This window comes from Paenibacillus sp. P4_E11 (genome assembly GCF_056401635.1).
In genome coordinates this window covers 1-53,350 of record NZ_JBFUIX010000047.1, presented here as the reverse complement: position 1 = coordinate 53,350, position 53,350 = coordinate 1, and the positions used below count along the sequence as shown (strand labels likewise).

The 53,350-nt window shown below is 50.2% G+C and carries 63 protein-coding genes, 1 pseudogene and 2 riboswitches; of the genes and pseudogenes, 56 read left to right on the top strand and 8 right to left on the bottom strand.

Annotated features, from left to right (window positions below; all coding sequences use genetic code 11):
- From AC1DWB_RS18425 to AC1DWB_RS18415, 3 genes are all read right to left on the bottom strand, one after another.
- On the bottom strand, positions 1–452 hold a 452-nt coding region (locus tag AC1DWB_RS18425; protein WP_477542546.1), incomplete at its 3' end, for a C40 family peptidase.
- Between the two features lie 5 nt (positions 453–457).
- Positions 458–595: riboswitch (cyclic di-AMP (ydaO/yuaA leader) on the bottom strand.
- 118 nt (positions 596–713) lie between these two features.
- Positions 714–1,760, bottom strand: a complete 1,047-nt coding sequence (locus AC1DWB_RS18420) for an NlpC/P60 family protein (protein WP_477542545.1) — start codon at positions 1,758–1,760, stop codon at positions 714–716.
- A gap of 154 nt (positions 1,761–1,914) precedes the next feature.
- A complete protein-coding gene (locus AC1DWB_RS18415) occupies positions 1,915–2,967 on the bottom strand; it encodes a YheC/YheD family endospore coat-associated protein (protein WP_477542544.1) in 1,053 nt (350 codons plus the stop codon).
- A 194-nt stretch (positions 2,968–3,161) separates the two neighbouring features.
- Between AC1DWB_RS18415 and ppk1 the strand changes: the two genes are divergently transcribed.
- On the top strand, positions 3,162–5,267 hold the full coding sequence (gene ppk1, locus AC1DWB_RS18410) for a polyphosphate kinase 1 (protein WP_477542543.1): 2,106 nt from the start codon (positions 3,162–3,164) through the stop codon (positions 5,265–5,267).
- Here ppk1 and AC1DWB_RS18405 read toward each other — a convergent pair.
- The 4 genes from AC1DWB_RS18405 to AC1DWB_RS18390 all read right to left on the bottom strand — a co-directional run bounded on the left by AC1DWB_RS18405 (position 5,242) and on the right by AC1DWB_RS18390 (position 9,036).
- Positions 5,242–6,783 carry a Ppx/GppA phosphatase family protein gene (locus AC1DWB_RS18405; RefSeq protein WP_477542542.1) on the bottom strand — a complete coding sequence of 514 codons (1,542 nt, stop codon included), beginning with the start codon at positions 6,781–6,783 and terminating at the stop codon, positions 5,242–5,244. The genes ppk1 and AC1DWB_RS18405 overlap by 26 nt on opposite strands.
- Positions 6,784–6,929: 146 nt before the next feature.
- The gene (locus AC1DWB_RS18400) at positions 6,930–8,129 is read right to left on the bottom strand and encodes a tyrosine-type recombinase/integrase (protein WP_477542541.1); all 1,200 of its coding nucleotides are present in this window, start codon (positions 8,127–8,129) and stop codon (positions 6,930–6,932) included.
- A gap of 108 nt (positions 8,130–8,237) precedes the next feature.
- On the bottom strand, positions 8,238–8,705 hold the full coding sequence (locus AC1DWB_RS18395; protein WP_477542540.1) for an ImmA/IrrE family metallo-endopeptidase: 468 nt from the start codon (positions 8,703–8,705) through the stop codon (positions 8,238–8,240).
- A gap of 10 nt (positions 8,706–8,715) precedes the next feature.
- Positions 8,716–9,036: a helix-turn-helix transcriptional regulator gene (locus tag AC1DWB_RS18390; RefSeq protein ID WP_477542539.1), complete on the bottom strand. Its 321-nt coding sequence runs from the start codon at positions 9,034–9,036 to the stop codon at positions 8,716–8,718.
- A 149-nt stretch (positions 9,037–9,185) separates the two neighbouring features.
- Between AC1DWB_RS18390 and AC1DWB_RS18385 the strand changes: the two genes are divergently transcribed.
- From AC1DWB_RS18385 to AC1DWB_RS18335, 11 genes are all read left to right on the top strand, one after another.
- On the top strand, positions 9,186–9,395 hold the full coding sequence (locus tag AC1DWB_RS18385) for a helix-turn-helix transcriptional regulator (protein ID WP_477542538.1): 210 nt from the start codon (positions 9,186–9,188) through the stop codon (positions 9,393–9,395).
- Between the two features lie 44 nt (positions 9,396–9,439).
- Entirely contained in the window at positions 9,440–9,661 is a 222-nt protein-coding gene (locus AC1DWB_RS18380) for an excisionase family DNA-binding protein (RefSeq protein WP_477542537.1), read from the top strand.
- A gap of 5 nt (positions 9,662–9,666) precedes the next feature.
- Positions 9,667–9,948 (top strand): hypothetical protein, encoded by a 282-nt coding sequence (locus tag AC1DWB_RS18375; RefSeq protein ID WP_477542536.1) that lies wholly within the window; start codon positions 9,667–9,669, stop codon positions 9,946–9,948.
- A gap of 211 nt (positions 9,949–10,159) precedes the next feature.
- Positions 10,160–10,603, top strand: a complete 444-nt coding sequence (locus AC1DWB_RS18370; RefSeq protein ID WP_477542535.1) for a hypothetical protein — start codon at positions 10,160–10,162, stop codon at positions 10,601–10,603.
- Positions 10,600–11,811 (top strand): DUF2800 domain-containing protein, encoded by a 1,212-nt coding sequence (locus AC1DWB_RS18365; RefSeq protein WP_477542534.1) that lies wholly within the window; start codon positions 10,600–10,602, stop codon positions 11,809–11,811. Before AC1DWB_RS18370 ends, AC1DWB_RS18365 begins: the two co-directional genes overlap by 4 nt.
- Positions 11,801–11,971: a hypothetical protein gene (locus AC1DWB_RS18360; protein ID WP_477542533.1), complete on the top strand. Its 171-nt coding sequence runs from the start codon at positions 11,801–11,803 to the stop codon at positions 11,969–11,971. The genes AC1DWB_RS18365 and AC1DWB_RS18360 overlap by 11 nt, the downstream gene beginning before the upstream one ends.
- A 29-nt stretch (positions 11,972–12,000) precedes the next feature.
- Positions 12,001–12,555 (top strand): DUF2815 family protein, encoded by a 555-nt coding sequence (locus tag AC1DWB_RS18355; RefSeq protein WP_477542532.1) that lies wholly within the window; start codon positions 12,001–12,003, stop codon positions 12,553–12,555.
- A gap of 226 nt (positions 12,556–12,781) precedes the next feature.
- Entirely contained in the window at positions 12,782–13,102 is a 321-nt protein-coding gene (locus AC1DWB_RS18350) for a nucleoside triphosphate pyrophosphohydrolase family protein (RefSeq protein ID WP_477542548.1), read from the top strand.
- Positions 13,099–13,557, top strand: coding sequence for a hypothetical protein (locus tag AC1DWB_RS18345; RefSeq protein ID WP_477542531.1), 459 nt, complete (start codon positions 13,099–13,101; stop codon positions 13,555–13,557). Before AC1DWB_RS18350 ends, AC1DWB_RS18345 begins: the two co-directional genes overlap by 4 nt.
- Before the next feature lie 4 nt (positions 13,558–13,561).
- Positions 13,562–15,517, top strand: coding sequence for a DNA polymerase (locus AC1DWB_RS18340; RefSeq protein WP_477542530.1), 1,956 nt, complete (start codon positions 13,562–13,564; stop codon positions 15,515–15,517).
- A 321-nt stretch (positions 15,518–15,838) separates the two neighbouring features.
- Entirely contained in the window at positions 15,839–17,092 is a 1,254-nt protein-coding gene (locus AC1DWB_RS18335; protein WP_477542529.1) for a phosphoadenosine phosphosulfate reductase domain-containing protein, read from the top strand.
- Between the two features lie 21 nt (positions 17,093–17,113).
- Here the strand turns inward: AC1DWB_RS18335 and AC1DWB_RS18330 are convergent, their stop codons facing one another.
- Positions 17,114–17,773, bottom strand: coding sequence for a hypothetical protein (locus AC1DWB_RS18330; protein WP_477542528.1), 660 nt, complete (start codon positions 17,771–17,773; stop codon positions 17,114–17,116).
- A gap of 247 nt (positions 17,774–18,020) precedes the next feature.
- On the opposite strand from AC1DWB_RS18330, the gene AC1DWB_RS18325 reads away from it, so the two are divergent.
- The 44 genes and pseudogenes from AC1DWB_RS18325 to AC1DWB_RS18110 all read left to right on the top strand — a co-directional run bounded on the left by AC1DWB_RS18325 (position 18,021) and on the right by AC1DWB_RS18110 (position 53,158).
- The gene (locus AC1DWB_RS18325) at positions 18,021–18,470 is read left to right on the top strand and encodes a YopX family protein (RefSeq protein ID WP_477542527.1); all 450 of its coding nucleotides are present in this window, start codon (positions 18,021–18,023) and stop codon (positions 18,468–18,470) included.
- A gap of 29 nt (positions 18,471–18,499) precedes the next feature.
- Positions 18,500–20,857: a virulence-associated E family protein gene (locus AC1DWB_RS18320; RefSeq protein ID WP_477542526.1), complete on the top strand. Its 2,358-nt coding sequence runs from the start codon at positions 18,500–18,502 to the stop codon at positions 20,855–20,857.
- A 242-nt stretch (positions 20,858–21,099) separates the two neighbouring features.
- Positions 21,100–21,387: a VRR-NUC domain-containing protein gene (locus tag AC1DWB_RS18315; protein WP_477542525.1), complete on the top strand. Its 288-nt coding sequence runs from the start codon at positions 21,100–21,102 to the stop codon at positions 21,385–21,387.
- Positions 21,388–21,415: 28 nt separating this feature from the next.
- A complete protein-coding gene (locus AC1DWB_RS18310; protein WP_477542547.1) occupies positions 21,416–21,883 on the top strand; it encodes an HNH endonuclease in 468 nt (155 codons plus the stop codon).
- A pseudogene (locus AC1DWB_RS18305) lies at positions 21,880–23,257 on the top strand (SNF2-related protein). The gene AC1DWB_RS18310 and the pseudogene AC1DWB_RS18305 overlap by 4 nt, the downstream one beginning before the upstream one ends.
- A 220-nt stretch (positions 23,258–23,477) precedes the next feature.
- Positions 23,478–23,975: a sigma-70 family RNA polymerase sigma factor gene (locus tag AC1DWB_RS18300; protein ID WP_477542524.1), complete on the top strand. Its 498-nt coding sequence runs from the start codon at positions 23,478–23,480 to the stop codon at positions 23,973–23,975.
- A gap of 326 nt (positions 23,976–24,301) precedes the next feature.
- The gene (locus AC1DWB_RS18295; protein WP_477542523.1) at positions 24,302–24,688 is read left to right on the top strand and encodes an HNH endonuclease; all 387 of its coding nucleotides are present in this window, start codon (positions 24,302–24,304) and stop codon (positions 24,686–24,688) included.
- A complete protein-coding gene (locus AC1DWB_RS18290; RefSeq protein ID WP_477542522.1) occupies positions 24,685–25,032 on the top strand; it encodes a hypothetical protein in 348 nt (115 codons plus the stop codon). The genes AC1DWB_RS18295 and AC1DWB_RS18290 overlap by 4 nt, the downstream gene beginning before the upstream one ends.
- Positions 25,033–25,296: 264 nt before the next feature.
- On the top strand, positions 25,297–25,908 hold the full coding sequence (locus AC1DWB_RS18285; RefSeq protein ID WP_477542521.1) for a P27 family phage terminase small subunit: 612 nt from the start codon (positions 25,297–25,299) through the stop codon (positions 25,906–25,908).
- Positions 25,898–27,454, top strand: a complete 1,557-nt coding sequence (locus AC1DWB_RS18280) for a terminase large subunit (RefSeq protein ID WP_477542520.1) — start codon at positions 25,898–25,900, stop codon at positions 27,452–27,454. The genes AC1DWB_RS18285 and AC1DWB_RS18280 overlap by 11 nt, the downstream gene beginning before the upstream one ends.
- Before the next feature lie 14 nt (positions 27,455–27,468).
- Positions 27,469–28,737: a phage portal protein gene (locus tag AC1DWB_RS18275; protein ID WP_477542519.1), complete on the top strand. Its 1,269-nt coding sequence runs from the start codon at positions 27,469–27,471 to the stop codon at positions 28,735–28,737.
- Complete coding sequence (locus AC1DWB_RS18270; RefSeq protein WP_477542518.1) at positions 28,734–29,534, top strand: head maturation protease, ClpP-related; 801 nt, start codon at positions 28,734–28,736, stop codon at positions 29,532–29,534. Before AC1DWB_RS18275 ends, AC1DWB_RS18270 begins: the two co-directional genes overlap by 4 nt.
- Positions 29,531–30,787, top strand: a complete 1,257-nt coding sequence (locus AC1DWB_RS18265) for a phage major capsid protein (protein WP_477542517.1) — start codon at positions 29,531–29,533, stop codon at positions 30,785–30,787. Before AC1DWB_RS18270 ends, AC1DWB_RS18265 begins: the two co-directional genes overlap by 4 nt.
- 37 nt (positions 30,788–30,824) lie before the next feature.
- Positions 30,825–31,250, top strand: a complete 426-nt coding sequence (locus AC1DWB_RS18260) for a hypothetical protein (protein WP_477542516.1) — start codon at positions 30,825–30,827, stop codon at positions 31,248–31,250.
- Between the two features lie 17 nt (positions 31,251–31,267).
- On the top strand, positions 31,268–31,825 hold the full coding sequence (locus AC1DWB_RS18255) for a head-tail connector protein (protein WP_477542515.1): 558 nt from the start codon (positions 31,268–31,270) through the stop codon (positions 31,823–31,825).
- Positions 31,822–32,196, top strand: a complete 375-nt coding sequence (locus AC1DWB_RS18250) for a phage head closure protein (RefSeq protein WP_477542514.1) — start codon at positions 31,822–31,824, stop codon at positions 32,194–32,196. Before AC1DWB_RS18255 ends, AC1DWB_RS18250 begins: the two co-directional genes overlap by 4 nt.
- Before the next feature lies 1 nt (position 32,197).
- Complete coding sequence (locus AC1DWB_RS18245) at positions 32,198–32,704, top strand: HK97-gp10 family putative phage morphogenesis protein (RefSeq protein WP_477542513.1); 507 nt, start codon at positions 32,198–32,200, stop codon at positions 32,702–32,704.
- The gene (locus tag AC1DWB_RS18240) at positions 32,701–33,090 is read left to right on the top strand and encodes a DUF3168 domain-containing protein (protein ID WP_477542512.1); all 390 of its coding nucleotides are present in this window, start codon (positions 32,701–32,703) and stop codon (positions 33,088–33,090) included. Before AC1DWB_RS18245 ends, AC1DWB_RS18240 begins: the two co-directional genes overlap by 4 nt.
- Positions 33,091–33,102: 12 nt before the next feature.
- On the top strand, positions 33,103–33,813 hold the full coding sequence (locus AC1DWB_RS18235) for a phage tail tube protein (protein WP_477542511.1): 711 nt from the start codon (positions 33,103–33,105) through the stop codon (positions 33,811–33,813).
- Between the two features lie 60 nt (positions 33,814–33,873).
- Positions 33,874–34,260 carry a hypothetical protein gene (locus tag AC1DWB_RS18230; protein ID WP_477542510.1) on the top strand — a complete coding sequence of 129 codons (387 nt, stop codon included), beginning with the start codon at positions 33,874–33,876 and terminating at the stop codon, positions 34,258–34,260.
- Positions 34,261–34,385: 125 nt separating this feature from the next.
- Positions 34,386–34,538, top strand: a complete 153-nt coding sequence (locus tag AC1DWB_RS18225) for a hypothetical protein (protein WP_477542509.1) — start codon at positions 34,386–34,388, stop codon at positions 34,536–34,538.
- A gap of 3 nt (positions 34,539–34,541) precedes the next feature.
- Entirely contained in the window at positions 34,542–37,151 is a 2,610-nt protein-coding gene (locus AC1DWB_RS18220) for a hypothetical protein (RefSeq protein ID WP_477542508.1), read from the top strand.
- 33 nt (positions 37,152–37,184) lie between these two features.
- Complete coding sequence (locus tag AC1DWB_RS18215; protein ID WP_477542507.1) at positions 37,185–37,523, top strand: DUF6711 family protein; 339 nt, start codon at positions 37,185–37,187, stop codon at positions 37,521–37,523.
- A gap of 11 nt (positions 37,524–37,534) precedes the next feature.
- Complete coding sequence (locus tag AC1DWB_RS18210) at positions 37,535–38,302, top strand: hypothetical protein (protein WP_477542506.1); 768 nt, start codon at positions 37,535–37,537, stop codon at positions 38,300–38,302.
- 14 nt (positions 38,303–38,316) lie between these two features.
- Entirely contained in the window at positions 38,317–38,502 is a 186-nt protein-coding gene (locus tag AC1DWB_RS18205) for a hypothetical protein (protein WP_477542505.1), read from the top strand.
- 40 nt (positions 38,503–38,542) lie between these two features.
- Complete coding sequence (locus AC1DWB_RS18200; RefSeq protein WP_477542504.1) at positions 38,543–40,942, top strand: hypothetical protein; 2,400 nt, start codon at positions 38,543–38,545, stop codon at positions 40,940–40,942.
- A gap of 19 nt (positions 40,943–40,961) precedes the next feature.
- Entirely contained in the window at positions 40,962–41,189 is a 228-nt protein-coding gene (locus tag AC1DWB_RS18195) for a hypothetical protein (RefSeq protein ID WP_477542503.1), read from the top strand.
- On the top strand, positions 41,140–42,237 hold the full coding sequence (locus AC1DWB_RS18190; protein ID WP_477542502.1) for a hypothetical protein: 1,098 nt from the start codon (positions 41,140–41,142) through the stop codon (positions 42,235–42,237). Before AC1DWB_RS18195 ends, AC1DWB_RS18190 begins: the two co-directional genes overlap by 50 nt.
- 11 nt (positions 42,238–42,248) lie before the next feature.
- Positions 42,249–42,638, top strand: a complete 390-nt coding sequence (locus AC1DWB_RS18185; protein ID WP_477542501.1) for a hypothetical protein — start codon at positions 42,249–42,251, stop codon at positions 42,636–42,638.
- A 1-nt stretch (position 42,639) separates the two neighbouring features.
- The gene (locus AC1DWB_RS18180) at positions 42,640–42,927 is read left to right on the top strand and encodes a hypothetical protein (protein ID WP_477542500.1); all 288 of its coding nucleotides are present in this window, start codon (positions 42,640–42,642) and stop codon (positions 42,925–42,927) included.
- A gap of 70 nt (positions 42,928–42,997) precedes the next feature.
- A complete protein-coding gene (locus AC1DWB_RS18175) occupies positions 42,998–43,294 on the top strand; it encodes a hypothetical protein (protein ID WP_477542499.1) in 297 nt (98 codons plus the stop codon).
- Positions 43,295–43,333: 39 nt separating this feature from the next.
- The gene (locus AC1DWB_RS18170) at positions 43,334–43,615 is read left to right on the top strand and encodes a phage holin family protein (protein WP_477542498.1); all 282 of its coding nucleotides are present in this window, start codon (positions 43,334–43,336) and stop codon (positions 43,613–43,615) included.
- A complete protein-coding gene (locus AC1DWB_RS18165) occupies positions 43,612–44,397 on the top strand; it encodes a glycoside hydrolase domain-containing protein (protein WP_477542497.1) in 786 nt (261 codons plus the stop codon). Before AC1DWB_RS18170 ends, AC1DWB_RS18165 begins: the two co-directional genes overlap by 4 nt.
- A gap of 120 nt (positions 44,398–44,517) precedes the next feature.
- Entirely contained in the window at positions 44,518–45,201 is a 684-nt protein-coding gene (locus AC1DWB_RS18160; protein ID WP_477542496.1) for a hypothetical protein, read from the top strand.
- A 116-nt stretch (positions 45,202–45,317) separates the two neighbouring features.
- Entirely contained in the window at positions 45,318–45,518 is a 201-nt protein-coding gene (locus AC1DWB_RS18155) for a hypothetical protein (protein ID WP_477542495.1), read from the top strand.
- Positions 45,515–45,973 (top strand): YhjD family protein, encoded by a 459-nt coding sequence (locus AC1DWB_RS18150; RefSeq protein WP_477542494.1) that lies wholly within the window; start codon positions 45,515–45,517, stop codon positions 45,971–45,973. The genes AC1DWB_RS18155 and AC1DWB_RS18150 overlap by 4 nt, the downstream gene beginning before the upstream one ends.
- A 398-nt stretch (positions 45,974–46,371) precedes the next feature.
- Positions 46,372–46,539, top strand: a complete 168-nt coding sequence (locus tag AC1DWB_RS18145; protein WP_477542493.1) for a hypothetical protein — start codon at positions 46,372–46,374, stop codon at positions 46,537–46,539.
- Positions 46,533–46,793: a DUF7667 family protein gene (locus tag AC1DWB_RS18140; RefSeq protein ID WP_477542492.1), complete on the top strand. Its 261-nt coding sequence runs from the start codon at positions 46,533–46,535 to the stop codon at positions 46,791–46,793. Before AC1DWB_RS18145 ends, AC1DWB_RS18140 begins: the two co-directional genes overlap by 7 nt.
- 116 nt (positions 46,794–46,909) lie before the next feature.
- Positions 46,910–47,001, top strand: a riboswitch (cyclic di-GMP riboswitch).
- 440 nt (positions 47,002–47,441) lie between these two features.
- Positions 47,442–47,675, top strand: a complete 234-nt coding sequence (locus AC1DWB_RS18135; RefSeq protein WP_477542491.1) for a helix-turn-helix domain-containing protein — start codon at positions 47,442–47,444, stop codon at positions 47,673–47,675.
- A gap of 404 nt (positions 47,676–48,079) precedes the next feature.
- The gene (gene citZ / locus AC1DWB_RS18130) at positions 48,080–49,192 is read left to right on the top strand and encodes a citrate synthase (protein WP_477542490.1); all 1,113 of its coding nucleotides are present in this window, start codon (positions 48,080–48,082) and stop codon (positions 49,190–49,192) included.
- A gap of 112 nt (positions 49,193–49,304) precedes the next feature.
- Entirely contained in the window at positions 49,305–50,603 is a 1,299-nt protein-coding gene (gene icd / locus AC1DWB_RS18125; RefSeq protein WP_477542489.1) for an NADP-dependent isocitrate dehydrogenase, read from the top strand.
- Between the two features lie 135 nt (positions 50,604–50,738).
- The gene (mdh, locus tag AC1DWB_RS18120) at positions 50,739–51,680 is read left to right on the top strand and encodes a malate dehydrogenase (RefSeq protein ID WP_477542488.1); all 942 of its coding nucleotides are present in this window, start codon (positions 50,739–50,741) and stop codon (positions 51,678–51,680) included.
- Positions 51,681–51,994: 314 nt separating this feature from the next.
- Positions 51,995–52,279 carry a methyltransferase type 11 gene (locus AC1DWB_RS18115; protein WP_477542487.1) on the top strand — a complete coding sequence of 95 codons (285 nt, stop codon included), beginning with the start codon at positions 51,995–51,997 and terminating at the stop codon, positions 52,277–52,279.
- A 183-nt stretch (positions 52,280–52,462) separates the two neighbouring features.
- On the top strand, positions 52,463–53,158 hold the full coding sequence (locus tag AC1DWB_RS18110; protein ID WP_477542486.1) for a GntR family transcriptional regulator: 696 nt from the start codon (positions 52,463–52,465) through the stop codon (positions 53,156–53,158).
- Positions 53,159–53,350: the final 192 nt, after the last annotated feature.

Below are 53,350 nucleotides of genomic sequence, written 5' to 3'. Positions count from 1 at the left end.
ATGTAGATCCCGACATGACCTACATCACTTTTACTTTTGGAACTGCCCATATTCCCGAAGAAAATCAAGTCGCCTTTTTGGAAGTTTCCCCATGCAACCTTCTGGCCTACTTTGGCTTGAGCATCGTCGTCTCTATTAACTAGAGATACTCCGACATTAGCAAGCTTGTACACGAGATACGTGTAGCCGGAACAGTCCGTTTTGTATGGCGCATGAGCTTCTTGTCTTTGTCTCCAGTTCACATACTGAACTTTATTTTGCAGAGACAGCGCGGTTTGGACAACCTTGTTTCTTTTGGCGTCCAGGGAAAGTGCTTGTACAGAAACTGCTGCTGCGGACACTGTATCATTGCCGGATACAGGATTCGCTGGAGCTGCAAAAGCGCTGCTAGCGCTAATAAGTGGACTGAGTGCCAATGCACCTGTCAAAACAACCTTCGTGAAACGATTCAAAAAAAACCTCTCCTTTTCGCGGCCTGCGAGGTTAGCTGACGGATTAGGGTCAAAGAGTAATCACCCTGTCGCTTACGCGGCTTCACCCCATGATGGAACGGGTCCCCCGTGCTTTTCAAAAAAAGCTTCGGCCTTTATTATGATTTGGTGGTTCACCCATGTGAGGAAACGAATCCCGGTATGAGTTTTTTTGAGCTCCTTCATTCTAGCATCGGATCTAGCACATTTCATGGCGTAAATAATTCCAATGGGTCGATTACCTTACTCTGATATGACTTTGGTGTACTTGCTGTTTGTCGTTATGTATGCGATTTGGCCATTCCATTTTACTTGATACCAATACGAGTTAGCCTCTTTGACCAATTCGGCTTTCTGCCCAACTTGCAACCGACCGATGGTATCCGAGCTTAGACTAGCAGAAGCTTTCAGAGACACCCATCCATCTTGTGTAACAACGTACTTCTTCTTTACTTGCGGTTCACCAGGTTTGACAACGGGAGGCTTCGGATTTGGTGTCGGTGTCGGTGTTGGTGTCGGTGTCGGTGTCGGTTGTTGTCCACCAGTTGGTGTCCATTTTGGAACGGCCTTCTGAGGCGGCAGCACGTACGACTTCGGAATTACAGGTGCTTGTGCCGTGTGCCCTGCCATTCCTGTTAAAGCGGCGTCAGGCAATACGCGTCTTGCGGAATGGAATTTCTCTCCCCACCAATAGGACCAGCTGTCCACCGTGCCGAGTGCTGTGGGATTTCCGTCGCCCCGGGTTCCAATCACAACGGGTTGTCCGTCCCGATTCGTTCCCATGTATATGGCGACATGGGATACGGTGTCGTTCGCCTGCCATGTCAATATATCGCCGATTCGCAAGTTTTCAATGCCCGTCAACTGCCATTTCCCGTTTACTTTGCTCTTGCCCACGCCTTCTACCTTGGTGCCAACGGAATCATAGCTACGGGAAGCTCCCGTAATATTGAAGCCGAAGTCGCCAAACACCAATCGGGTGAAGCCGGAGCAATCTTCATATCCGTATTTGCCGTAAGCATCCGAGCCTTGTCCATATATAAAATAGCCGTTTTCCATGTACCATATGGCGCGATCTACGATTTGATAGGCCAACGAACTGCTAACATTTGCATATTTCTTGCGGAAATCGGCCACATTGTACAGCTCATCCTTCACATAACTGTCCGCATTGTTGTATTTGTTGTACTTGGCAGTGGCTTCTGCAGTGGAATAGCTTGTACTTGCGGAAGCAACTCCAGTAGCTCCTAGTGACAAAGCTAATGTGAGGCTAGCAATCTTTTTCTTCATATGTAGTCATCTCCTCAAATGGTTGATAGTACCATGATAGCAAGTTTGGATCGTGCATTTCACTGGTACTTATAACCAAGGAACATATAGGAAAGCCTTCCGGCAGGCTGTAACTGGAAACGTTACGTTTTGCTGGAAGGCAGGTTGAAGTTGTTTATTTCGTATTTTTATTCATCAAATCCCGTGCGTACTGGAAAGGAATTCGGAAGCTTTGTTCCCAGGCCTTTTGGCCATACACTTGCCTGATGACCGCTCTTCCTGGCTTGATGTTGATCTCGAGGAGCCACAGACGTCCTGTCTTGTCAACGGCGAGGTCGATCCCTAATTCGGACAAGCGGGAATTGTATGTTTTTTCGGTAAATTCCGGGATATAGGCTGCCACCTCAGTGATCGATTTGGTGAGCGCCTCTCCCTTCTCACTGTCGAATTCGTTCTTCAGGTAGCTGGCCACTTCATAAGCCCTGCCGCCGCTTTTTATATTAGAAGTAATAGAATTTTTCTKTCCTTCGCGTACGGCCATTCCCGTCATTTGCCAGTTTCCTTCGCCGTTCTTCTGCATGAGCGCGCGTATGTCGAACACGTGTCCATTCCGGTTTCGGATGTCGATCCATTGCTGCATGAGATGCCGGCCGTTCTTCAATACACTGCGGAGGTAGGAACCGAGCCGTTCAACTGGCAATCTCAACGTGACTTGACCATTTTGACGCACGGTGAAGCGATCTTGTTCAAGCGTTACTCGGATGATGCCTCTTCCGCCCCAGCCGTTGATCGGCTTCAGCATAATGCTTCCGTGTTTTTTTAGAAACTTGACGAACTCCTGAGAAGTCTTGACCTGTTCGGTTGGCAGCAAATAAGGCTGGAGGAAGGAGGAAACGAGCAAATGCTTCTGAATTTTGCACTTATTGCCTAACCCGTAGCCAGTAAAGCAGAGTTTCTTGCTATTCTTCACTAGGCTGGCTTTACGGATGGAGGCAGGGGTTTGATAGAAACCAATATCCATGTTGATTTTGGGATAAGGGGCCGTTTGTTTAAGCCAAGTACCGTTCCGATACAAATAGCCGCTGATCTGCTTGCGATCCAGGTTCACATCTTCCGGCGTATACACAATCACTCCATTGAATTGCTCCGCCAACGCGGCTCGAGCATGGCGTCGTAAGCTGTCCGGGTGTTTGATCCGGTGTGTCATGATGCCCAAAATTTTGTTCATACGCGCGCTCCCGCTTTCCCATCTATATAGTTCATCCTATTCTGCCCGTTCAAAAAGAGTGCCTGGGTATGTTCTCAATCTTGTCACCATGTGGAAAGATTACAAGAATCGCTAATTTTTTAACAAATCTTTAACATAGCGATAACACTCCCCCTCCATAATAAGATGTATCACAATCGGACGGAGGGGTGGGTATGGGTAATACAACCCTTGAAGCAAAGCCAACGAAAGAAAAGCAGCAGGTAGGCACCAAGTACATCAATCGCGATTTGAGTTGGATCGAATTCAACCGCAGGGTGCTGGAGGAAGCGCAGGACGTATCCACGCCGCTCTTGGAGCGAATCAAGTTCCTCTCCATCGTGTCCACCAATCTGGACGAGTTCATGAGCGTGCGTGTTGCCGGACTTACCGATCAATTGAAAGCGGGGTATAACAAGATCGATTTCACAGGCTATATGCCTGAAGGCTTACTGCGGCGTATTATGAAACGTACAGGTAAGATGGTGCAGGAACAGTACAAGACGCTGAGAGAATTATCGAGGTCACTTGCTCGTGAAGGACTTATATTTACCAGCTACGAGGACCTGAACTTAACACAGAAGAAGCAGATGGATCAATACTTCCACGACATTGTATTCCCGGTGCTGACGCCGATGGCGGTGGATCAGAGTCGGCCGTTCCCACTCGTTCACAGTCTTCATCTGTACTTAGCGGTCGTGCTCCAGCGTGAAGGTGAAAGCCCCGATGATGAACCGTATTTTGCAATCGTGCAGGTACCTTCTAATCTGTCGCGTACGATCAGGGTGCAAGGGCGCTCGAACAGCGTGAAGCAGGCGTTCATCATGCTGGAGGATTTGATCGAAACTCACATTCATACGATGTTCGCAGGGTATATCCCGATTGCTGTCCACCCGTTCCGTTTGACGCGTAATGCGGATTTGACGTTGAACGAAGAAGGGGCAGAGGATTTGTTGGAGGAAATCGAGAAGGAGCTGCGTCGTAGACGTTGGGGGTCTCCGGTTCGGTTGGAAGTAATCAAGGGATTTCACCCCTACGCATTGGACGTATTGAAGGAAGAATTTGAGATCGGGGACAACATATTCGTTATTGAGGGTCCGATAGATCTGAGCTGTCTGATGAAAYTCGTTAGCACACTGCCTGGGTTCGACTCGCTTCGCTATCCGAAGCTTGAGCCGGTGTATCCTAGAGAATTCGAACATACGGATGATGTGTTTCAGGTACTGCGCGAGCAGGACATGCTGTTGTACCACCCGTATGAATCGTTCATCGCGGTCGATGATTTCATCGAACAGGCGGCGTTGGATCCGGCTGTTATGGCGATCAAGATGACGCTCTACCGGGTTAGTGGCAATTCTGCGCTCGTCCAATCGCTTGCGAGAGCAGCGGAATCGGGCAAGCAGGTGACGGTCGTGGTGGAGTTGAAAGCTCGTTTCGACGAAGAGCGGAATATCGCTTGGGCGCGCAAGCTGGAGAAATCCGGCTGCCATGTGGTGTACGGTCTTGTCGGATTGAAGACACATGCGAAGATTACGCTGGTTGTCCGTCAGGAAGAGGAAGGGCTGCGTCGCTACGTACATGTGGGTACTGGCAACTATAATGGGAGCACGGCACGCCTTTACACGGACATCGGGTTGTTCACGACTCATCCAGACATTGGCGACGATGCTTCGGTGCTGTTCAACGAGATGACCGGGTATTCGACCCCGCATAATTGGAAGGCGTTCGGCGTTGCCCCGGCAGATATGAAGTCCAAGCTGTTCAGTCTGATCCAGCGGGAGGCTGCCCATGCCGCCGCCGGCAAGCCTGCTCGAATCATTGCGAAGATGAACAGCTTATCCAACCAGGAGATGGTCGATCAGCTGTATGCCGCTTCCCAGGCCGGGGTGAAGATCGATCTGATTGTGCGAGGCGTATGCTGTCTGAAGCCGGGCGTACCAGGCTTAAGCGAGAACATTACGGTTCGCAGCATCGTCGACCGGTATCTGGAGCACTCCCGTCTGTTCTTCTTTGACAACGGAGGGGAGCAAGAGGTGTGGTTGTCCAGCGCGGATTGGATGACCCGCAACTTGACGCGCCGCATCGAGCTGATGTGCCCCGTATTCGACCCTAATCTGAAGGGAATCGTCATCCAAATTCTGAGGCTCAGCCTGATGGACAATGTGAAGGCCAGGATGCTCCAACCGAACGGTCCATACGTACGGGTACACAATACCCTCACCCCGTTCCGCAGCCAATTTGAAGCGCAGGATATCGTTACTTGGAAGCAATGGCGTCCGTAATTTTGAGGCGGAGCCCCCACATCTTGTGAAAAGGTTTGGCGATCCGTTCCAGCTCCCGCAGCTCGACGAGCGGCATATGCGTATATTCCCAGCTAATGTGCAGGGTCTGCTTATTGTCCAGCAAGACGCGAATATCCTTGACAGGTTGTGTCTCGCTTCGATCCAAGGCGATAGCCAAATGCAGGAGAGTGCCCAACTTGTCAATCAGCTCCAGATCAGCTTCTACTAACAGTTCCTTATAAGGCAGCATCAACTGGCGGCTTCGGTTCCTGGATTTATAAGTGGCAACTAATGCGCACAATACGATTTCCCGATGAGACAAGCCGTCGATCCGGGCATGAGCCATCAAGTAGAATGTATGCTTATAGTAGCTGTAATAATTCACCGTAATGCCGATCCGGTACAACAAGGCTGCGGTTTGCAGGAATCGTCTTGCTCTCTGTCCGTATACGGCTTCCAAGCCGAGATCGTCGAACAACCGTGTTGCTAACCGGTGCACCTGGTACGCATGCGGCTGCGGCACAGAAGGATGAAGTGCGAGCAGATTGCTAACGCTGTAATCCAGTACGTCCTTGCAGATCGGAGAACCCGGGTATTCCGTCTCGAAGAACAGGCCATCTCGTAAGCCGGCACCGCTCACCACATAGTGGGAGGCGCCAATGTGTGCGAATACCGTGTGCAGGATGAGCAGTCCCGGGATGATAATGTCTGCGCGATCTCCTGATAATCCGTCCACCTTCTTGCGCTTATCCGCCGGGAGTGAAGGGAGCCAGTCCAACAGTTGCTCCATTGCTTCTGCGCTCATTTCGTAGTTATGGGCGGTATCCAATGCATATTTGCGACGTTTTTGGTCGATTTTACACAGAGAGCGAATTGTGCCTCCGAGACCAACGAGAGGCAATCCCGAGTGTCTGGCACTCTTGAGCCAAGGCTCAGCTTCTAGCGCGCGTTCAACCATAACCCGCAGCAGGGTAGCTTCGTCATTGCCGATATTGCCGTCTTTCCCGCAATACCGCTTGGCCATATTGACCGCGCCGAATGGCAGAGACATGCTATGTAACAACTTACGGTCTGCGAATAGGGACACTTCCGTACTGCCACCGCCGATGTCGATGACGAATCCGTTCTGGATGTCGATCGTATTGATCATCCCGACGAATCCGATTCGCGCTTCCTCCTCACCGGACAGTACTTGGATGGTTAGACCTGATCTCTGCTCCAGGAAGCTTATAACCTCGTTGGAGTTCGTGGCATTGCGAATAGCAGCCGTGGCGATGGCCCTTATGGACTCTACGCCGTGCATGCGGCACAGAAGTTGGAAATCGTTCAATGTACGAATAACGGACTCCAGGTTGTCCGGAGATATCGAACCGTCGCCATTGACCCTTTCGCTCAACCGGGCAGATTGCTTGCTTTCGTCGAYAACCCGGTGYGAAGTGGGGCCGATCTGTTCATAGATGACCAGTCTGATGGAGTTGGAACCGATGTCGACGATACCGCTGCGCTTGCTTTTCATCAAAAATAGCCTCCAAGGTGCAAATTATATGTATATTCTACCAAAAAAAACTTTATAGTGCTGATAATGAAAACCAGCTTATAAACAGCGCCGCTATGCGGTTCGCGGATTTTCCATCCCACAACTTTCCCACAATTGATCAAATTTCAATCCATTGCATCCAGTAAAGCGTCCAAACGCCCCACATCTCTTTTTTCACGAGCCTTTGTGACGTGGAGGTAAATAGCCTTTGTTACCTCGCTACCCTTTTTATGACCAAGCTGAGCTTGTATAGTGTCCAGGTCGGCTTCAGCTTCAGCCATTAAGCTTGTATACGTGTGCCTTAAGCTGTGAGGGGATAAGGTTTCCGGTAATTTAGCTTCCTTAAGTGCTTTTTTCATATAGGTAAGGATTCGAGTATAGTGAAGTGGGTAGCCTGCTCGTGCTTTCTCACAAAAAAACATAAACTGACGCTCTTTGTAAAAGTTAGGACCTTTTGAAAATGCAAACTCTTTCCGCCAAGCTAACTGGTCCTTAATAACAGTAACAGCCCTATTGCTTAGATGGATCGTCCTGTCAGATGACTTATTCTTCGGACTGGTTAATTGGTAGTTCTTAACGCTCTTCGGGACATATCTGGTTTTTGAAATCCTAAGTAGATCTTCACCGTCATAGTCTAACACAAAAAGGGCTGATAACTCCCCGATCCGCATTCCTGTGTAAGCGAGGAGCTCAAATATCCGTTTCATTTGCGGGTCTTTTTCGGCAGCGAGAAATAATTTGAGCTCTCCTTTCTCCAGAAAACGAGGAAGTTGCTTAGCGGATTCCCTTTCATCGAATGTTAATGCCTTTTTTGGTATGTATGCATATTGAGTAGGGTCAGTCTTAATCTTTCCTTTTTGAACGGCTCGAGCAAATATCATTTTGCAGCAACTGTGAAATGATATTAGGGTGTTTTGGGAATGTGTCTTATTTAGATCATGAAGCACACCCTGGTAAATGTCTTCAGTTGTTTCTTGTAACGTTAACCCTCCGATTTTTGATGTTAACAGGTCAACCATTTCTGACCGCTGGTCTGCTGTAATATCTTTTACTTCCCCCGTTGAAGAGTACCATTTATGCCATTCTTCGCTCCACGCGTCAACTGTGAGGTCGGCTTTCTCTAAATAAGTACCATTTAATAGCGATGCCTTAATTCTAACGCCTTCAGTTTCGGCTTGTGTAGCTGTCGGAAATGGATCAGATTCCTTCTGCTTCCTCTTACCTGTTACCGGATTTTTTATACTGTATCGGTAGGTAAACTTCCCATCGCGCTCTCTGACATTTTTTGGTAGCTTCTTTTTCTTTTTTTTCTTCTCTTTTTCCACCGCTTTCACCTCCGATTTCGAACGTATGTTCTGTATCTATTTATGGTAAACAGCCTCACAGCTGGTAAGCGCAGAGTGAAGATAATAAAGAAGTATGGACGATATAAGTCACTCGAACATTTCGACTACTCCAAGAGGGTCAAAGTATATAATGTATCGGTCTCCGTAGCTTACGCATATTCCATACTTGTCGTGGTAGCGTTGAATTGAACGTTCGAGGAAATCCTCAGTCACACCCAGATATTCAGCTATTTCATACCTGCCCTTTATCCGGGCATTGTATGCTCGTACAATTGCAGAAAATGGGACAAGTCGAGAATACGCCCATGCTCTGGCCCTGAGCTCTTGTTTGCGAGCCCGAATATCCGATTGATCGAGAATATTACCGGACGTGGTGAAATGGTGCCCTATCTCCTCAGCCAAAACACAAGTTTTCTCTACCCTGCTCGATATACTGCTTGAATTTAAGGCGATAACATTGTCAAAGTAAAGCCCTTTTAATCGCATATTCTTGAATGGGTGTTCTCGAATTTCGATGCTGTTCTCTTCGGCTTCGATCAATAATTTATCAAGCAACGGCCCCTCCTCATTTCCTTTTAGACTTCACATATTTTGCAAACTCTAAAATCTCATGCAATTCCTCGTTTGTAAAACCTTCTCCTTCGAAGTGAGCTGCAATGGTTTGAGGGGGTGAATCTATAAGCTCCATGCCGCCTTCTTCAATGATGTTGCTTTTCTTAATACCAAAACGGTTTGCCATTTTCTCAATTGCCCCCATGCGAGGTTCTTTTAAACCTGTTTCCCATGCTGATACAGCTTTGTTTGTCACTCCTGCTATATCCGCTAAATCCTGTTGAGTTAAATCGTATCGATCACGTAACTTCTTGATATTTTCACCGATCGTCATAATTTATCACTCCACTCTAATTTAAGTTGAGTATAAGCCATGTGTCGATAAAAATCAACTTAAAGATAGAATTATTTAACTTTTTGCGTTGACAATCTACTTTAGGTGGATTATGATAGCCCTATCACCTAAGAAAGGAGACGACGCTAATGGTCATTTCTCCGAAACAAGCTCGAGTGCTTTGCGATTTATCACAAAAGCAAGTTGCTGAAAAGCTTGGCGTACACAGGCAAACTTACATGAGATGGGAACGCAATGCAGATGAAATGCCTGTCGGTAAAGCGAAGGAATTTTCGAAAATTGTAAAGCGGAAAATGGATGAAATTTTTTTTGCCCCGGAGTCTACTTTAAGTGGATAGAATACCTCTTAAGGTAGACAATCATTAAGAGAGGTGGGATTCAGATGTTAGCAAGCGAACTGCCGCAAACATTTACAGTTCGTGAGGCCGCAGATTTCTTAGGTATTAGTAAACCCACTGTAGATCGCCGGATCAGCTCGGGGATGCTTATGAGTTACAAGGACGGCAAATTAAGGCGAATTAGACGAGAGGCACTCATTGAGTATCAAAATTCGTTGGAGAGAGTAAACCGTGATTTACTCGCCGGAGATGTTGGAAGGAGGTAAGTCCGATGCAAGTGGATCCTAGACTAGTCAAAGCGATCCTTGCAAACAAACTGGCTAAGTTCAGGAGCCTGAACCTTCCAGCTGGCAAGCTAGTGAAAATGCATGAAGATTTACTCGTTATGGCAATTGACTCTTTGTTTATACAGGAGGAGCAGATCCACGATCTTAACGAGCGGGTGAGGGCATTGGAGAAGGAGAACACGTTGCTGAGCTTGTTTGGAAGGGAGGTGAAACAATTTGACCAAGAAGGAGCCGTGGACGCAAGAACTGTTGTGGGTAAAACGTGATTCAAATGATGTGATTGTCAAGGTGAGCGAAACTGCACCGGAGAACGAGGATTTTGTCCCTACTGTTCCGCGTGGACAAAAGTAAATCCGCTGCCCTGGCCGGCAACGGATCCGCTAAAAAAGAAATAACATTATTAGCCCGATCGTACCACAAAGCAATCATTACGACAAGATTCCATTTTCAAAATACTTACATTCCAGGAGGACTCATATGGCAGTAAACATTCATATCAGCGGTGAAACCGCTGCAGAAGCTCTTAAGGATTTGTCTCAACTTGCTTCAGGACTGTTGTCCGGTGCTGCTGCACCAACCGCTGCTCCCTCAGATGCATCAAAGCAAGAGAAGCCAGCACGAGGAGGCCGTCAGACAAAGCCTGTAGATGACCCTAAACCTGAGCCTGAGAAGCCAGCTGGGGAACCGGAGGCCGAGCCGATCCAAGAGGACGATCCGGCTCCGGAAGAGTCCGATCCGGATGTTACCGACGAACCGATCCCTAGCGTGGTCGATCTACGCGCAAAGGCTGCTGAGGTGGGAGCGGACGCCGCCAAGAAACCGAAGATCAAAGCGCTTTTGGATGAATTCCAAGTGCCGAATATTACGGCTGTCCCTGAAAATCGCCGTGCAGAGTTTCTACGCCGTTTGAGCGCCCTATGACCCAGGCACATGCAGAACGTGCACACGCCTTACTCGGTGCGTCCAAGGCGGAGCAGTGGATCAATTGCACACCGAGCGCACGGATTCAGGAGAGCATCGAAGAGAAGCGCAGCGAGTTCGCCGACGAGGGGACACTAGCGCATGAACTAGGGGAAGCCAAGCTCCGTCGACGTTTACTTCCCTGCAATTCGGCGGAACGTAAACGGCTGGATGGGTTGATTGCAACAATTTGCGACAACCCTTTCTATGGCCCAGAGATGGAGAACGCGGTCCAGGAGTATGTCGAGATTGTTGAGGAACGGTTCATGGCTGCTAAGGCCCGGACACCCGACGCAGTTATTCTCCTTGAAGAGAAGCTGGACTTCTCGGAGTGGGTGCCAGAAGGATATGGCACCGGGGACGTCGTCCTGATCGCCGATGGTGTGATGGAGATCATCGATCTGAAGTATGGCAAGGGAGTACCGGTTAGTGCGATCGGCAATCCGCAGATGCGGCTATACGGCCTTGGTGCTTGGAACGGATATAACTACCTGTACGACATCCAAGAGGTCCACATGACGATTGTCCAGCCCCGCCTCGACAGTGTGAGCACTGACATCATGCCGATCGACGATCTGTTGTCATGGGCTGAGGAGATCGTCAAGCCTGCTGCCGCGCTGGCCTTTGCTGGGGAAGGTGAATACAAGCCGGGTGATCATTGCCGCTGGTGCAAGGTCAAGGGCAATTGCCGTGCCCGTGCCGACGCTAATATGGCCGCGTTGGCTTACGAGTTCAAGGATCCGGCACTGCTGGATCTGGAAGAGATCGGATCGATCCTCTTCGTCGCCGAGCAGTTGAGCGTTTGGGCAAAGGATGTCGCGGAGTATGCATTCGAACAGGCTAAGGCGGGCAAGCGGATTCCATCGTGGAAGCTTGTAGCTGGCAAGAGTAACCGATTTATCACCGATAAGGAAGCTGCTATTGCGAAACTCATTGCCGGCGGATTCGAGGCAGATAAGATTTTGAAGCCTAAGGAGCTAATCGCAATGGGCGATCTCGAGAAGAAGATTGTCGGTAAGAAAAAGTTCGCAGAGTTGTTGGATGGTCTGATCATCAAGCCGAACGGTAAGCCGACGTTGGTCGCAGAGACGGACCCACGGCCTGAGCTGAACAGTGCGGCGTCCGCAGCAGCCGACTTCGCAGAGGAGGACTTAGGCGATGGAAGCTAAGCTGGCTCGATTGCAAGAACGTGTATCGCTCCGGTTCGGTTGTAAAGTCGATGTGTATCGCCAAGAAGGGAAAGGCGTCCTGGTTGTGCAGCACGGAAACCCTTTAGAACCTGTCAACATTATTTTTGTACTTTCGGAATTTGAACTGAGCTTATTCTAAATCATCCATGCAAAGGAGCTAACCCAAATATGGCTAGAAAAATCACAGATACGAACATCGTTACTAACGAGGTACGCCTCAGCTACGTAAACCTACTCCAGCCTCGTAAGAATGATAAGGGCGGAGAGAAATACGACGTATGTGTACTGCTGCCGAAATCGGATAAGGAAACGCTGCAACTAATCAATGCCGCAATTGAAGCCGCAAAAGCGGAGTGGAAAGGCAAGTTCGGGAAGGTGCCGCCTGCCCTGAAAACACCTCTTCGCGACGGGGACAAAGAGAAGGACATTGATGAGCAGCCGGAGTTCGCAGGCCATTACTTCTTCAATGCGACCTCTCAGAATAAGCCGGGGATCGTGGATCGCCAGACAAATCTCATCACCGACTCGACAGAGGTCTACTCCGGTATGTACGCCCGAGTAAGCATCAACTTCTATCCTTATTCGAATGAAAGCAAGGGGATCGCCGTCGGTCTGAAAAACGTGCAGAAGCTTCGCGATGGTGAGCCGCTCGGCGGCAGCTTCCAGAAAGCAGAAGACGTGTTCAGCGACAATCTGCCGGAAGACGACAGCTTCATGAACTAACTAATTTGCTTAACAGCTATGGAGGGGATTCGGGTAACGGGTCCCCTTTCCTATACGAATATTTGGGAGAGTGCTATAAATGGCGACGGTTATCGACAAAGCTAAACTATTGATCTGGTTGCATGCGAGATTTATCTGTTCGTTCTACGGGAAAGAGAAGCAAGCTTTCGATGATATTAAGCGCATTGTTGAATCTGGGAAACTCGATTCAGCTGAAACGACAGGAATTAACGATTTAGTCAAATCGGCTCACCAGAACGCTATCAATAAGGGCTGGTACGAGGAACCCCGAGCCTTTGGAGAGGATATAGCACTCATGCATTCTGAGTTGTCGGAGGCGCTGGAGGATCACCGGAACGGCCGGGGCATTCGGGAGATTTACTACGATGGCGAGAAGCCGTGCGGCATTCCAACGGAGCTGGCAGATGTCGTAATTCGGATATTTGACACGTGTGGCCACTACGGCATCGACCTCGAAGCCGCGATCCGGGAGAAGATGGCTTATAACTCGACTCGGCCTGTAAGGCACGGAGGGAAGAAGCTATGAAGATTATCGATATGAAATTTCAATATTTCAATCAGTGTCAGAACCTGTATATCACTGCTGAAGGTGACAACCTCATCCCTAAGTTCGAGCACGTCATTTCTATAGAAACGGGTTCACACTTACATTATGGTGAAAATCAGTATGGTATCGTAAATTTTGGCCTTTGGTATGACGATCCAAAAAAGCGTCCGGGACATGGAAGCTATTGGTCATCGAGGGAGTCGGTCGTTGGTCCTTTAATAGGGAAGAACCTGATTTCGGTTTCTATTAATCGAGTGGGTGTATCAATGAGTGAAGATGCACTAACGCCTCTTCTGCCTTCCGATTACCACATTGTAACTAAAACTGTTGGAGCAGAAATATATCACGAGATTCAGCGAAGAGATAGGAATAACGAGGAAACTCCTTACCAGGATATCATTGGTAGACTTACCCCGTCCTACTGGTTCGGGTAGTCATATGACCATCCTCCGAATCGACGTCGAAACTTATTCCAGCATCGACCTGAAAACGTGCGGCATGCACCGCTACATCGAAGCTCCAGACTTCGAGATTCTGCTATTCGCCTACGCTTACGATGACGAGCCGGTGCAGTTGGTCGATCTAACCGCTTTCGAAGACCTACCGGAGCGAGTGCAGCACGATCTAGTCGATCCATTCGTCACCAAGATGGCTTTCAACGCGGCGTTTGAGCGCGGGACTATAGCCAAGCACTTCGGAATTAAATGCAACCCTCTTCAATGGCGATGCACCGCTGTACATGCGCTGGCGCTCGGGCTGCCTGGATACCTGGAGGGCGTGGCCGAAGTCCTGAAGCTGGAGGTTCAGAAGGACACCAAGGGTAAGTCACTGATCAAATACTTCTCTGTACCCTGCAAGCCGACGAAGACAAACGGTCAGCGGACCCGGAACTACCCGCACCATGACCCGGAGAAGTGGGAGCAGTACAAGGCGTACAACGTGCAGGACGTTGTGGTCGAGCGGGAGGTCGCCCGAAAGCTGGAGCGCTTCCCGGTTCCGGAGAAGGAGTGGAAGCTATGGGCTCTGGATCAGAAGATCAACGATCGCGGTGTCCGGCTCGATCCAGTTCTGGTACAACAAGCCATTACTTGCGCTTCATTATATACCGAGCGGCTTACTTTTGAAGCTAAGGAGTTATCTGGACTCGATAACCCGAACAGCCTGACACAGCTCAAGACGTGGCTTGCAGAGAGAGGGTTAGAGACTCCCGACGGACTCGGTAAAGACTTTATGCCTGTCCTACTGGATGCCGCGCCGAGTGATGAGACGAAGCGCATGCTAGAACTGCGGCAGGAGATGGGCAAGACCAGCAACAGCAAATACGACGCAATGGCTCGAGCGATATGCTCTGATGATCGTGTGCGGGGTATTCTCCAGTTCTGCGGGGCTAATCGGACGTGGCGATGGGCTGGTAGAAACGTGCAAATGCACAACCTTCCTCAGAACCATCTCGATGACCTAGCGCTGGCGCGAGAGACTCTACGAAGCGGTGACCATGAGTTGCTGGAGATCCTGTATGGGGCTCCTCCGTTCGTCCTGTCTCAGCTGGTCCGTACAGCACTCATTCCGTCCGAAGGCTGTCGCTTCATCGTAAGCGACTTCGCCGCCATCGAGGCTAGGGTCATCGCATGGCTTGCCGACGAACAATGGGTACTAGACGTATTCTGCGGGCACGGCAAAATCTACGAAGCAACAGCTGCACGTATGTTCAACGTTCCGTTCGAGACGATCGTGAAGGGTCATGCCAATTATGTGTTACGGGCTAACGGTAAGGTGGCTACGCTCGCCTGTGGATTTGGCGGCGGGGTGGCTGCACTCGAGAAGATGGACAAGAAAAAGGAGATCCCTGAGGACCAGTACGACCGGCTAGTGAAACAATGGCGCGAGGCGAATCCGAAGATTAAGCGATTGTGGTATCGAGCCGAGGAAGCCGCCATGGAAGCGGTGAGCCGCAAAACAACGGTGAAGCTCGCTCACGGTGTGCAATATCGGTTTGAAGCTGGCATATTGTTCGCCGATCTGCCGAGCGGCCACAGCTTAGCCTATCCGCAAGCTGCCATCAAGCACGACACAAAATTCAACAAAGACGGGCTAGTCTTCTATGCACAGGATGAGCGGAACCAGTGGTCCCAACAACGGACATGGGGCGGAACCCTTGTCGAGAACCTGGTACAGGCGATCGCTCGAGACTGCTTGGCTGAGAACCTTCTGCGGCTGGATACTGAAGGGTATGTTATACCTCTCCATGTACACGATGAGGTGGTGCTGGACGTACCGATCGGGACCGGCTCCGTGGAGCACGTGACGGAGATCATGAGCCAGCCGATCAGTTGGGCGCCCGGGTTGCCGCTGAGCGCAGCGGGATTTGAATGTGGCTTCTATCAAAAGGATTAGCGATGGGCGGGGAAAAGAAAAAATCCCCCTTATCGGAGGATAATTCCCGCAACAATCGCTGCTACTGTTAGTAGTTTGATTGCCACTTGGGCGTCGAGTTCAAAAGAGAACCTCATACAACCCCTCCTTTGGCAGGGCAGTATAGCCACATTTAAGTGAGCCCTTGCTATTAGGACGGCATCTAACAAGTTATCTTACTAGATCCCATCCTACTAGCAATAAGGAGATATTAATAGAATACCAAATTTTCGTTGGATTTGTAAGCTGAAACATACGTTCTTAAAAAGACTTCAGGCATTTATTGAAAGGAGGACATTTGGCATGAATCTTCAAACTAGAATAATGGCGACCATTGCTGAAATAGTTGAGCAGTATATGGACGAATCAACAGCGGGGCATCCTTGGGGAATCAGCTGGAGCGGTGGCAAGGATAGCACAACCGTACTTGTCTTGGTGTGTAGGGCACTTCAGATGCTCAAGCCCGATAAGCGTACGCGACCTGTATACGTAATTACGAGCGACACTAGAATCGAAAACCCTATCATTGTTGATTACGTGCATCGTCAGGTGAGGGCTATTAACCGTTGGGCGCGGCAAAATGGGATGCCGATCCAGACAGAAGTCGTATCCCGCGAGACTAAGCGGAGTTTTTGGGTCGGTGTAATCGGTTGGGGTTGGACCTTGCCGACGAATGGTGACGATCGATATTGCACACACGCCCTTAAGATTGAGCCTCAGAACAAGCGGTACCTCAACCTAAACCCTTCTTTACAACTTATCGGTAGCCGGACAGAGGAGTCCACTCGACGGGCCACGACCATCGACAAATACCGGGAAGAACGTGGCAGTCGTTTCAGTGTAAGTCCATACAGTGATGGCCGTAGGCTCTATATGCCGATCGTTGATTACACAGTGGATGAGGTATGGCAAATTCTACTCAATCCGTTACCATGGGGCCCGAGTGATGAGATCAGGCGGCTTTATAAGGATGCAACAGGGGAGTGCGCCTTGGTTAATCCCGGCGGCTCTGTCAAGGCGACACAAGCCTGCGGCGCTCGTTTCGGCTGCTGGGTGTGCCCGCCAATTACGAAGGACAGGTCGACGGAGAACATGTCCTCCATATACGAGTGGATGAAGCCGCTAACGGAGTGGCGGCAGCTCCTCAAGGACGTTCACAACCCAAAGAAAAACCCTCATCTCCGAAGCGGTTATCGAAGAAATAAGACACCGATGGGGCCAGGAAAAGGATGCTTGGCGGTCCATGCGAGGAAGCAACTCCTTGAGCGACTGCTCCAGACACAAGAGGATGTAAACCGTCTTCGGGAGCTGGACGGGAATCCCTTGCACCGCGTTCCGATCGAGCTGATCAGCCAGGAAGAGCTCGATATGATCCATGCAGCTTGGGAGGAAGACACCGTAAAGCGTCCATGGTTGATCGATAACAGTGAGATGGAGCCTGGAGATTTTGAACGGGCTGTGACGGATCTGGCTGAGAAGCAAATCGTTCGTAAGCAGAAACGCGCAGAGAAGAAAAAGCTGCTTTCTGAGAAGCCTTATCCGGCGGTGACTATATGAATGCGGTTTTTATTAAAAGGATTAGTTTTTATGGTGAGCGGGCATCTCAGCGGTGTATCTCTTTGTAATTAACTCCATGGAGAGCCAGTAAACAGTAAGGTCAATCAATTCCTTAAGGTTGGAGATATCTTTTTGTTCCCACTTTCTCACATAGTGAGTTTCATCGTTTCCTAGCCATGTTGCTCTCTCGGAACAAAGCCTAATTCGGTCATCTTTGATCAGTTCAATGCACTTGCCTAAAAATTTACCTTTGATTTCATCTTCAGGATAGACGGCTAAACTAATCAAATAATCTTTGATAAGAAATTCAAGGGACTTCCGATAACCAGGCCCGCAAACCTGGTCCAAATCATTAGTTTCGGCAAATTTAGATTGGTTATATATTTCAACAAAATTAGGCGAAAGACTAGTAATCTCAAGCGGGAAGTCCCTTAACTCAACTGTTCTGGGTTTTGTATCGAACAACTTAATCACGGCATGTGTCCCAGTTAGATTAAATGTGTAGTAGGCGATGAATAACTCGAAGCATTTTTCACTAGAGCACTTAAAGACCACTTGAACTATGCTTTTCAACGTTACTGATTCGGCAACTTTCTTTGGAACAATATGCCTATGACAGATTGGACAACTATCCGGTAACTGAATTTGCTGATTTACATTCCCTACTCTTATAGTTTCCAAAAGTTTACACCTCGCAAATGAATTATTTGAACACTATTCGACATTATTTTCCATAATCCTTTTTTGAAGGTGGCGAGGACAGTGGAAGGAAAATCGCAAGGCCAATTGTCATATGAAGCAGATGTAAAGCGGAAACCAAACTACCACGACGGAACGCCGCGAAAGCAGTGGTGGAGGCTTAGTGACGTAGCACGTGGGAGCGTCAAGTAACATTTTGAATACGGAAGGACATAAGGAGGGCTCGACGATGCCTAGAAAGATACTTTTCAGAGGGAAGACGCTGCGCGAACAGGGCATGCTGCCCGCTGGCAGCTGGATCGAGGGAGGCTACTACCGAGACGACTGCTATGGGGGATGCCCGGAGGGTAAGCACTATATTGTCATATGGAACAGCTTCGGGCTGGGCTTCAATGAGCTGATCGAGGTGGACGGCTCCACCGTCGGACAATGGATCGGCCAGGGGCGGATATTCGAACACGACGTTCTGTGCAGTCCGCGCGGCGGGACGGGGGTCGTCAAGTTCCACCCTTCGTGGTGCGCATTCTACTATAGTGTGCTCCAAATCAAAAATGAGGATGGGGAGATCGTACCTGCAATGGGGTCTATGCCGTTCTGGAACGAACTTCCCAAATACGAACGAATCGGAAACATTCATGATAACCCTGAATTACTGGACGTTACGAGAATTACAGGGTGATTTTAGTAGTCTCAAAGGATGTGACAACCATGGAACTAGATATTTCCTTCGGCAAGCACCGGGCCGATACGAACTGGAAACCTGAATACTTGTCGTGGGAAGAGTTCGTCGAGCGGCTGCGGAAAGTGCGCCGGACGGACGAAACCATGGCGAAATATGACGTGATGAGTGTGCCTGATAAGGGTAAAGCGAAGGATGGGCCTGCCTTCGTTGGCGGGCTCGTCCGGGGCGGTCGCAGGAAGAAGGAGAGCGTCGACACACGCAGCCTGATCACGCTGGACGTCGACCGGGCGGATGACGGCTTCCTGTTCGCCGTGGAGCTCGTCTTGGGCGGCACGGCCTACGTGATCTACTCGACGCACAGCCATAGGCCAACCAAGCCTAAGTACCGCCTGATCATACCTACTGATCGTACCATGAGCCCGGACGAGTACGCGGCTGTTAGTCGGAAGCTAGCTGAGCAGATTGGGATCACCTACTTCGACAAGACGACGTTTCAGGTCCATCGGCTCATGTATCTGCCCAGCTGCAGCAAGGACGCACCGGAGCCTGTGCTTGAGGTCTACGAAGGTGACCCGCTCAGCGTTGATAGCGTGCTAGCCGAGTACGACGACTGGCAGGACGTCATGGCGTGGCCGCGTCATCCAGAGGATAAGTCCCCCGCGCAGCTAGCTGCAAAGCGTGCGCAGGACCCGCGAGAGAAACACGGCACGATCGGACTATTCTGCCGAGCGTACGACATCGAGACGGGCATCGATACCTTCCTAAGTGAGGTATACGTCACCGGGACGATGCCAAACCGCTACACGTACACGGGGGGCTCCAGTGGTAACGGGTTGGAGGTTTATCCTGATCAAGATCTCGCGTACTCGCACCAGGACAGCGACCCCGTGGCTGATGGCCGGACGTATAACCTATTCGACCTTATCCGTGTTCATAAGTTCGGTCATCTGGACGAGCGCGTGAAGGAGTTTACGCCGGATGCGAAGAAGCCCAGTCACGTCGCCATGGAGCATTTTGTTGTGGGGCTGCCGGAGGTCAAGCGATTGAAGATGTCGGAGATTCAAGAGTCGTTCGTCGACATGGACATGGATGAACCGGCAGCCGAGGACCCGGAGCCCGATGACAAATGGAAGGAGAAGCTGGCCTTTCATCATAAGACTAATGATCTTCTCCCGACGGCGGGCAACGTGGAGCTCATTCTGTCCTATGACGTATGGCGCGGTGTGCTCGCATATGATGCCTTCGGTAATGCCGAGGTCATCCGCAAGCCACTACCTTGGCGGGATAGGGAACGGCCGCACAAGGAATATGAGCCGTGGCTTGGGGCGGACGATAAGCGCCTCCAGCATTGGTTCTCTAAGGTCCATGGGCTAAGGGCGGCAGCGACGATCCAGAATGCATTTACTGAGGTTGTCCATATGAATAAATTCCATCCGATCAAGGCGTATATTGAGGATTTTAAATGGGATGGCATGTCGCGGATCGAGCGCGTGTTCATCGATTACTTAGGCGCGGAGGACAGCCATTATGTCCGTCAGGTGACGCGGAAGATGTTGCTGGCGGCTGTTGCACGACTCTATCGTCCAGGGTGCAAGTTTGACGAGATGCTGGTTCTTGTGGGGCCGCAGGGGGCTGGTAAGAGCTCGCTGCTGGCAAAGCTAGGCCGGGACTGGTTCTCAGATAGTCTGCGGACGTTTGAGAATAAAGAGGCCGGGGAGCACCTACAGGCAGGGTGGATCTTCGAGATCGGCGAGCTGAGCGCTATGAAGAAGTCCGAGGTGGATGAGGTCAAGGCGTTCTTGTCCAAGACTGAGGACCGTTATCGGGTGGCCTATGATCGACAGGTGTCGGAGTTTCCGCGTAAATGCGTCTTCTTCGGTACGACGAACACCCGGGACTTCTTGCGGGATGAGACGGGGAATCGTCGTTTCTGGCCCGTAGACGTGGACCCGGGGAAGGCGATGCTAAGTCACTGGGACCATCTCACGGAGGACGTAGTGGGGCAAATCTGGGCGGAGGCGCTTTACCTATTCAAGGCGGGGGAAACCTTGGCACTGGATCGGGATGCCGCCGAGACAGCGAAGCTACATCAAGCGTCACATCTTGAGATCGATCCGCGTGAGGGACTCATCCAGGAGTGGCTGGAGAAGACGGTTACGGATGAATTTGGAGGCGATCCGTATTATCACAAACGCGTTTGCGCCGCTAAGATTTGGGCCGAGTGCCTTGGCGGTAAAATAGGCATGATGCAGAAATGGGACGCACGGGATATTTGCAACATGATGCGCCGCATGCCAGGGTGGAAAGAGCTACCGGGACGTGTCCGCGTGTCGGATTATGGGCAACATACCGCGTTTGACAGGATAAGCATTAAAAATGTTTGATGCATCTAATGTATCACCCTGTGAATCATCATGATGCTACAAGAACGCAGTATAAGATTTCATGTAGCATCATGAAAAACCCAATAGTGACAAGGGTTCACCGGATGCTGATACCAATGATACATTAACTTTCTTTTATATTAGATAATTTATATTAACCACGTATAGGGGATAGGGAATATAGGTTAAACGCATATACGTCTATACGCGTGCGTGTAGAATCATCACTCAGGAGGTGACCCATGCGGGAATCCACACTGGAACGAAGACTGGTCAGACTCGTCGAAGAGCTAGGAGGCGAGGCGCCGAAATGGGTATCCCCGGGGAACAGCGGAGTGCCTGATCGACTCGTCATTCTCCCCGGCGGTCGCACGGTATACGTCGAGATGAAAGCACCAGGTAAGTTGATGTCGCCACTGCAGGAGCGATGGGCTCGAATCCTAGTTGGCTTAGGGCATCGGCATTACAAGATTGACTCGAACGATGACATTGATAGATTCATAGCCGAGGTGAAGAAACGTGCCGATTAAAACGATATGCACACAATGCAGCAAAGCGATGACGGTTAAACCTTATAAGGCGACCCGGAACACATTTTGCAGTAGAGAGTGTTCCTATCAACATAAAGCAAGAAATCAGATCAAAGCGTTGTGTTTCCGTTGCGGCAAATCAATCAAGAAGCCGCCTTCAAAAACTAGCGACCGACATTTCTGCAGTCGAGAGTGTAATCTTAAAACAATGAATGCAGAACTAAACCCTACAAGAATGATTTTTGAGACCCGTGCAAAGCTTCGAAGTGCCAGACTTGGTAAGGGAGAAGGTAAGTCTTATCCTAAGCTTTTCGGTCGACACTTGCATAGGATCGTTGCTGAAATAAAGATTGGCCGGAAATTGAAACCTGGTGAAGTTGTTCATCACGAAAACGAGAACAAACGAAACCCAAGCCCAGAAAACCTTCGAGTCTTTTCATCCCAAAGTGAGCATGCCACATGGCACGCCGAGAAGAATCGGGGTGATGCCGAATGAAGTTCATCCCTCACCAATATCAGGAGTACGCTACACAGCGAATATTGGATACGCCTTATATAGCGTTGCTGTTAGAGATGGGCTTAGGTTAGCAAAACGGTATCCACGCTGACGGCAATAGACCTTTTGCTGAACGACTACTTCGAAGCGGAGCGTGTATTAGTCATCGCCCCTTTACGGGTGGCGGATGACACATGGGCCCGCGAAGTTGGGAAGTGGGACCATCTGCGGCACATGCGGATATCAAAGGTTCTGGGAAGTGCGGAGGTCAGGCGTAGGGCGCTGAAAACTTCAGCGGACGTTTATGTGATCAATCGTGAGAATGTCGAATGGCTGGTCGGCGAGTACGGCAGCAAGTGGCCGTTCGACATGGTGGTCATAGACGAATCTAGTAGCTTCAAAAACCCTCAGGCTAAACGGTTTAAGGCGCTGCGACGTGTGCGGCCAATGATAAAACGGTTAGTTGAGCTTTCCGGAACACCGGCGCCGAATGGCCTTGAAGACTTATGGGCCCCGAGCTATTTACTGGATCAAGGCGAGCGGTTGGGTAAAACGATAACTGGATTCCGTGATCGGTATTTCACCCCCGGCGCCCGGAGTGGTCACGTTGTTTACGACTGGAAAGCCAAGAAAGAGTCCGAGGAACGGATTTATGCCGCGATCGGCGACATCGCGGTCAGCATGAAAGCGGCGGATTGGTTAGAACTCCCGGAGCGCATTGACCTGGCGGTGCCGATCAAATTGTCACCGCAGGCAGAGGCGTTGTACAAGAAGCTGGAGCGTGATCTGCTGTTGCCATACCAGGACGCGGACGTTGTAGCGAACACCGCAGCCGTTTTGAGTAACAAGCTGTTGCAGATGGCCTCTGGTGCCGTATACGACGAGGACCGGGGAGTGAAGCTGATCCATGACGCCAAGCTGGACGCATTAGAAGACATCATCGAAGCTGCACAAGGCAAACCTGTCATGGTGTTTTATAACTACAAGCATAGCCTGTCCCGGATCCAAGAACGGTTCCCACAAGCGCGGGTCCTGCGGAAAGGCAAAGACGGTAATGAGGACATCCGCGCTTGGAACAACGACGAAATAACACTTTTACTGATTCATCCGAAGTCAGCCGGCCACGGCCTGAACCTTCAGGAGTCGAGCTGCCAGACACTTGTCCCCTTTGACCAGATTTGGAGCCTTGAGGAGGATCAGCAGATGATTGCGAGAGTATACCGTCAAGGGCAGACACGGCGAATTATGGTCATGCGGTTGGTAACCGAGGGGACGATGGATGAAGAGGCCGTCGACGCACTGGAACGGAAAGCAGCCGGGCAAGACGCCTTGATGGATGCAGTCAAAGCCAGAATTGAGAGGGTGAGAGGATAATGCATTATTGCAAAGTACCTGAGTGTGCTAAAGTCGCGACCGAGAAATGGGCTACCGTACCCATTTGTCACAAACACTATGACGAGATCGCCGACGAGACTGATAGATATTATGCAAAACGAATCCAAGCGGACGAACGAGAGACGTATTTATCGATTCGGAGATTTACGCCTTGGGGCAGGATCTCAGAACGGAAAGCTGCGAAAAGGAGCTGAGGTGAATGTCTACTTGGGTCGACAAGCTTATCCGAGAGTATGCATCAGGGAAGCGGCAGCTGGTCGCCTACCGGAAGACGCTAGAGGAGCGAAAGTTAGAAAGCCCGGATATGGAAACCGACGAGGAGATTGAACGGGTCGACGGCATGATCTCGGACCTGAAGTACAGCATGGAGTACATGCGGACTGGTCGGCGACCCGGAGCGACAAGGGGCTATGATTCATCCGACGCTTACCGCTACGCTGAGCTGAGGGACATGGATCTTATTCCGGCATTGGATCTCTCGATCCAGGATCTACCGCCTAGAGAGATCACGGCTGACCAGAAGATAATGCTGATCAACGTATTGCTTAAGTTGTCCAGCCGTGAGCGGCAATGCTTCTTGCTTCATACTGTTCAGGGAATGAGCTGGGCCGAAATCGCTAAGGAATTGAACCTATCTAAGAACTCGGTGCAGAAATATATTGAGAGAGCAAGAACCAAGACACAGCAAGCGATCTGAGCGATTTTGTCGTGCGGTTGTCGTGCGATTTGCCCTATATAATAAGGGGATGAAATCCGACTCCGGACCGCGATGAGTATCGCAACATGAACGCCGGGCACGATTGGATGGACCCAACATAACAGCGAGTCGTCACCCTTGTGGCGGCTCTTTCTGTTAGACAAAGAAAAAGAGTCCCGGGATGCTTTCCCTGAGACTCTCTCATCCGGTGCTTCCGGATAATTCAATGTTAATGCGCAGGCAAACGAGTATCAATATGGTATTGAATAAATAGGAAATATAGCCTACGGGGGTGGTCCAAATGGCATTGACACGGAGGTGAAGACATGCCAAGTAAACCGAAGCGGCCGTGTGCAGCGCTGGGTTGTAGGGAGCTAACATCAGAACGTTATTGCCCGGTGCACGAACAGGAACATCGGCTTGAGCGAGAGCGAGCAAGAGGGTCTGCACACCAGCGCGGGTATACCAAGCGTTGGGCTAGATACAGCAAGTGGTTTCTGAGTCAGCCGGAGAATGTATTCTGCAAGCTGCAGTTCGATGGCTGTAGCAACCTTTCAGCATGCGTGGATCACATCGCCCCTGCTGAGCCGAACACGGAGAAGTTCTTCGATCCAGCTAACCATCAAGCAGCTTGCATCCGGTGTAACAGCATCAAGGGACGTAGGCATATGGTCGGACAAGGGAAGCCATTCGAGGCGAACACGAGAGGGTGAACAGCGTGACATACGAGCAGTTCATGGAGAAGAGTAAAGCGCCGGTTGATATCGAGGCATGCGAAGCAGCGATATCCCGTGCGGCAAAGGGCCGCATAATAATGCGAATTCCTGCACGGATCGACGATGACGATATTCTTTTGTCTAGAGCGATCAAAGAACTCGAGCGGCTGCGAGAGCTAGGGGCAGGGCTTGATCGAACAGCAGTACTCAATGCGTTTGGAGCGTCACCTGAAATGCTTCAACAAGTTCAACCATCGGTTGATGAACAGTATGATGAGTTCATTAAGGCAAATCCGACAATCCGACAATGCTTCACCGCAATGAAGCGCGAAAGTGTATAGCTAGGGGGAGGGGGGTCAAAATCCTTGAAAACCGGGTAACAGAGACCGCGTCCCCACATTCGCGCGAATTTTTTTCGTTTTTTGAGATTTTTAGGAGTTTGAGTGGTGGCGGAATAGGTAGACGCTTATAACACTAAGGCTGACGGTGGCGGTTAATCCGCCACGGTGCGGATGCAGTTATGCAAGGTTCAAATCCTTGCCCACTCATATATCTTTGGTCGCTCACCTGAGCGGCTTTTTCTTTTGCGAAGGAGGTGAGCCCTTATGCCAGGGCGGAACGCGAAACCGATCGGACTGCACCTCGCCGAGGGCAACCCGAACCGATTAACGAAAGAAGAGATCGAGGCACGGAAAGCGGCTGAGGTGAAGCTCGGGGAGAAGGACCTTGCCAAGCTGAAGAAGCCGACATTTGTCGTAAAGGACAAAGCGGCCGCCAAGCTTTGGAACGAGCTTATCAAGGAATACAAGTCTGCTGCCAAACAGGGTATCGAGCTCCTGACTAGCTCGGACATCGGTATGTTGGCGATGTACTGTAAGACGTTCAGTGAATATGAGAAGCTGCTTGTCCAGTATCAACGGATCGAGAACATCGTCATTGACGAAGACGTGCTTCATGAGTTTATCGACGGCGCGGTTGTCGCGGATCAGGTGAACTATAAGGCCCTCCAGTATCTTTCACAGCTCGCCAGCCTCGAGGGAATCCTGAAAATCGAGACGGCGATCAACAAGAAGATGGACATGCTTCTGAAAATGCAGGATCGGCTCTTCCTCAACCCATTGGCTAAGGTCAAAAACGTGCCGAAGCCGAAAAAAGAGGAAAAGAAGTCCGCGATGGCACAGTTCATGAACAAGCGAGCGGGCGGCCATGGTACATGATCCGCAAAGAGCACTGGAACCTATTGAATTCTTGGGTATGTTGCATGCCGTAGATGACTTTTACGGCCTACCATTTAACGTGCTCAATTGGCAGCATGATATCCTGTGGGACGTTTACGGCACGGTAAACAGCTATGGATACCGGCAATACCGATATGCGTATCTCGAGATCCCGAAGAAGAACGGGAAAACGTCTCTTATTGCTGGGTTGGGCCTTTACCACTTGTCTTGTGACGGGCCCGGTGGGCAAATTTACTGTTGTGCGGCCGATCGAAAACAGGCGACGCTCGTTTATAACGCAGCCGTTGCAATGATTGACCAAGAACCGGAACTCCAGGCGATCTTGAAGGTCACAGACAGCCGTAAGGAGATCAAAAATACGGTCACCGGCACGGTTATGACGGTCCTATCGGCAGAAGCGTACACCAAGCACGGTATTAACCCGACGGTTGTCATCTTCGACGAGCTTCACGCCCAGCCGAAGCGCGATCTGTGGGACGTTATGACATTCGGCGCGGGCGCGGCACGTAAGGAACCGCTCTGGTGGGTCATCACGACGGCCGGCGATGACCCAGACCGCAACTCAATCGGCTGGGAGATCCACGAGAAGGCCCGGAAGATTGCAGCTGGGGAGCAAATCGACCCATACTGGTATGTCAAGATCTACGGTGCACCGGATGATGCGGACATCTACGACGAATCCATATGGTACGAGGTAAATCCAAGCCTTGGGCACACGATTAGCATTGAATCCGTAAGGCAAGAGGCGCTTGCAGCTCGCAACAGCGAAGCTTCAGAGCGTCTTTTTCGTTGGCTTCGACTTAACCAGTGGGTATCACTCAAGCGTATTGGTTGGCAACCGCTCACGCTGTGGGATCAGACGGTAGGCAAATGGTCGCTCGCGGATTTGGTCGGGAAAAAGTGTTATCCCGGTTTAGATTTATCGAGCACCACGGATATCACGGGTGCAGTGTATCTCTTCCCGCCCCAGGAAGGCATTCCAGACTGGCGATTCATCCATGACGCATGGATCCCTGAAGACAACATGAAGGATCGCGCAAATCGTGACCACGTGCCTTATGTACGCTGGGTGGACCAGAAGTTCCTTCATGCCACGCCAGGTAACGTCGTTGACTACGACTTCGTAGAGGCCAAGCTGCTAGCCGCCAATAAGCAATACAAGATAGCAGCACTCGGGACGGATCCATGGAATAGCCGGATGCTGACACAACGCCTCATGCGGGAAGGTGTCAACGTCGTCGAGATCGCCCAAAACATGGCGCAGATGTCGCCGGCGATGAAGACAATCGAGCGCTTCATGAAGTCCGACATGTTGACGCATGAGTTCAATCCGCTGGCCCGCTGGTGCTGGGGGAATGTTGTTGTGGCCGTGGATGGTAACGAGAATATCAAACCAATGAAAAACAAATCAGTCGATCGGATTGACTTGACCGTAGCACTGATCAATGCCATGGCGACCGCGATGCTGTATGAAAACATGGAAGTGTCAGTCTACGAGGTTCGTGGCATGCGCAGCCTGCTGTAGGAAGGAGGTGTCCAATGAATTTTTTCCAGAAAGCTCGGCTGCTCTTTTCAAATAGCTTTGACGAGATGGTACAGCAATTTCTTATTGGCGAGGATGTCATAAACGTCCCAGCTGGAACCATGAGCACTACCGCCGCAATGAAGTATACGGCGGTTTTTTCATGTGTTCGTGTCCTTGGAGAGACGGCTGCGAGCGTCCCGGTCATGCTCTATCGTAAGAAACCGGACGGTGACCGCGAGACCAGCACAGACCTTGCCTTATACGACATCTTGCACAACAGACCCAATGACGAAATGAGCCCTTTTAATTTTAAAGAGATGTGCATGGCTGCTTTGAACCTTGGGGGGAACAGCGTCAGTGAAAGGTTAGTTGATCGGAGCGGCAACTTGGTTGGACTTTACCCTTATCAGTGGCAACAGGTGGCGATTGACCGGGATCCCGCGACAAAGCGACTGCAATACAAAATCAGCTCATCTACTCGGACCGTTGCCAAGACGCTCTATCGTAACGAGGTATTTCACATCCCAGGGATGAGTCTTGACGGCATTGTAGGGCTATCACCCATATCCTATGCGGCATCCGCGATACGCCTAGGAACATCGTACGAACAATTTGGAGTGAATCTCTACCAAAACGGGGCATTCCCGAGCGGGGCATTTTCGTTCGAAGGCATATTATCAGATCCGGCTTTTCAAAGATTGAAAACGGACTTGGATCAGAATTACACGGGGCTTCGAAAGACAGGTAAGCCGATGCTCCTTGAACAGAACGGGAAGTTTACACCGTTTATTATCAATCCGGCAGACGCTCAACTTATCGAAAACAAGAAGTTCCAGATCGAGGACATTGCTCGGATTTATCGAATGCCTCTCCATCTCATTCAAAACCTAGATCGGGCGACGAACAACAACATCGAGCACCAATCGCTCGAATTTGTGATGTATACGATGTTGCCCTGGTTCAAGCGCTGGGAAGAAAACATCAACATGCAGTTGCTGACGCCAGCAGAACGTCGAGCCGGCTATTATGTCGAGTTCAAGATCGATGGATTGCTTCGCGGGGATGCTAAGAGCCGCGCCGAGTCTTATGCTCTTGGCCGTCAATGGGGCTGGCTATCCGTTAACGACATCCGTCGACTCGAGAACTTGAGTCCGATCCCGAATGGTGACATCTACCTAGAGCCTATGAACATGATCGAGGCAGGCAAGAACAACCAGAATCAGACGAAAATGCTTGCAGAAGAGATATTTAAAATGATTAACGAAGGGAGGATGACCGCGTGAAATTCTGGAGCTTTAAGAATTTGAGCGATGAAGATGCCGAATTGCGCATCGAAGGTGAGATCATCGACGACGGCTGGGCATGGATATACGAATGGTTTGATGAGCCGTACGCGGCCCCAAACTCATTCCGTAAAGCTTTGTCTGAACACAAGGGAAAGAACATCACGGTGTGGGTCGATAGTTGGGGCGGCGATGTTTTTGCTGCCGCTGGCATCTATAACGCACTGAAGGAGCACAAAGGCAAAGTGACCGTCAAAATTGACGGCAAAGCCGTTTCCGCCGGATCCGTTATTGCGATGGCAGGCAATGAAATATTGATGTCTCCTGCCAGTATTCTCATGATTCATAACCCTTGGTCGCGTCAAGCTGGAGAGGCGAAGGATATGCGCCACACCGCCAATGTGCTCGACGAAGTCAAGGAGACGATTCTCAACGTCTACCAGGCTAAAACAGGCCGTACACGCGAGGATCTCTCCAAAATGATGGACGAGGAGTCCTGGATGAGCGCTCAGAAGGCAATTAACGAAGGTTTTGTCGACGGAATGCTTTACTCTGAGCAGCCAACTTCGAGCGAAACCGTCGTCAATTCGTTTTCGCTTAGTCGTATGGCCATCATGAACAGTGCAGACTCCACCATGACGCGATTTTTCGAGCATTGGCAGAAAGTGCAGGCTGGAAAAGGCGCCCCGTCACCAACGTCCGTCCTACCCGAAGAATCCCCAGCTAACAAGCGGGTTTTCGATATACAAAGGCGCGTAAATGTACGCGAAAAACAATCCAGGAGGTATTCACAATGAAACTAGCCCAACTTTTGGCCAGACAAACCGCGCTGCTGAAGGATATGCGTGCACTGGCCGACAAAGATGCAATGGCGGAAGCAGACATCGCAAGCTACGATGCGATGGAAAAGGAGTACGACAATAACGAAAAGCAGATCGCCATGCTGCAGAAGCAAGCGGAGCGCGAAACAAGCGCAAAGGCTCCTGTGAATCAACCAGTCCTCGACTCCGTGAACGAGCCCATGCCGAAACCGTACAAAAACTTTGTCGAGCAGCTTCACGACGTTAGGAATGCAGCGCATGGACGTGTATCGGACAACCTTATGACCGTTCACAATGCGATGGGTGGTAGTGTAGGCGTCGGGGCAGACGGTGGATTCGCCGTTCAAACAGACTTCGCAGGCCTAATGATGGGATCTGCAGCAAAGGCCGGTAATATCTTACCTCTTGTCGATAGTTACGAAGTCACAGACGGCTCTGATTCCGTGAAGTGGGTGGATATTGACGAAGACGACGTCAGTCAATCCGTCTTCGGCGGCGTGAAGGTGTTCTGGGCTTCTGAAGCAGCAGCGGTTGCAGCCTCAAAGCCAAAGTTGAAAGAACAAAAGCTCGAGCTCGAGAAGCTTATGGGCCTAGCGTATGCAACATATGAGCTCAATAGCGACTCTAGCTTCATCAATACACTTTACACCCGGGCATTCGAGTTGGCGATTCAGCGTTCACTTGAAGCGGCAATCGTATCCGGTGACGGTATCGGTAAACCGATCGGATTCCTGAACAGTGGCTCACTAGTTACCGTGGCTAAGGAGAGCGGTCAAGCAGCTGGGACGATCAAATGGGAGAACTTGTCCAAGTTGTATCATCGGATTTTGAATAAGTCCAACGGAGTTTGGCTTATGCATCCAGACGCACAAGAACAACTCGATTTCTTGAGCTTCCCGATTGGTACAGGCGGTGTTCCTGTCTATCTGCCTGCGACTCAAACAGGCCAGTTGGACACACTTCGTGGCCGCAGCATCGTTGAAAGCGATCACTGCTCAGCACTCGGTACCCAGGGCGACATTAACTTCGTAGACCTGTCGCAGTACATGCTCGCATACAAAGGTGGCGTGGACGCTGCTACTTCCATCCACGTACAGTTTTTAACGGCTGAAAATTGCTTCCGCTTCATCTTCCGCGCAAACGGTATGCCGAAGCAGAACAAGAAGCTGACGATCAAGAACTCTGCTAATCAACGGAGTTCACTCGTGACCCTGGTAACACGGTCCTAAATTAATCCGATCTATCAATCAAAGGAGGAATATTTCCATGATCACCACAATCTCTGAACGTTATCGCTCCCGGGTCGTCCTGCCTCCGCAGACGACCGCAGCCGGGACACAAGCTTATCTGGCCCCGACACCTGGAGTCATGAGTCTTACGCTACGGGCAGTCATCAAGATGGGCAATGCGGCTGACCTGCAGCTCGACTTGAAATATGCAGATGATGCAGCTGGTACCAACGCTACAGCGTACCCCGTCAATGTCCCGATTTACAAAAATGGAGTCCGCCAAACAGATGCAAAGTCGATTACCGTCGCAGATGACACAGGCAATTTCATTGTGGACTTCTGCGTCGACCCAGCCACGATCCCGAGCGGAAAGCTCGTCGGTTTGAATTATGCAACCAGCAATGCTGCTAACTTACTCTCGGTTGAGCTGATCGAAGATGTGGCATACAGGCCTACTCCGTAAAAGCGAGGTGATCCGGCATGGCCGGCTTGAAAGTGATTACGCCTCCAGCTGTCGAGCCGGTTACGCCTGCGGAGGTTTTGAAGCAATTACGGCTCGAAGCTGATGACGAATCCCTGGACCCGAATCTTGTTATAGCGGCTCGCGAGGCATGCGAGGGGTACCAGAATCGCGCGTACATCACACAGACGCTGGAGCTTGCGCTCGACTCGTGGCCGTGTGGCAGCGTGATCGAACTCGAGCGACCGAAGCTGCAGAGTGTAACCTCCCTCGTCTACACCGACAAAGACGGCGATGCTACAACCTGGGCGTCGTCTAACTATGTCGTTGATGATTACTCGTTTGTCGGACGCCTCGTCAAGACACGCGGGGTGAGTTGGCCGTCCGTATGTCTGTCTCCCGTTAACGGAGTCAAGGTCCGATACGTGGCTGGCTATGGTGACACAGCCGAAACGGTCCCCGCGAAGATCAAGCAGGCAATCACGTTGTTGACCATGCACTGGTACGAGCACGGCATGTGCGACCCTCCTCCGGCGGTGCTCTCTTTGCTGCAGCAAGACAGGGTGGTGCCGGTATGAGCTGCTATGGTTGCAACGAGAACAAGAAAGAGCCGACGCTGGCAGAGCGCCTTAACAAACGTGTGACGATTTTGCGTCAAACAGACGTAGTTGACGGCTACGGCCAACCTCTCGACGTCTGGATTGATGTCGCCACGGTATGGGCGGCCATTGAACCGCTTCAGGGCAGGGAGTTATTCGCGGCCAAGGCCGTGAACGCCGAGGTCACGACGCGAATCCCGATCCGCTACCGTGATGGGATCGACCGGACCATGATTGTCCGATACAAGGAAAAGGGTCATCCGAAGTTCGCTGAATTCGAGATTCTTTACTCGATCGATCCGGAGTTCCGGCATGAAGAATTGCAGCTCATGAGCAAGGAGCGGCAGTAGGATGGCGAAACGATCGGGGATTGACGGGATAGGGGAGCTCGAACGTGCTTTCAAGGAGCTTGGACGGGTGCCGCAGACAGCGGCGTCCAAAGCGGCGCGCGCGGGCGGCACGATCGCCCACAAGGCAGCCAAGAGCAATGCGCCGGTTGATGAGGGCAACCTGAAAAAAGGGCTCATCCTTAAACGCGAACGCAAGACGAAGCCGGGAAAAGTCGTATACGACGTTGAGATGGATCCGAATAAGACGGAACTTTACCGCCGGGATACCAAGACTGGCACACGCCGAGTTGGCGGAAAGGGTTCTGACGCTAACAATCGGACGAAGGGCGGATATTACTATCCGGCATCCCAGGAGTACGGCTTTTTGACCGTGGACGGGCGATATGTGCCTGGCTATCGGTACTTGCGACGGGCGATAACGGAGCATGACACCGAAATTGAGCGCAAGATCCTCGAGGTAACAGGTAAGGAAGTCGACAAGGCATTACGAAAGGGGTCGGGCCGATGAACTTCGAAACTGCATTGGAACAAGAACTGAAGACAATTGCAGCGTTCGAGGGCCGGGTTTATCCTCTCGTCGCTAAAGAGACCAAGGCCAAGAATGGCGTCCCGTACTTGATTTACAGCTCGAGTGAGGGCTTGCGGACCAAGTCTATAGGCGGTTATCAGACCGGGAAGACGGTCAGTGGAGAGATTAACGTCGTCGCCGCAAGGTATGAGGATATTAAAGCCATTACTGCATCCGTGATCGATCTGCTCGTGACAATGGAGCAGCGCACGATCAGCACGGGTGGCCCCTACATCCAGGAGTTCACCTACGAGGAGCCCGTCGAGCTATACGAAGAAGCACCGAAACTTTATCGGTGTTTGATTGACTATGATGTCTATTTCTAGGAGGTGTACGAATTGCCACAACGTTCAGTAGGGACGGTATTTCAAATTGGTGTGAACGCTGTTGCCGGCTTAACGTCGATCGGCGGCGTTTCCAAGACAGCAGATACGTTGGATACGACAACCCTTAACAGTAACGGCGGATACCGCACATTCACAGGCGGGTTCAAGGACGGCGGCGAGGTTCCCATTTCTGGTTACTTCGAACCGGGGGATACCAACGGGCAGATTGCCATGGATGCCGCATTCGAAGCTGGTACAGAGACAGCTTTTCAAATCATTTTCCCGGCCGCAATGGGCGCATCTTGGTCGTTCCAAGGCGTTGTAACGGCATTTAGCACTGGCGCAGATCTCGAGGAGCTTGTAAGCTTCGAGGCGACGATCAAAATCAGCGGCAAACCAACGCTTGTCACCACTGCGAGCGCAGGGCTTTCCGCCCTAGCCCTGACAGGTACAGGTGGAACGCTGACACCGAGCTTTGCAGGAAACAAGTATAGTTATACGTTCAGCGGCGTGAGTGCGACGAGCGTCACCGTGACGGCAACAGGGGCCGGACAGACGATCAAGCTTTATGCAGATGGAGCGTATGTGCAGGATCTCGTATCCGCAGCCGCATCCAATGCGATCAACTTGACGCTCAACGTCGGCCGTAAGCTAACCATTATCGCGAACGAGACAGGCAAATCTCAGATCGTTTATGAAGTGATTGTCGTCAAGACGACCTAATCTATTAATGCCCGGATGCTTACCGCTCCGGGCATTTTACTATGAAGGAGTTGAAATATAGTGAACAACGATGTAGTTATCATCCAACTTGATCGCCCACGTCAAATTAAATTCGGGCATACAGCACTTAAAACACTGGTTGCCCTCACTGGTAAGACAATTGAGGAATTGGAGGGTCAGATCGCTCCAGATAACTTCGAATTAATCGAGCAGCTTACCTACTGCGGGCTCCTTAAGGACGCCAAGGACAACGGGGAGACTCTTACTCCGGAGAAGGTTGTGGACTTGATGGATGAGGCCCCCGTTTATACGGTTCTCTTAACACAAATCTTTGCCGCTTGGAGTACAGCGTTCGGCGCTAGTCAAGCGGAGGGAAACGTGGAACAGTCGGCGGAGGTTCCGACAGCAGCCGGAAAAAGTACGACTGGGAGGAAAGCCTCCGCGTAGCTCTGCGCTGCGAAGTGAGCGTTGCCGAGTACGGCGAGCTGACGCCTCGCGAGCTGATGCTGATCCTTGAGGCGCACAATCACCAAACGCAGGTTCGCCGCGAGGAGTCCCTGACGACCGCATACATGTCGGCTTATTGGCAGCGGGCCAAGCGGATGCCGAGCCTCAAGCAGGTACTCGAGGACGCCAGGCCGAAGCAGCAGACGCCACAGACACCGGATCAGATGTTCGCAGCCGTGAAGCGCCTGCAGGCACAATTATCGAGAGAGGAGGACTAGAGTATGGCAGTGGTCAAAAATTTAATGATACGCATCGGCGCCGATTTTTCCGCAGCCCGCAAAGGTATGCAGGGGGCGACGAGCGAGCTTAATCGTTTTAAGCGGGATACGACCCGAACAACCAACGCCATTAGCGGGAAGCAGGGGCTAGGTGGGATAGGGAAGGATTTTAAAAGCCTTGGTTCTACGGTGACGTCCTCCCTCTCTCAGATTAGGGGTGCGAAAGGTATCGGCGGTGTCGCAACCAGTATGCGGTCTCTCGTTCCGGTTGCAGGCGCTGCCACTGCTGGATTACGAGGCTTAGGAGCTGCAGCTACAGGAGCTAGTGCAGCTCTCGGGCCTGTTGGAATAGGTATCGCAGTAGTAACCGCAGCGATTGCGTTAGCTACTGTGGGCATTTATAAAGCGTCGCAGACGGCAGTTAAGTTTGAGTCCGATCTGGGACGTTTGAATATGCAGCTCAAGGGCGGAGCTAAGGACTTCATGGCATGGTCGCGAGCGCAGGGATTAGCGAAATCAACTTCGGCGGAGCTCGGGGCGACCTACTCGGTCCTTCTCTCCTCTTTCGGTTTTGGTAATAAGCAGCTTTTGGATGAGACGAAGAAAATCACCCAGGCGACACGAGTTGTGGCATCGGCGACAGGGAAGACGATTGAGGACACATTGGAGCGTATGCGCTCAGGTCTCTTGGGTAACACCGAAGCAATCGAGGATCTGGGTATCTTCGTCGGTGTCTCCATGATCGAGAGTACCAAGGCGTTTAAGCAATTTGCTAACGGCAAGAGCTGGGATCAACTCGAATTCCGGATCCAGCAGCAAATTCGATTGGCCGCGATATTGGAACAAGCCTACGCTCGTTATGGTGACAAACTCCAAAACAACGTCATGACTAAGCAAGAGCGGTTAATGGAGCAGCTTAAGGACATTAAGCTCAATCTTTCGCAAGCGTTCCTACCGATTTGGGATTCGGTCCTTCCTGCTCTGACTAGGCTGGCTACAGATGTAGCTAAAGTGACCGAAACAATCGCACGATTTTTCTATAGGATCAAGGGCTGGGACTACGATGCGTTAACTAAAGGGTCCGACAAGCAGACTGACGCGGTTAATGATCAAGGCAACGCCTATGACGACCTTGGTAAGTCAGCGAAAAAAGCCCGAACTGAGCTTGCAGCGTTTGACCAACTCAACCTGATAGGTGACGCAGGTAACGGAAGTGGCAGTGGAGGATCATCCAGCGGAACCCCTGGAGGAAACAACAATTCGGGGGATAACAAACCTCCGGGCAGCGATATAAATCTCCCGAAAATCCCAATCCCGCCGGAGCTCATCAAAAAATGGCGAATTGAATTCGACCCTCCAACTCCTCCAGACGCAGGAGCGGGCGGCGTGGCAGTAGCAGTCGTCAACACGATCAACGGCCTCATCGCAGAAGCTAAGCAAAAAATGAACGCATTATGGGATGATATCAAGGTCGGAGCACAGGTTGGTATCACCGCACAACAGCCTATATGGGCCGCGTTTGCGACCGACGTAAAGACGCTGTTGTCTAACCTTAGGCTGAATATAGTAACGGATTGGAAGGCACTGTGGACTGATTTAGCGACACAAACGCAAACGGGATCGGCTGGACTAACGGCTGCTTGGGCGGCAATGCTATCGGGGATGCTGGCCGATTTGAAGAACAATAGAGTCAACATAACGGCGGAATGGGACCAGCTTAAGGCGACCCTACTATCTCTTCAAAACCCACTTTCCACACTACGCGTGGACTGGCACAATACGCTCGACTATATGCAGTCACAGGTTAATGCGTACCAGCCTTACATCAGCTGGGGTATTTACCTCGTGTCTCAGGCATTAATGGATCTGCAGGGATTTGCGTCTACTCTGGCGGGGGCTTGGGAGATGTCTTGGGCAAACATCTGGGACTCGACCCAACAACGGTTACAACCGATCCTGTCCGCGATTGGCTCCATCACGTCTGCGTGGTCCTCTATGCTGTCGAAGGTCATGCAGCCTATTACGCTACCGAGCATTCAATTCCCGGAAATAAAGATTCCTGATATTAAGCTCCCGGACATTAAGCTTCCGAATATCGACTTACCTGACTTTTCTACGGTGTTTGACGGTATCAAGGATTCGAATCTCTTGCAACAGATTAAGGATGCCATTCCGTACGCCTCAAAACAGACTCTTGAGATGATAAAAGAGGTCGCACCAATGATGATCGGGGGCGGCGGATTAGCGGCGACAGGTAAAGCAGGAATGGGAGCCTTGAAGGGGTTGATTGAACGGCTGCTGAAAGATGCAGGTAAAGCGATCCCTGCGTTTGCGACCGGCGGCGCTGTTTTCGGTCCGACGCTGGCGATGGTGGGGGACAACCCCGGAGCCCGAACTGATCCAGAAATCATTGCTCCGCAATCCATGATAGCTGAGGCTGTCAATGGTGGCGGCAATGACGAAGAGCTCTCTGTTCTGAGAGCGATCCTACGCGCTGTCAGTGAGGATAAAACAGTGCAAGCCGTAATCTCTCAGACTGACGTGGGCAGAGCGAGTGTCAACTATATCAATAGCGAGAACCGACGAGGCAACAATCCGTTGCTGGGACTATAGGGGGCGATCACACTGTATCTTGCAATCAATGGCGTGGAGATCGCCAGCTATCCGGCCAAGTTCTCGGTTAAGGTCTTGGATCTGGACAATGCGGAGACAACCACCCGGACCGCCGACGGCAAAATGAGCCGGGACCGGATCGCGGTCAAGCGGCAGATCGAGATGAGCTGGCCGACGCTCCAGTGGGCCGCCCTGTCTGCCGTGCTCCAGGCGATGCAGAACGAGTTCATTACGTTTACGTACCCGGACCCGATGACTGGTACGCAGCAGACCAAGACGTTCTACGCGGGTGACCGTACGGCACCGGTGGCGATCATAATTGGCGGGGTTACGTGGTGGGAAGGTCTCCAAGTGACCCTAACCGAACAATAGGAGGATAGATCATGGCATATATATCACTTCAACAACTGTACGATGCCTGGAAACGGGTCTCTGATTGGGTAAGCGGAACAGGCAGTGACAAGCCGAAGGTGCAGAACATCAACAGCTCGGGGGCGGAGATTTTTACAGCTACGACGCCGGGAGTAGTCAAAGTCTCAGATGGTACACGTCTTCTCGTGGTCAATGCGGACGGCTCAGTCAATACGCAACTAACTGGCAGTATACCGACAGGAGCGAATACAATAGGGAAGCTCTCAATAACGAGTGCGACAGCACAAGAAGCTGTAACAAGTAGTGCGAATGTGGATGCAGTTTCTAATACTGCAGTTGGATTGTTAACCAATTCGCGCAACTTCACATTTAACGAGTCGACGTTTGATCGGTTGAGGGGGAATACACAAACAACGATTTTGGCTAGTGCTGCTAGAACGATTACAACACTAAGCCCTACCCAAACAAACTATAACGCAAAGGGAATCATCGTATATCTGAATATAACTGCGGCAAGTGGAACAGGTGGTTTAATACCCCGCATATATGGAGTCGATCCCGTTGCAGGGATTGCGTTAGTTTCTCTCGTAACGGACATTGCCCCCATTACCGCAACCGGATTATACGCCATTGAGTTATCTCCAGGCGCTACTGGCACTACAACAGTTGGTATGAAGGCAAGAGCAGCAGGGACCCTACCTCGATCGTTTGTCGTAGGTATAAATGTGGGCGATGCTTCGTCCTATACTTACTCTGTAGGCTGTGCATTGATCATTTAAGGAGGGATAATAACATGCTAACGTTTGCTTATAATTACGGCACGTATTATCAAATTATTGTTACGGACGGGACGGAAGAAAATTCTTTCGTTTATGTATTCGGAACCGTTCAAGATATTGAAATTAGTGTTGTGGAGGCTAGGCGGTTAGCGGAAGATGAGGTAGTCAAAAGGCAACCTATTATTCCGCAGGCGATTTAAAACTAACGAAGTTCGATAGTTCAACAAGGAGGCTGATCACGTGAGAGACTTTAATTACGTGTGGAATCCCATCGCGGGCAGCGACTCCACCGCGCAATACGACTCGACTCGGCAATATGACGGCACTGCTGAAGGTCACGTCTCTTGGGAAGACTGGCTGGGGCCCGCGACATTCCAAGAGGTCCCTTCGTATCCGATCTCAGACCTGTACAAATCATACCTGCAAGACCGGAATCGGGATTGGTTGATCAAGGCCAACATCGGCGGTACGGACTACGGCAGCAACGTGATCGTAGATTTCGTGGTCGACAATAGTATCGTGTCCGGTGATGACTTTACTTTAGGTAGCGCAATCCTGAGCAAGCTCACACTCACAATCAAGACGTCCGACGTGATTGTACCCAATGCGAAGGTAATCCCTTATCTTGCACTGACAGGCAGTAGCGGCCCCTCTGAATGGCTCCCATTGGGTGAGTTCTTCATTGACAACCGGGAGCAAGTTAATAGTCTATGGGTCTTTACCTGTTACGACAAGCTCGTGTGGGCTAATGTGCCGTATGTCTCACAGCTGTCATATCCGACGACACAGCAGGCAGTATGGGACGAGATATGTACACGACTAGGATACACGTACGACAGCTCGGTGCAGATCAATCCTGCATACCAGATACAGGCTGGTCCAGCAGGGTACAGCATGAGACAGGTGATGGGATACATCGCCAGCGCTAACGGAGCTTGTGTATATATCGATAAAAGCGGCATGTTGCGGTTCCGCAGATTCGGAGCGTCAGATCAGACGGTGATCGCGCTAACCACATCCGACTATATCCGGGCGAAGCAGCTCAATCCGGTTAAGACGTTCACACGGGTCGAGGTCACGTACAACACAGAAGACGATCTAATCTATGTTGCTGGAACGGGTGATGATAATCACACGCTTCGGGTGGAAAACCCATTCGCGACACAGGTCATAACGAACGACCTGTATACCAGGCTGAACGGCTTTAGCTATACACCTGTGCAGATGGACGCCAGAGGCTACCCGCAGATAGAAGTCGGTGATCGAATACGCTACGGTGAGTTTGTCGATACCCCGACTTGGCAGGACGCTGACACGGCTTGGAACGCTACGGACTACAGTTGGGACGGATATGCAAGCGGCGGTGAAACGCTAGCATTGCATACCGTTTACACGTTCCGTGGCGGCTTGAAGATGGGGGTCGAAGCGCCGTCCAAGTCTGAGCAGCAGAGCGAGTTTAAGGTGGACGGGTCGTTGTCCGGTCAGATCAATAAGTTGAATCGGGATACAGTCAAATTCGGCAAACCGTATTATGGGATCTCGCACTCCAGGACTGAGGGCATTGTCGTAGAACGAGAGGACCATGCCAGCAAGCTAATCCTCAACTCGGACAAGATGGCATTCCAGGCTTCAGGCGTAGATAAGATATACTTCGATCCAGTAGCAGGGAAATACAAGTTCAATGGTACGCTGGAGGCTTCTGATGGGGTGTTCAGTGGGTCGTTGTCCGCTGCGACTGGGACATTCGCGGGATCGCTGTCCGCTGCCACAGGGACATTCTCTGGATCACTGAGTGCCGCGACAGGCACGTTCGCAGGTAATCTGACCGCGGCAGGAGGTACTTTTGCTGGATCACTGTCTGCTGCGACGGGAACGTTTAGTGGGAATTTACAGGCTGCTGGAGGAACGTTTGCGGGTCAGTTGAGCGCGGCGAGCGGGACGTTTACGGGGACTGTCTCTGCTGGCACGATTTCAGGTGGTACAATCACTGGGGCGTCAATTTCTGCAGGGTCGATCTCAGGAGCGTCCATCTCAGGGGGAATGATTACCGGCACGACAATTCGAACTGCTGCAAGCGGAGCACGCATCGAACTGGCGGACAATAAGTTATCAACTTATAACTCGGTCGGATTTCTTGAGGGTCCGGCTTTCGAGGTTGGCCAGATTATCGGTCCGAATCCAGGGACATTTGGAACGCTGAATTTTTATTATAATGGCGCTGCGAGAATGAGCATAAACAGCACCAGCGAATCCAGTATCGGAACGAATAACCGATTGACGATCTACAGTCCAATTCGTATCGATTTGTACGGACCTACACTGAGAATTGGCGATAATAATTCCGAAACATCGTTTACAACAAACGGTAGTTTGGTTGGGAATTGGTATTCCAGCAATATCAACAATAACAACGCTGGCAATTTTACTATCGGAAACAACACATACACTGCAACAGTGTATGGCACATGGCGCTGGCAAAGTGGAAGCGTTGCTGTTTTCGATTCAGGTAGTGAGTGGAGAATTAATTTTTCAACTTCTACCTCGGCCAGCAATGGAAGTATAACTCCTCCAACTCAAGTAGTAGGTTATATCCCGGTTACAATTAACGGGACTGTCAGAAAGATTCCTTATTATGCATAAAGAGGAGCGTGGCATCCGCATGCCATTTATTCAACCGATTATCCGCTGTGAGCTGGACCCGACCAAACCAGTCCAGGAAATCTGCGATGTTATCATTGCGGTGCTTGCCTACCATTCGAATAACGAGGATCTGATCTTGTGGGAACTGTCAGAAGCGATCACGAAGCGACGCCAAGAGTTGAAAGGAGCTGAGAAGCGTGAGCAATCGATATTGCAACCTGACCCCGACAATAAAAATCAAGGATGATTTTGCGAACATCAGCACCGGATTTGATCGTGTGCAAGCGGAGATGGATGTTATTTCTCGACAGGTCCTCATAAACGGCAGTTTTGACGTATGGCAGCGCGGGACGAGTATTAACGCTTCAGGTGGACTGCAATATCTTGCTGACAGATGGTGCGCGTACAATACGATAATACCAAGTCAAACTATGACCATCAGTAAGCAGGATGGAAGCGGCGTTCCGGGGAGTGTGGACTGTTTACGGTTCCAGCGGAACTCAGGGCAGACCGGGGTGAATACAATCTATCTGGCTCAGTCTTTAGAAACCAGAGACAGTAAAAAGTTTCTTGGAAAGAAACTTACTTTGTCGTTTTGGGCACGTATAGGAACAGGGACGGTTCAAACTTCTCTACAGGCAACGATTAGGAGTGGAACGGGAACTGATCAAAATTTACTACAAAGTTTCACAGGGGAAACGGTAGAGGCAAGCGTTACTGCTACTGCTAATACCGTATGGCAAAAGTTCACTGTTACAATGAGCGGCGTCCTGACTGGAAAATCACAGGTCGCAGTGATGTTTTCATATACCCCATTGGGCACAGCGGGGGCTAGTGATTACTTTGAAATAGCTCAAATCCAACTTTGTGCTGGGGATGTAGCGCTACCACACCAACCACGCAGCTTTGCAGAGGAGCTGGCGCTGTGTCAACGATATTATGAGAAGAGTTATAACTACGCAAAAATTCCGGGAGCATCGGATTCTGATGGGRCAGGCGCAGAGGTGCGTGTTGTACCAAACAGCACGATTCCCAATGGCCAGAAGTACGGTACGGTCAGCTTCAAGGTTAAAAAAAGAACGATATCGCCGACCGTTATCGCATACCCGCATACGAATTCGGCTAACACCGGTAGAGTATCAGACGCGACATCTGGTGCAGATTTAGCGGCTGGTTCTGGTAGTGTAGCAATAAGCAGTGAATCCGGTTTTCTGCCTTGGAATGCTTCGGGTGGAAATATATCGACAACTAATGCAGTAGTTCAATTTCACTGGTCAGCCGATGCTGAACTATAAAGGAGGACACGATGGACGAGTACAAGCACTACATCCGAACAAACGAAGCCGGGATCGTGATCCACGGCTTTTCTTCTGCGTTTGAAGAGCCGCGCGAAGGCGATGTCGAGATCCTTGGTGAGCACGCTCGCCACTTTCAACTGCAACTCATGAACGGGCGCGGGCAATATCGCTTCAGGTACACCGATGACGAATTGATCGAGCGATCGCAGGAGGCACTGGACGCTGAATGGGACGAACGGCCAGCACCGCCCCCGACTCCGGAAGAACGGATCGCGGAGCTGGAGGCGGAACTCTTAACGGCTAAGTTTAGGTTAGCCGCCGCGGAATATGCCGCGGCTGACAATAACGCAACGCAACAAAATCTAATTGAGTTACTAATCGAACTGGAGGTGTTGTAGAATGGCGGTCAATCAGTTGCTGGTCCGTTCGTACGCTTCAAACATTTATCTCACAGGTGGAAACAGCTTCGAAAATATCGAGAACCAACCGAGTAAAGTTGAGTATGTAACTCCGGATGGCGGCCCGGTAATGCTTCACGCGGCAAGGAACTACTTTTTAAACGATATCGACAGCGCGTTGGTTAAGGGGTGGATCACTCCGCAGGAACACGTGGATACAATCGCCTTGAAAAGGCCGGATGACCCACAGTATAGGGTGCTACTGAGAGCCGAACAACCAACAGAATAACTCGACCAATCACTGAGTCATGCCCCGAGCAATCGGGGCTATTTTATTGGCCAAATAAAGGGGTGGAGAGGTGGACCTAACTGCACTTATAGCTGTAATTGCCGCAATTAGTGGTATAGCGCTCGGATGGATAGGACGGGCACGGGCAATACGACAGGATACGGTGAGTGAAGCCGGAAAAGACGCAACTATGCGGGCTGACGTGGAATACATCAAGCGAGGTGTAGACGACATGCGAGTGGAGCAACGACTTCAGGGGCAACGTTTTGATGTGCTATCCGAGAGAGTTACACGTGTGGAGGAGTCGGCCAAGCAAGCTCACAAGAGGCTCGATCGATTGGACGGAGACAAGAGTGTCAGAAACTAAGTTCGTCTCATAAACTATTAAAAACGGAGAGTGATAGATATGGAATGGAGTGCTATTCTGCAATTGATTGACCCTAGGCTGCTTATCGTTGTTGCTGCTTGTGGGGTGCTTGGGTATATCCTCAAGCGTACACCGGCGGTACCAGACTGGAGCATTGTGTACCTAGTAACGGTGTTCGCATTGGTGTTTACGGTCTGGCTACTCGGTTTTGTTCCGGAAGCGATCCTGCAGGGTTTGCTGTGTGGGGCGGTAGCGGTGTACGGTCATCAATTGATTAAACAGGCCAAGCAAGCGGCAGATAAAGATGGTGATCAGTTATGAAACAGGGAATTGATTGTGCAACACCGTTGACCGCCAAGCTGGCCGCAAAGTTTAAGGCGGATGGTCAAGAGTTTGTTGGTCGCTACCTGGTCCCATCGGGGGGGAAGGCGCTCACGATGGTGGAGGCTGAGGCGATCAGTGGCGCCGGCATGCAGATAATCTCGGTGTTCGAAACAACAGCGGGACGGCCGCTTGGTGGATACGAGGCAGGGCTTCAGGACGGTATGACAGCTCTCCAGGTCGCAGTAGCAATCGGTCAGCCGCCAGGCAGCTGCATCTACTTCGCTGTTGACTTCGACGCTAGTACCGCTCAAATGGCGACCGTCATCGAATACATTCGCGGCGCCAGCGAGGCCACGCCGAATCACACGACGGGTGTGTACGGGTCGTACTCCGTGATCAACGCGGTACGTAACGTTGCAGTCTGCTCGAAGTATTGGCAGACCTACGCCTGGAGTAGTGGCCGTGTAGCGGACTTCTTGAACTTATATCAATGGAAAAATGATGTCGTGGTTAATGGTATCGGGGTCGATCATAACATGGCCTATGGCGATGAGGGTGGCTGGAGTCTTGAGAAGCCGGTTGAACAGGCACCAGTGAAGAAGACTGAGTTCTCGGATGTCGAGGCTGGTCGCTGGAGTGAGGACGTGATCTGGGTCGCTAACCATCACGGCCTGATGACCGGGTACGAGGATGGAACGTTCCGGCCGGACCAACCGGTGACCCGGGAGGAGCTGGCAGATGTTCTTAACCGGCTGTTGGTGCTGATTAACAACAAATGACTGCTGCCCTGCTGGCTTCTGCTAGCGGGGCTTTTCTGTTTTTTGAAACATTTTAAACACATAACCCCTTGAAGATGGTAAAATCATGTAGGTACTATTTCCCATATGGGGGTGCATCACTTGTCTAATCGGACCCAGCGCAATTTTATTAAAGAAATGGAAAAGATACAGAAAGAAGCGGATTCAAAGGAACGCTATCTTTGCCCTTCGTGTAAGACCGAGAACATGGAGCATCAGAAGTATTGCGTTAACTGTGGAACGTGGTTACTTAGCACATCATTTCCGGCAACAAAAGTTAAGAAAAAACCGCGAAAACTGACGAGGTACATTAGGAACTTTTTTGTTACCGTTATTGGCGTATTCGTCTTGTTCGGGATCATTGGAGCATTAATCCAGCCTAAGTCAGAGCCGGCTTCCAGTGAGCAATCTAGCCAGCCTGCTGCTGAATCTCAAGAAGAATATAAAGCTGCTGCAGCAACAATTCCTTTTCTCGACTTAGCTAGAAATCCGGAAAGTTTCAAATCAAAGTCAGTGACTTACACAGGTAAGGTAATTCAAACTCTCGAATCGGGCAATAAAGTTGAATTGAGAATTAATGTGACGAAAGAGCAATATGGATGGCAGGATACCGTATATGTGAACTTTAGAAAAGCTCAAGGGGAAGATCGGATTTTAGAAAACGACATAATAACCCTTTGGGGAGATGTGAAAGGTCTTAAGACATACAAGTCTGTGTTAAATAGTTCCGTTACACTGCCTGAAATAGAGGCCAAATACATTACGATAATTGGAAATGAAAAGTGATTGTTACCTCGCAAAAGAGCAGGAGGGCTACCCCTTCTGCTCTTTTTTGTCCTTGATAGGAACGGGCGTTCTCGTTATAATACGAATAAGTGTTCGTATAAATTGGGGGTGTTCGCATGAAGAAGTACATAGGTCGCACCGTGGAGATCATCTATCAGGATCAGAACGGCAAGCTGTCACAGCGTCGCATCAAGGTCGAGTCAGTCAGGGATGGTAAGCTGAGGGCGTTTTGCATCACGTCCGGTGCACCTCGTGTCTTTACTATTGCGAACATCCTTGCCGCTATACCAACAACTAGAAAGGGTGCTGCCATATGAGCTTGACGCGAAAACAACTGACCGAGCATCAGGAGCAGTACCAGGATCGCGCCAAAAAGGTCCCGAGCGTGGTAACAATAGACGAATTAAAACTGATCCGGGAATTTGTCCTACTTCCTCACACACTAACCATGCTGCAAAAAAGCCTTGATGACCTCAAGCGGTCCAGAATCATGCTCCATCAGATCATGGAGCAATTTATTATTAAGGTGATGGACGAGGTTAGTGCTCAACTGTTCCGTGTTAGACGAGAGCTAAAACAGCATGATATAAAGGTGTTGTCAGACGAGACACACGACGATGTATTTTATACACAATACGTCTGCCGGGGGTACCAAAATAGGTTTGGCATGACACGTGAGGTCATGCGTTCGGAGATCGGAGTGCATCTAGCGCGAGCTTACAAATCCATTCTAACTCCGGTTCAAAATACAAAAGTAAGCGGCCCCGAGTAATCGGGGTCTTGTCGCAACTGGAGATTCGGCAAAAGCTCCTACCTTTCATCAAAGGATTCGACAGGTGGTTACGTCGAACTGTTCTGGTGAGGTGATTATAATGGTTTGTAATATTAAGACAATATTGGCCGTACTCGATCGTTCACAAATGGATCTGGCCGAAGCTCTGGGCATTAACCGGAATACTGTCACAAACCTCAGCCGTAATAAGTCGGTGCCACTCCTAAACCTGGCTTACGACATCAGAGATACCCTCAATTCCTGGGCTGAGACACAGGGAGTAGAGTCGAGATGGACCGTCGAACAAATTTGGGAAAGAAAATCCTAATCGGACAAGCAATATCACAATAGATTGTGCATACACTTTATCATCAACCGAAAAGGAGCTGATGGTCAGTATGCAGAAGCAAACCGTTTACCGCATTCGTTACACACAGGACAACCGCATTAAAGCTGTTCACGCCACGGAGGAGCCTGTCCAAGACCCGAAGAAGGAAACCCTTGCCGCTTGGTACGTCGTGGTGCTCGGGGCGCTGGCGTGCTTAGGGTGGTGGTCGCTGTGGTAAGTGATAGTCCGATTATTCAGCGGATTGTGCAGCTGCGGGTGGCTCAAAAGACAGGCGGACTAGATCCGGTCCAGAGCAAGGAGTTGGAGCTCTGCTTGGACTGGTTGGTCAACCACTGTTGGACGCAAGCCCTTCTCTGTAATTACTCGCTTATGGCCTCAATGACTAACGACGTGGACTGGCAGCACGAGATATGCAGGGACATTGATGACTTTGGGACGAGAAAAAAGCCGGGCCACCTGGGCACCGACTAAAACAGAGCCTTTTATCTTATGCGAATTGTCAGAAAATAATGCCAATTTAGCTATTGCCTTAGTGGAATGGTTGTCCTATCATTATCTTACATCATATGTAACATCTCACGATAGCGAGACGATAATGGCAAACCCGACGAAAGTCGGCTACGCAAAGCTATAGGGGCTAAACGGGTGTCAATGGACCGCAGGTCAGCCAGCTGCTGAGAGGTGAAAGGCATAATGTGCTAAGGAACGCTAAAACCTAATTTAGGAAATTAGGTTTTGTTTTAGCTCGACGACTTTACCCCTGGGATAACTTCATAGGCGTGGGAGGAGCGTTATTATTCGCTCTCTGCCGTGCCCTTCAGTTCAGTTCATCGACCCAGTCCACTAGTTCATCCATGGAGCATCCGAAGAAGAGTGCAGTTTTTCTCAAATTGTATACGGATAGTTCTTTCTTGTTGCTACACACAAGTGAGATAAAGGTTTCGGAAACTTTCAAATATAGTGCAAGGTCGACTTRCTTTTTACCTGTTAGATAAAACCATTCAGGCAATCGGCTCCTCCCAATGGGGGGAGTCATGTATCACCTCTCACATCCTAACTATATGGAAAGATTATACACATATCGAGCATGAGAAGTAAACTCGGGGAGATGGATGCAAAATGAAAGTAGGAATGAGGAATGTCCAAAGCGAGGTACAAATATCACTGCGAGCAGCAAGAGTTTCTTCGAGCCGATCAATAGAAGAAGCAGCAGAGGGCATAAAAATGTCTCCAGAAATGCTTCATGAGTATGAAAATGACTCAACGAATATACCAGTAAGTGTAGCAGTTGAAATGTTAAGTTTTTATGGATACCATATTGATCAAGTCTATTTTGGCAGGGAAAAGGAGTAAATGCGTAGAAGGAATAAAAATAATTTATCACATTGGCAGTATCCAACATAGTAAAATGCCGCGACCATCATCCAAAGTCGCGGCATTACCTTTTCCCACATTTTACCCACAAATGTAGTGATTCAGTATGATTTTTTGTGATTCATGGTGAGAATACTGGAATGGACAGATTCCCACAATAGCAATCAATTTGATTTAAAGTGATTCAATGTGACGAAACCGTGAGATAGTAGATGTTTATGGTGCTGATAATGAAGTTTTATGCCTCATTTTCTTCACTTCTTGCCCCAAATCATTTATCATAGTAACTGATAAGTATTTCTTAGCACCTGTCGCTGTTCTTATCGGTTCTATTTATAGCTTTACATCTGGCCCCTATATTATCACAAAGGAGCGATAAACGTATGACTGCTACTAAAGGTCTTGAAGGCATCGTAGCTACTACCTCTTCGATCAGTTCGATCATTGATGGCGTACTGACGTACCGCGGCATTGACATCGATGATCTGGCAGAGAATGCTTCGTTCGAAGAAGTAGCCTATCTGCTATGGTACGGCAAGCTTCCTACCAAGTCAGAATTGGATCAGTTGCGCAGCGAATTGAGCAGTAACGCTGCAATTGCGGATTCCGTCATTCAACAAATCAAGCTGTATCCGAAGGATACCAATTCTATGGCTGCACTTCGTACAGCTATCTCTTCTCTGGCTCTGTATGACGATGAAGCGAACGATATGAGCTCGGAAGCGAACTTGCGTAAGGCGATCCGCTTACAAGCGCAGCTTCCTACTGTCATTGCCGCATTCGCGCGCATCCGGGACGGTAAAGAGCCGATTGCACCTAAGTCGGGTGTCTCCATCTCTTATAATTTCCTATACATGCTGAGCGGCAAGGAACCGGAAGCCATCGCTGTCGAGGCGTTGGACAAGGCTCTAGTGCTGCATGCTGACCATGAGCTGAACGCGTCGACATTCGCTGCTCGCGTAACTGTCGCTACATTGTCTGACATCTACTCCGGTGTAACTTCCGCAATTGGCGCTTTGAAGGGTCCCTTACACGGCGGTGCGAACGAAGCCGTTATGGCCATGCTTGAACAAGTGGGCGGCGTGGAGAAGGTGGAATCCTTCATCAACGAGAAGCTTGCTAACAAAGAGAAGATTATGGGCTTCGGACACCGGGTTTACAAAAACGGCGATCCACGTGCCAAGCATCTGCAGAAGATGTCCTACGAGCTCGGTAAGATTACGAACAACATGACCTGGTACGACATGTCGATCAAGATTGAAGAGCTGGTAACGGGTCAGAAGGGGCTGAAGCCGAACGTAGACTTCTACTCCGCTTCCGTTTACACGTCGCTAGAAATTCCTCGTGACCTGTTCACGCCTATCTTCGCGATCAGCCGTGTATCCGGTTGGACCGCTCACATTCTGGAGCAGTACGAGAACAACCGTCTGATCCGCCCGCGTGCTGAGTATACCGGACCCGTTAACCAGAAATACATTCCGATCGAGAACCGCTAATCGGTTAACCCCACAAAGTGATGTGTTGCTTCGATGATTATGCCTGTTACTTTGCGGGGGGCCCCGAATTTTTTTAACTGATCATACCACATATTATTGGAGGGTTCATTCAATGGCACAATTCGAACAATTCTCGCTTCCGACTGAAGGCGAACGCATTACGATTGAGAACGGCAAGCTGCAGGTTCCTAACAACCCGATCATTCCTTTTATCGAAGGCGACGGAACAGGCCCGGACATCTGGGCAGCTTCCAAGCGCGTTCTGGATGCAGCTGTAGAGAAAGCCTACAAAGGCGAGAAGAAAATCGCTTGGTACGAAGTATTCGCCGGCGAGAAAGCATTCAACCAATACAACAGCTGGTTGCCAGCTGATACACTGACTGCGATCCGCGAATATATCGTGGCAATCAAAGGTCCATTGACTACACCTATCGGCGGTGGTATCCGCTCCCTGAACGTAGCGCTTCGTCAAGAGCTGGACTTGTACACTTGCTTGCGTCCTGTTCGTTACTTCAAGGGCGTTCCTTCCCCTGTTAAGCGTCCTGAGTTGGTTGACATGGTTATTTTCCGTGAAAACACAGAGGACATCTATGCGGGTATCGAGTGGGCAGAAGGTTCTGCTGAAGTGAAGAAAGTGCTGGAATTCTTGAAGAACGAAATGGGCGTTAACAAAATCCGTTTCCCTGAAACTTCCGGTCTAGGTGTGAAGCCTGTATCCAAGGAAGGTTCCGAGCGTTTAGTTCGCGCTGCAATCGAGTACACTATTAAGCATGGCCGCAAGAGCCTGACGCTTGTTCATAAAGGCAATATCATGAAGTACACCGAAGGCGCGTTCAAGAACTGGGGTTATGAGCTGGCTGAGCGTGAATTCGGCGATAAAGTGTTCACTTGGAACGAATACGACCGCATCAAAGCTGACAAAGGGACTGAAGCTGCTAACGCCGCTCAAAAAGCCGCAGAAGCTGCTGGTAAAATCGTCGTGAAAGACGCGATTGCCGACATCGCCTTGCAACAAGTATTGACTCGTCCAACCGACTTCGACGTCATCGCGACATTGAACTTGAACGGCGACTACTTGTCTGATGCCTTGGCTGCACAAGTTGGCGGAATCGGGATCGCTCCTGGAGCGAACATCAACTACCTGACTGGCCACGCTATCTTCGAAGCTACTCACGGTACGGCTCCTAAGTACGCCGGTCTTGATGTAGTTAACCCGGGTTCCGTAACATTGTCCGGCGTTATGATGCTGGAGCACTTGGGCTGGCAGGAAGCGGCTGACCTGATCTACAAAGGGATGGAGAAGTCGATCAACAACAAAACCGTTACTTATGACTTCGCCCGTCTGATGGAAGGCGCAACTGAAGTGAAATGCTCCGAGTTCGCGAACCAAATCATCGCAAACATGGAGTAAGTTGCCCCAAAAAGTGGAGCGAAGCGCTGGGGCGTATTCCGATTACTTTCCGGGGGCCCCGGGTTTTTACCCCAAAAAGTGAAGCAAAGCTTTGTAGCGTATTCCCAAATAGAATACCCAGGAGGCACAATCCAAATGGCGATCAAACGTAGGAAAATTACCGTTGTAGGAGCAGGTTTCACAGGCGCGACAACTGCACTTATGCTAGCGCAAAAAGAACTCGGCGACGTTGTCTTGCTTGACATCGCCCCACTCGAGAACCCAACCAAAGGTAAAGCACTCGACATGCTCGAAGCTAGCCCGGTTCAAGGGTTCGACAGCAACATCATCGGTACARCTAATTACGAACATGCTGCTGGTTCCGATATCGTGATCATTACCGCAGGGATTGCTCGCAAACCAGGTATGAGCCGCGACGATTTGGTTGCTACTAATGCCGGTATCGTCAAATCCGTTTGTGAGAACGTCAAGAAGTATTGCCCAGACTCGATTGTTATCATTCTTAGCAATCCCGTTGATGCTATGACTTATGCGGCATTCGAAGCCCTCGGCTTCCCGAAAAACCGCGTAATYGGCCAGTCCGGCGTATTGGATACTGCGCGTTACTGTACTTTCATCGCACAAGAATTGAACGTGTCCGTTGAAGACGTACGCGGCGTAGTTCTTGGCGGCCACGGTGACGACATGGTTCCACTCGTTCGTTACACGAACGTTGGCGGTGTGCCCATCGAGAAGCTGATTCCGGCTGATCGCATCGAAGCAATCGTAGCTCGCACCCGTACAGGCGGCGGCGAGATCGTGAACTTGCTCGGCAACGGCAGCGCGTACTATGCACCTGCAGCATCGCTCGTGCAAATGACCGAAGCGATCCTGAAGGACAAGAAGCGTATTCTGCCAACGATCGCTCTTCTCGAAGGCGAGTATGGCTACGATCAGTTGTTCATGGGCGTACTGACTGTTCTGGGCGGCGACGGCATCGAGAAAGTAATCGAGCTGGAACTGACTGCAGAAGAGAAAGCCGCTATGGACAAATCCGCAGCATCCGTTCGCAATGTGATCCAAGTTGTAAAAGGTTAATATCTTCTTAATTAAACACAAAAAGTCTCGGGCCAATGCAGCCGAGACTTTTTGTGTTTTTATTAACAGATAAGAAAGTATAAGTTCTTGACCGTACTGAAGCGTTACGGGTGCCCTCTTCGTTTGTACAACATTCGTTGCAGACCTGAGAGCCGTTATATGGTGAGATGAGCAGGTATAAGCAGACCTAACGGACACAGATGCCGCTATTTGCCCTGGAAAGTGACAAAAATAGCTTGTTGTAAGGGAATAACGGATCCTGTGTCCGCAAAGGGACGGTCATTATTTTCGAAACGATGGGGACAGGGACCGAAATGCCGAATCCACCGGAATTTCTGCCCGCTTACTATGAAGCATTAGAACGAGTGTACGGGTTCGAGCACAAGTGGATCCGCACGCATTACGCTTTTGACGATGTCGATCAAGCGATACAATTAGCTAAGTTCTTCTTTGGTGAAGCATTAGCGGAGCAGGTCCGCTCCAATAACAGTAGCCGACTGCCGGAATGTGCCGGGGCTTGGTGGTTGCGTGTGGAGGCAGCAGTTGTAACCGCAACACAGTATCGCGAGGGTGACGCGGCTATCGAGATCTGCGAATGATGTAGCAATGGAAAGAATAGGCCTTTTTCAAAGTTGTTCAAGCTGCTCGGGGGTTAATCGGATGCAGCTTTTTTTCATGCTCAAACTGAAAAATTTAATTATTGTTGATTATACATAATTTCAGTTCATTGAATATAATCTTAGTAATCTATATTTAATTATGGGGAGGTGGTGATAACAACAATGAAACTTGGAACTAAATCGGGAACGGAAAGTCAAAATTTACGGTCAGAAATTGCGTTCCTTATCAAAAATAAAATTATCGAGGGTATATTGAATCCCGGGGACCGGGTCGTGGAAAGCCAGCTAGCGAGGGAACTCGGTATTAGCCAAACGCCTATTCGAGAAGCTATTCATCAATTAGTAGGTGAGCATGTTGTTGAGGTTGTACCGAACCGAGGGGCGTTAGTCCGTACGTTAAGCGCCAAGGATATATTCGAAATTTATTCATACCGCGCTGTATTAGAAGGTATGGCTATTCGATTGGCTGTTCAGAATGTAACGATCAAGGACATTAAGCATTTGGAAGATTTTTATTGTGAGATGAAAGCCAAAATTACGGACGATTCTGTCGAGGTGCTTTCTCCAGATTCAAGCTATATACACCACTATATTTACAGGCTGTCCAACCATTCGATTTTATTGTTCATGTATGAGTTCATCTCGTTTCGAATTCAGCTCGTAAATCGAATTTTGCAGCGGAAATATACTAAGGAGAATGAGGTGTCTGAACATTTGGAGTTAATTGAGGTGCTGAAGAAGGGTGATTCTGACGAAGCAGAAAAGGTAATGAGGGCACACATATATCGTTCCTACCAAAATTTTGTTGATATGGGGATGTTTGAAGAGAACGAATTGGCTCAAAATAAATGGATTTAACAAAAAAGCCGCATAGGCAAGCCACAATTTAGTTTGGAAAACCATCTGGGAGGGAAGTTGTATGAAAGAGACAAAGATTTTACTGACTGATGAGCAAATGTCACAATTTATAGCGAATGGATATGTGAAATTGAATACGGACTTTTCAGAAGAGTTTCACTATTCCTTATGTCAAAAAATTAAAGCTATTTA

What these genes read in the sequence shown, in the direction of transcription:
- AC1DWB_RS18335 (WP_477542529.1), top strand. Translation starts at nt 15,839, where the DNA reads ATGAATCTTCAAACTAGAATAATGGCGACCATTGCTGAAATAGTTGAG.
- citZ (WP_477542490.1), top strand. Translation starts at nt 48,080, where the DNA reads ATGACTGCTACTAAAGGTCTTGAAGGCATCGTAGCTACTACCTCTTCG.
- AC1DWB_RS18180 (WP_477542500.1), top strand. Translation starts at nt 42,640, where the DNA reads ATGGCGGTCAATCAGTTGCTGGTCCGTTCGTACGCTTCAAACATTTAT.
- AC1DWB_RS18165 (WP_477542497.1), top strand. Translation starts at nt 43,612, where the DNA reads ATGAAACAGGGAATTGATTGTGCAACACCGTTGACCGCCAAGCTGGCC.
- AC1DWB_RS18365 (WP_477542534.1), top strand. Translation starts at nt 10,600, where the DNA reads ATGACCCAGGCACATGCAGAACGTGCACACGCCTTACTCGGTGCGTCC.
- AC1DWB_RS18300 (WP_477542524.1), top strand. Translation starts at nt 23,478, where the DNA reads ATGTCTACTTGGGTCGACAAGCTTATCCGAGAGTATGCATCAGGGAAG.
- AC1DWB_RS18310 (WP_477542547.1), top strand. Translation starts at nt 21,416, where the DNA reads ATGACGGTTAAACCTTATAAGGCGACCCGGAACACATTTTGCAGTAGA.
- AC1DWB_RS18135 (WP_477542491.1), top strand. Translation starts at nt 47,442, where the DNA reads ATGAAAGTAGGAATGAGGAATGTCCAAAGCGAGGTACAAATATCACTG.
- AC1DWB_RS18280 (WP_477542520.1), top strand. Translation starts at nt 25,898, where the DNA reads ATGGTACATGATCCGCAAAGAGCACTGGAACCTATTGAATTCTTGGGT.
- AC1DWB_RS18225 (WP_477542509.1), top strand. Translation starts at nt 34,386, where the DNA reads ATGTCGGCTTATTGGCAGCGGGCCAAGCGGATGCCGAGCCTCAAGCAG.
- AC1DWB_RS18210 (WP_477542506.1), top strand. Translation starts at nt 37,535, where the DNA reads ATGGCATATATATCACTTCAACAACTGTACGATGCCTGGAAACGGGTC.
- icd (WP_477542489.1), top strand. Translation starts at nt 49,305, where the DNA reads ATGGCACAATTCGAACAATTCTCGCTTCCGACTGAAGGCGAACGCATT.
- AC1DWB_RS18245 (WP_477542513.1), top strand. Translation starts at nt 32,198, where the DNA reads ATGGCGAAACGATCGGGGATTGACGGGATAGGGGAGCTCGAACGTGCT.
- AC1DWB_RS18255 (WP_477542515.1), top strand. Translation starts at nt 31,268, where the DNA reads ATGGCCGGCTTGAAAGTGATTACGCCTCCAGCTGTCGAGCCGGTTACG.
- AC1DWB_RS18345 (WP_477542531.1), top strand. Translation starts at nt 13,099, where the DNA reads ATGAAGATTATCGATATGAAATTTCAATATTTCAATCAGTGTCAGAAC.
- AC1DWB_RS18295 (WP_477542523.1), top strand. Translation starts at nt 24,302, where the DNA reads ATGCCAAGTAAACCGAAGCGGCCGTGTGCAGCGCTGGGTTGTAGGGAG.
- AC1DWB_RS18370 (WP_477542535.1), top strand. Translation starts at nt 10,160, where the DNA reads ATGGCAGTAAACATTCATATCAGCGGTGAAACCGCTGCAGAAGCTCTT.
- AC1DWB_RS18385 (WP_477542538.1), top strand. Translation starts at nt 9,186, where the DNA reads ATGGTCATTTCTCCGAAACAAGCTCGAGTGCTTTGCGATTTATCACAA.
- AC1DWB_RS18240 (WP_477542512.1), top strand. Translation starts at nt 32,701, where the DNA reads ATGAACTTCGAAACTGCATTGGAACAAGAACTGAAGACAATTGCAGCG.
- AC1DWB_RS18265 (WP_477542517.1), top strand. Translation starts at nt 29,531, where the DNA reads ATGAAACTAGCCCAACTTTTGGCCAGACAAACCGCGCTGCTGAAGGAT.
- AC1DWB_RS18110 (WP_477542486.1), top strand. Translation starts at nt 52,463, where the DNA reads ATGAAACTTGGAACTAAATCGGGAACGGAAAGTCAAAATTTACGGTCA.
- AC1DWB_RS18355 (WP_477542532.1), top strand. Translation starts at nt 12,001, where the DNA reads ATGGCTAGAAAAATCACAGATACGAACATCGTTACTAACGAGGTACGC.
- AC1DWB_RS18420 (WP_477542545.1), bottom strand. Translation starts at nt 1,760, where the DNA reads ATGAAGAAAAAGATTGCTAGCCTCACATTAGCTTTGTCACTAGGAGCT.
- AC1DWB_RS18145 (WP_477542493.1), top strand. Translation starts at nt 46,372, where the DNA reads ATGCAGAAGCAAACCGTTTACCGCATTCGTTACACACAGGACAACCGC.
- AC1DWB_RS18250 (WP_477542514.1), top strand. Translation starts at nt 31,822, where the DNA reads ATGAGCTGCTATGGTTGCAACGAGAACAAGAAAGAGCCGACGCTGGCA.
- AC1DWB_RS18115 (WP_477542487.1), top strand. Translation starts at nt 51,995, where the DNA reads ATGCCGAATCCACCGGAATTTCTGCCCGCTTACTATGAAGCATTAGAA.
- AC1DWB_RS18170 (WP_477542498.1), top strand. Translation starts at nt 43,334, where the DNA reads ATGGAATGGAGTGCTATTCTGCAATTGATTGACCCTAGGCTGCTTATC.
- AC1DWB_RS18205 (WP_477542505.1), top strand. Translation starts at nt 38,317, where the DNA reads ATGCTAACGTTTGCTTATAATTACGGCACGTATTATCAAATTATTGTT.
- AC1DWB_RS18155 (WP_477542495.1), top strand. Translation starts at nt 45,318, where the DNA reads ATGAAGAAGTACATAGGTCGCACCGTGGAGATCATCTATCAGGATCAG.
- AC1DWB_RS18315 (WP_477542525.1), top strand. Translation starts at nt 21,100, where the DNA reads ATGCGGGAATCCACACTGGAACGAAGACTGGTCAGACTCGTCGAAGAG.
- AC1DWB_RS18325 (WP_477542527.1), top strand. Translation starts at nt 18,021, where the DNA reads ATGCCTAGAAAGATACTTTTCAGAGGGAAGACGCTGCGCGAACAGGGC.
- AC1DWB_RS18150 (WP_477542494.1), top strand. Translation starts at nt 45,515, where the DNA reads ATGAGCTTGACGCGAAAACAACTGACCGAGCATCAGGAGCAGTACCAG.
- AC1DWB_RS18275 (WP_477542519.1), top strand. Translation starts at nt 27,469, where the DNA reads ATGAATTTTTTCCAGAAAGCTCGGCTGCTCTTTTCAAATAGCTTTGAC.
- AC1DWB_RS18340 (WP_477542530.1), top strand. Translation starts at nt 13,562, where the DNA reads ATGACCATCCTCCGAATCGACGTCGAAACTTATTCCAGCATCGACCTG.
- AC1DWB_RS18220 (WP_477542508.1), top strand. Translation starts at nt 34,542, where the DNA reads ATGGCAGTGGTCAAAAATTTAATGATACGCATCGGCGCCGATTTTTCC.
- AC1DWB_RS18185 (WP_477542501.1), top strand. Translation starts at nt 42,249, where the DNA reads ATGGACGAGTACAAGCACTACATCCGAACAAACGAAGCCGGGATCGTG.
- AC1DWB_RS18360 (WP_477542533.1), top strand. Translation starts at nt 11,801, where the DNA reads ATGGAAGCTAAGCTGGCTCGATTGCAAGAACGTGTATCGCTCCGGTTC.
- AC1DWB_RS18285 (WP_477542521.1), top strand. Translation starts at nt 25,297, where the DNA reads ATGCCAGGGCGGAACGCGAAACCGATCGGACTGCACCTCGCCGAGGGC.
- AC1DWB_RS18380 (WP_477542537.1), top strand. Translation starts at nt 9,440, where the DNA reads ATGTTAGCAAGCGAACTGCCGCAAACATTTACAGTTCGTGAGGCCGCA.
- AC1DWB_RS18390 (WP_477542539.1), bottom strand. Translation starts at nt 9,036, where the DNA reads ATGACGATCGGTGAAAATATCAAGAAGTTACGTGATCGATACGATTTA.
- AC1DWB_RS18195 (WP_477542503.1), top strand. Translation starts at nt 40,962, where the DNA reads ATGCCATTTATTCAACCGATTATCCGCTGTGAGCTGGACCCGACCAAA.
- AC1DWB_RS18375 (WP_477542536.1), top strand. Translation starts at nt 9,667, where the DNA reads ATGCAAGTGGATCCTAGACTAGTCAAAGCGATCCTTGCAAACAAACTG.
- AC1DWB_RS18320 (WP_477542526.1), top strand. Translation starts at nt 18,500, where the DNA reads ATGGAACTAGATATTTCCTTCGGCAAGCACCGGGCCGATACGAACTGG.
- AC1DWB_RS18260 (WP_477542516.1), top strand. Translation starts at nt 30,825, where the DNA reads ATGATCACCACAATCTCTGAACGTTATCGCTCCCGGGTCGTCCTGCCT.